This window comes from Methyloceanibacter sp. wino2 (assembly GCF_003071365.1).
Taxonomy (GTDB): domain Bacteria; phylum Pseudomonadota; class Alphaproteobacteria; order Rhizobiales; family Methyloligellaceae; genus Methyloceanibacter.
In genome coordinates this window covers 973,043-1,028,414 of record NZ_CP028960.1, presented here as the reverse complement: position 1 = coordinate 1,028,414, position 55,372 = coordinate 973,043, and the positions used below count along the sequence as shown (strand labels likewise).

The 55,372-nt window shown below is 64.1% G+C and carries 57 protein-coding genes (2 of these 57 cut by a window edge); 32 read left to right on the top strand and 25 right to left on the bottom strand.

Annotated elements, in window-relative coordinates; genetic code table 11:
- The 9 genes from DCY11_RS15660 to DCY11_RS04745 all read left to right on the top strand — a co-directional run.
- A protein-coding gene (locus tag DCY11_RS15660; protein WP_174202133.1) for a hypothetical protein crosses the window boundary here: on the top strand, positions 1-42 show its end. 102 nt of this gene lie to the left of the window's left edge; the window shows 42 of its 144 coding nt (coding positions 103-144); its start codon lies beyond the left edge, outside the window; its stop codon occupies positions 40-42.
- 47 nt (positions 43-89) lie between these two features.
- Positions 90-668: a cytochrome c oxidase assembly protein gene (locus tag DCY11_RS04780; protein ID WP_108683675.1), complete on the top strand. Its 579-nt coding sequence runs from the start codon at positions 90-92 to the stop codon at positions 666-668.
- 59 nt (positions 669-727) lie between these two features.
- Complete coding sequence (locus tag DCY11_RS04775) at positions 728-1,615, top strand: cytochrome c oxidase subunit 3 (RefSeq protein ID WP_108681490.1); 888 nt, start codon at positions 728-730, stop codon at positions 1,613-1,615.
- 195 nt (positions 1,616-1,810) lie between these two features.
- Positions 1,811-2,110, top strand: a complete 300-nt coding sequence (locus DCY11_RS04770) for a DUF983 domain-containing protein (protein WP_342021995.1) — start codon at positions 1,811-1,813, stop codon at positions 2,108-2,110.
- Between the two features lie 9 nt (positions 2,111-2,119).
- Positions 2,120-2,848 carry an SURF1 family protein gene (locus DCY11_RS04765; protein ID WP_108681488.1) on the top strand — a complete coding sequence of 243 codons (729 nt, stop codon included), beginning with the start codon at positions 2,120-2,122 and terminating at the stop codon, positions 2,846-2,848.
- 85 nt (positions 2,849-2,933) lie between these two features.
- On the top strand, positions 2,934-4,355 hold the full coding sequence (thrC, locus tag DCY11_RS04760) for a threonine synthase (RefSeq protein ID WP_108681486.1): 1,422 nt from the start codon (positions 2,934-2,936) through the stop codon (positions 4,353-4,355).
- The gene (locus tag DCY11_RS04755; protein WP_108681484.1) at positions 4,352-5,632 is read left to right on the top strand and encodes a pitrilysin family protein; all 1,281 of its coding nucleotides are present in this window, start codon (positions 4,352-4,354) and stop codon (positions 5,630-5,632) included. The genes thrC and DCY11_RS04755 overlap by 4 nt, the downstream gene beginning before the upstream one ends.
- Before the next feature lie 15 nt (positions 5,633-5,647).
- Positions 5,648-6,250: a GNAT family N-acetyltransferase gene (locus DCY11_RS04750; RefSeq protein WP_108681482.1), complete on the top strand. Its 603-nt coding sequence runs from the start codon at positions 5,648-5,650 to the stop codon at positions 6,248-6,250.
- Positions 6,247-9,333, top strand: a complete 3,087-nt coding sequence (locus DCY11_RS04745) for an EAL domain-containing protein (RefSeq protein WP_245409448.1) — start codon at positions 6,247-6,249, stop codon at positions 9,331-9,333. Before DCY11_RS04750 ends, DCY11_RS04745 begins: the two co-directional genes overlap by 4 nt.
- 42 nt (positions 9,334-9,375) lie before the next feature.
- On the opposite strand, the gene DCY11_RS04740 is transcribed toward DCY11_RS04745, so the two are convergent.
- Positions 9,376-9,981 (bottom strand): YqgE/AlgH family protein, encoded by a 606-nt coding sequence (locus DCY11_RS04740; protein WP_108681480.1) that lies wholly within the window; start codon positions 9,979-9,981, stop codon positions 9,376-9,378.
- Between the two features lie 170 nt (positions 9,982-10,151).
- On the opposite strand from DCY11_RS04740, the gene DCY11_RS04735 reads away from it, so the two are divergent.
- On the top strand, positions 10,152-11,009 hold the full coding sequence (locus DCY11_RS04735; protein WP_159079804.1) for a protein-disulfide reductase DsbD domain-containing protein: 858 nt from the start codon (positions 10,152-10,154) through the stop codon (positions 11,007-11,009).
- Between the two features lie 10 nt (positions 11,010-11,019).
- Here the strand turns inward: DCY11_RS04735 and DCY11_RS15740 are convergent, their stop codons facing one another.
- Entirely contained in the window at positions 11,020-11,205 is a 186-nt protein-coding gene (locus DCY11_RS15740; protein ID WP_208430508.1) for a hypothetical protein, read from the bottom strand.
- Between the two features lie 149 nt (positions 11,206-11,354).
- Between DCY11_RS15740 and DCY11_RS04725 the strand changes: the two genes are divergently transcribed.
- Positions 11,355-11,840: a peroxiredoxin gene (locus DCY11_RS04725; RefSeq protein ID WP_108681476.1), complete on the top strand. Its 486-nt coding sequence runs from the start codon at positions 11,355-11,357 to the stop codon at positions 11,838-11,840.
- A gap of 44 nt (positions 11,841-11,884) precedes the next feature.
- Here the strand turns inward: DCY11_RS04725 and rnhA are convergent, their stop codons facing one another.
- From rnhA to ispH, 3 genes are read right to left on the bottom strand one after another with little or no spacing between them, the layout of a single operon-like run.
- Positions 11,885-12,331, bottom strand: coding sequence for a ribonuclease HI (gene rnhA / locus DCY11_RS04720; RefSeq protein ID WP_108681474.1), 447 nt, complete (start codon positions 12,329-12,331; stop codon positions 11,885-11,887).
- An 11-nt stretch (positions 12,332-12,342) separates the two neighbouring features.
- The gene (thrB, locus tag DCY11_RS04715) at positions 12,343-13,311 is read right to left on the bottom strand and encodes a homoserine kinase (RefSeq protein WP_108681472.1); all 969 of its coding nucleotides are present in this window, start codon (positions 13,309-13,311) and stop codon (positions 12,343-12,345) included.
- Entirely contained in the window at positions 13,312-14,304 is a 993-nt protein-coding gene (ispH, locus tag DCY11_RS04710; protein WP_108681470.1) for a 4-hydroxy-3-methylbut-2-enyl diphosphate reductase, read from the bottom strand.
- A 229-nt stretch (positions 14,305-14,533) separates the two neighbouring features.
- On the opposite strand from ispH, the gene DCY11_RS04705 reads away from it, so the two are divergent.
- Both DCY11_RS04705 and DCY11_RS04700 read left to right on the top strand, forming a co-directional pair.
- On the top strand, positions 14,534-15,184 hold the full coding sequence (locus DCY11_RS04705) for a hypothetical protein (protein ID WP_108681468.1): 651 nt from the start codon (positions 14,534-14,536) through the stop codon (positions 15,182-15,184).
- A 16-nt stretch (positions 15,185-15,200) separates the two neighbouring features.
- Positions 15,201-15,980 carry a phosphodiester glycosidase family protein gene (locus DCY11_RS04700; protein WP_108681465.1) on the top strand — a complete coding sequence of 260 codons (780 nt, stop codon included), beginning with the start codon at positions 15,201-15,203 and terminating at the stop codon, positions 15,978-15,980.
- A gap of 9 nt (positions 15,981-15,989) precedes the next feature.
- Here DCY11_RS04700 and DCY11_RS04695 read toward each other — a convergent pair whose 3' ends face one another.
- From DCY11_RS04695 to DCY11_RS04650, 10 genes are all read right to left on the bottom strand, one after another.
- Positions 15,990-17,477, bottom strand: a complete 1,488-nt coding sequence (locus tag DCY11_RS04695) for a glycosyltransferase (protein ID WP_108681463.1) — start codon at positions 17,475-17,477, stop codon at positions 15,990-15,992.
- A 60-nt stretch (positions 17,478-17,537) separates the two neighbouring features.
- Positions 17,538-18,029, bottom strand: coding sequence for an ATP F0F1 synthase subunit B (locus DCY11_RS04690; protein WP_108681461.1), 492 nt, complete (start codon positions 18,027-18,029; stop codon positions 17,538-17,540).
- Between the two features lie 3 nt (positions 18,030-18,032).
- Complete coding sequence (locus DCY11_RS04685; RefSeq protein ID WP_108681459.1) at positions 18,033-18,518, bottom strand: ATP F0F1 synthase subunit B'; 486 nt, start codon at positions 18,516-18,518, stop codon at positions 18,033-18,035.
- A gap of 38 nt (positions 18,519-18,556) precedes the next feature.
- Complete coding sequence (locus DCY11_RS04680; RefSeq protein ID WP_069436339.1) at positions 18,557-18,784, bottom strand: F0F1 ATP synthase subunit C; 228 nt, start codon at positions 18,782-18,784, stop codon at positions 18,557-18,559.
- A gap of 39 nt (positions 18,785-18,823) precedes the next feature.
- Positions 18,824-19,549 (bottom strand): F0F1 ATP synthase subunit A, encoded by a 726-nt coding sequence (locus DCY11_RS04675; RefSeq protein ID WP_108681457.1) that lies wholly within the window; start codon positions 19,547-19,549, stop codon positions 18,824-18,826.
- A gap of 74 nt (positions 19,550-19,623) precedes the next feature.
- Positions 19,624-20,025, bottom strand: a complete 402-nt coding sequence (locus DCY11_RS04670) for an AtpZ/AtpI family protein (RefSeq protein WP_208430507.1) — start codon at positions 20,023-20,025, stop codon at positions 19,624-19,626.
- Positions 20,026-20,247: 222 nt separating this feature from the next.
- Positions 20,248-23,697 (bottom strand): chromosome segregation SMC family protein, encoded by a 3,450-nt coding sequence (locus DCY11_RS04665; protein WP_108681455.1) that lies wholly within the window; start codon positions 23,695-23,697, stop codon positions 20,248-20,250.
- Positions 23,698-23,817: 120 nt separating this feature from the next.
- Positions 23,818-24,471 carry a DsbA family protein gene (locus DCY11_RS04660; RefSeq protein WP_159079803.1) on the bottom strand — a complete coding sequence of 218 codons (654 nt, stop codon included), beginning with the start codon at positions 24,469-24,471 and terminating at the stop codon, positions 23,818-23,820.
- A gap of 118 nt (positions 24,472-24,589) precedes the next feature.
- A complete protein-coding gene (locus DCY11_RS04655) occupies positions 24,590-25,312 on the bottom strand; it encodes a DsbA family protein (RefSeq protein WP_108681451.1) in 723 nt (240 codons plus the stop codon).
- A gap of 149 nt (positions 25,313-25,461) precedes the next feature.
- Complete coding sequence (locus tag DCY11_RS04650; RefSeq protein ID WP_108681449.1) at positions 25,462-26,037, bottom strand: DUF721 domain-containing protein; 576 nt, start codon at positions 26,035-26,037, stop codon at positions 25,462-25,464.
- A gap of 66 nt (positions 26,038-26,103) precedes the next feature.
- Here DCY11_RS04650 and mutY point away from each other — a divergent pair, with 66 nt between their 5' ends.
- Positions 26,104-27,267 (top strand): A/G-specific adenine glycosylase, encoded by a 1,164-nt coding sequence (mutY, locus tag DCY11_RS04645; protein ID WP_108681447.1) that lies wholly within the window; start codon positions 26,104-26,106, stop codon positions 27,265-27,267.
- Here mutY and DCY11_RS04640 read toward each other — a convergent pair.
- The gene (locus DCY11_RS04640; protein ID WP_305791533.1) at positions 27,215-28,312 is read right to left on the bottom strand and encodes a site-specific DNA-methyltransferase; all 1,098 of its coding nucleotides are present in this window, start codon (positions 28,310-28,312) and stop codon (positions 27,215-27,217) included. The genes mutY and DCY11_RS04640 overlap by 53 nt on opposite strands.
- 170 nt (positions 28,313-28,482) lie before the next feature.
- Between DCY11_RS04640 and DCY11_RS04635 the strand changes: the two genes are divergently transcribed.
- Positions 28,483-29,235 carry an alpha/beta hydrolase gene (locus tag DCY11_RS04635; protein WP_108681443.1) on the top strand — a complete coding sequence of 251 codons (753 nt, stop codon included), beginning with the start codon at positions 28,483-28,485 and terminating at the stop codon, positions 29,233-29,235.
- Here DCY11_RS04635 and DCY11_RS04630 read toward each other — a convergent pair.
- Together DCY11_RS04630 and DCY11_RS04625 are read right to left on the bottom strand one after the other, a co-directional pair.
- Positions 29,232-29,897: a ribonuclease HII gene (locus tag DCY11_RS04630; protein ID WP_108681441.1), complete on the bottom strand. Its 666-nt coding sequence runs from the start codon at positions 29,895-29,897 to the stop codon at positions 29,232-29,234. The two genes, DCY11_RS04635 and DCY11_RS04630, sit on opposite strands and share 4 nt — an antisense overlap.
- A gap of 76 nt (positions 29,898-29,973) precedes the next feature.
- Positions 29,974-31,095, bottom strand: coding sequence for a PA0069 family radical SAM protein (locus DCY11_RS04625; RefSeq protein ID WP_108681439.1), 1,122 nt, complete (start codon positions 31,093-31,095; stop codon positions 29,974-29,976).
- 111 nt (positions 31,096-31,206) lie between these two features.
- Between DCY11_RS04625 and DCY11_RS04620 the strand changes: the two genes are divergently transcribed.
- Together DCY11_RS04620 and DCY11_RS04615 are read left to right on the top strand one after the other, a co-directional pair.
- Entirely contained in the window at positions 31,207-31,896 is a 690-nt protein-coding gene (locus DCY11_RS04620; protein ID WP_108681437.1) for a TIGR04283 family arsenosugar biosynthesis glycosyltransferase, read from the top strand.
- 6 nt (positions 31,897-31,902) lie between these two features.
- Positions 31,903-32,595: a TIGR04282 family arsenosugar biosynthesis glycosyltransferase gene (locus DCY11_RS04615; RefSeq protein WP_245409447.1), complete on the top strand. Its 693-nt coding sequence runs from the start codon at positions 31,903-31,905 to the stop codon at positions 32,593-32,595.
- On the opposite strand, the gene DCY11_RS04610 is transcribed toward DCY11_RS04615, so the two are convergent.
- The 4 genes from DCY11_RS04610 to DCY11_RS04595 form a co-directional block, all read right to left on the bottom strand.
- Positions 32,588-35,773, bottom strand: coding sequence for an autotransporter domain-containing protein (locus DCY11_RS04610; protein ID WP_108681435.1), 3,186 nt, complete (start codon positions 35,771-35,773; stop codon positions 32,588-32,590). The genes DCY11_RS04615 and DCY11_RS04610 overlap by 8 nt on opposite strands.
- On the bottom strand, positions 35,743-36,309 hold the full coding sequence (locus DCY11_RS04605) for a hypothetical protein (protein WP_108681433.1): 567 nt from the start codon (positions 36,307-36,309) through the stop codon (positions 35,743-35,745). The genes DCY11_RS04610 and DCY11_RS04605 overlap by 31 nt, the downstream gene beginning before the upstream one ends.
- A 220-nt stretch (positions 36,310-36,529) precedes the next feature.
- Positions 36,530-37,093, bottom strand: coding sequence for a molybdenum cofactor biosynthesis protein B (gene moaB / locus DCY11_RS04600; protein WP_108681431.1), 564 nt, complete (start codon positions 37,091-37,093; stop codon positions 36,530-36,532).
- Positions 37,094-37,144: 51 nt separating this feature from the next.
- Positions 37,145-37,972 (bottom strand): uracil-DNA glycosylase, encoded by an 828-nt coding sequence (locus DCY11_RS04595; RefSeq protein WP_108681429.1) that lies wholly within the window; start codon positions 37,970-37,972, stop codon positions 37,145-37,147.
- A 127-nt stretch (positions 37,973-38,099) separates the two neighbouring features.
- Between DCY11_RS04595 and DCY11_RS04590 the strand changes: the two genes are divergently transcribed.
- From DCY11_RS04590 to DCY11_RS04575, 4 genes are all read left to right on the top strand, one after another.
- Positions 38,100-39,761 (top strand): electron transfer flavoprotein-ubiquinone oxidoreductase, encoded by a 1,662-nt coding sequence (locus DCY11_RS04590; RefSeq protein WP_108681427.1) that lies wholly within the window; start codon positions 38,100-38,102, stop codon positions 39,759-39,761.
- 169 nt (positions 39,762-39,930) lie between these two features.
- Positions 39,931-41,568 (top strand): lipopolysaccharide assembly protein LapB, encoded by a 1,638-nt coding sequence (locus DCY11_RS04585; protein WP_159079802.1) that lies wholly within the window; start codon positions 39,931-39,933, stop codon positions 41,566-41,568.
- Positions 41,463-41,693, top strand: a complete 231-nt coding sequence (locus tag DCY11_RS16125; protein ID WP_159079801.1) for a hypothetical protein — start codon at positions 41,463-41,465, stop codon at positions 41,691-41,693. The genes DCY11_RS04585 and DCY11_RS16125 overlap by 106 nt, the downstream gene beginning before the upstream one ends.
- A 30-nt stretch (positions 41,694-41,723) precedes the next feature.
- Complete coding sequence (locus DCY11_RS04575; RefSeq protein ID WP_108681421.1) at positions 41,724-42,662, top strand: 4-(cytidine 5'-diphospho)-2-C-methyl-D-erythritol kinase; 939 nt, start codon at positions 41,724-41,726, stop codon at positions 42,660-42,662.
- Positions 42,663-42,672: 10 nt separating this feature from the next.
- Here the strand turns inward: DCY11_RS04575 and DCY11_RS04570 are convergent, their stop codons facing one another.
- The gene (locus DCY11_RS04570) at positions 42,673-43,689 is read right to left on the bottom strand and encodes a polyprenyl synthetase family protein (protein WP_108681419.1); all 1,017 of its coding nucleotides are present in this window, start codon (positions 43,687-43,689) and stop codon (positions 42,673-42,675) included.
- Positions 43,690-43,806: 117 nt separating this feature from the next.
- On the opposite strand from DCY11_RS04570, the gene DCY11_RS04565 reads away from it, so the two are divergent.
- Positions 43,807-44,040: a DUF2007 domain-containing protein gene (locus DCY11_RS04565; RefSeq protein WP_069444237.1), complete on the top strand. Its 234-nt coding sequence runs from the start codon at positions 43,807-43,809 to the stop codon at positions 44,038-44,040.
- Positions 44,012-44,818: a tRNA1(Val) (adenine(37)-N6)-methyltransferase gene (locus DCY11_RS04560; protein ID WP_108681417.1), complete on the top strand. Its 807-nt coding sequence runs from the start codon at positions 44,012-44,014 to the stop codon at positions 44,816-44,818. Before DCY11_RS04565 ends, DCY11_RS04560 begins: the two co-directional genes overlap by 29 nt.
- Positions 44,819-44,946: 128 nt before the next feature.
- Here DCY11_RS04560 and DCY11_RS04555 read toward each other — a convergent pair whose 3' ends face one another.
- Together DCY11_RS04555 and DCY11_RS15435 are read right to left on the bottom strand one after the other, a co-directional pair.
- Entirely contained in the window at positions 44,947-45,288 is a 342-nt protein-coding gene (locus tag DCY11_RS04555) for a hypothetical protein (RefSeq protein WP_159079800.1), read from the bottom strand.
- 203 nt (positions 45,289-45,491) lie between these two features.
- Positions 45,492-45,788 (bottom strand): hypothetical protein, encoded by a 297-nt coding sequence (locus DCY11_RS15435; RefSeq protein WP_159079799.1) that lies wholly within the window; start codon positions 45,786-45,788, stop codon positions 45,492-45,494.
- 256 nt (positions 45,789-46,044) lie between these two features.
- Between DCY11_RS15435 and DCY11_RS04550 the strand changes: the two genes are divergently transcribed.
- From DCY11_RS04550 to DCY11_RS04510, 9 genes are all read left to right on the top strand, one after another.
- Entirely contained in the window at positions 46,045-46,914 is an 870-nt protein-coding gene (locus tag DCY11_RS04550; RefSeq protein ID WP_108683671.1) for a S49 family peptidase, read from the top strand.
- 4 nt (positions 46,915-46,918) lie between these two features.
- The gene (locus DCY11_RS04545) at positions 46,919-47,116 is read left to right on the top strand and encodes a hypothetical protein (protein WP_108681413.1); all 198 of its coding nucleotides are present in this window, start codon (positions 46,919-46,921) and stop codon (positions 47,114-47,116) included.
- A 138-nt stretch (positions 47,117-47,254) separates the two neighbouring features.
- The gene (locus tag DCY11_RS04540) at positions 47,255-48,187 is read left to right on the top strand and encodes a glycine--tRNA ligase subunit alpha (RefSeq protein ID WP_108681411.1); all 933 of its coding nucleotides are present in this window, start codon (positions 47,255-47,257) and stop codon (positions 48,185-48,187) included.
- A complete protein-coding gene (locus DCY11_RS04535) occupies positions 48,184-48,615 on the top strand; it encodes a VOC family protein (RefSeq protein ID WP_108683670.1) in 432 nt (143 codons plus the stop codon). The genes DCY11_RS04540 and DCY11_RS04535 overlap by 4 nt, the downstream gene beginning before the upstream one ends.
- A complete protein-coding gene (glyS, locus tag DCY11_RS04530) occupies positions 48,612-50,663 on the top strand; it encodes a glycine--tRNA ligase subunit beta (protein WP_108681409.1) in 2,052 nt (683 codons plus the stop codon). The genes DCY11_RS04535 and glyS overlap by 4 nt, the downstream gene beginning before the upstream one ends.
- A gap of 3 nt (positions 50,664-50,666) precedes the next feature.
- Positions 50,667-51,092, top strand: coding sequence for a VOC family protein (locus DCY11_RS04525; protein ID WP_108681407.1), 426 nt, complete (start codon positions 50,667-50,669; stop codon positions 51,090-51,092).
- Entirely contained in the window at positions 51,089-51,475 is a 387-nt protein-coding gene (locus DCY11_RS04520; protein ID WP_245409446.1) for a gamma-glutamylcyclotransferase, read from the top strand. Before DCY11_RS04525 ends, DCY11_RS04520 begins: the two co-directional genes overlap by 4 nt.
- Positions 51,476-51,619: 144 nt before the next feature.
- The gene (ppdK, locus tag DCY11_RS04515) at positions 51,620-54,328 is read left to right on the top strand and encodes a pyruvate, phosphate dikinase (protein WP_245409445.1); all 2,709 of its coding nucleotides are present in this window, start codon (positions 51,620-51,622) and stop codon (positions 54,326-54,328) included.
- Between the two features lie 310 nt (positions 54,329-54,638).
- On the top strand, positions 54,639-55,372 hold the 5' portion of the coding sequence (locus tag DCY11_RS04510) for a cell wall hydrolase (protein ID WP_108681405.1). It continues 412 nt past the right edge of the window; only the first 734 of its 1,146 coding nucleotides appear in the window; the start codon lies at positions 54,639-54,641; its stop codon lies off the right edge, out of view.

Below are 55,372 nucleotides of genomic sequence, written 5' to 3'. Positions count from 1 at the left end.
ATTGTCCGGCTCGGCGGCAATGTCGCCATCCGGCAGATTTGATAGGTAAGGCGCTGAACGTGACCCAAACGGGCGACAACGGTTCTGAGATGGCAGGGCGTCGCGACAAGCGCGGGCTTGTCGCGCTGGTTCTTGCCGGCGTCGTCGCCGGCATGGTCGGGCTGTCCTTTGCCGCGGTTCCGCTCTACCGCCTGTTCTGCCAGCAGACGGGCTATGGCGGGACGACCCAGGTGGCGACCGTGGCGCCGGACCATATCCTCGATCGAACGATCAAGGTGCGGTTCGACACCAACGTCGACAAGGATCTGCCCTGGCAGTTCGGCTCGGAGCAGCGTTCCGTGGATCTCAAGATCGGCGATACGGCGCTGGTCTTCTTCAAGGCGCACAACAACACCGACAAGCCCGTCAGCGGCACGGCCGGTTTCAATGTGGCCCCGGAATCGGTAGGCCGCTATTTCAAGAAGATCGAATGCTTCTGCTTCAAGCAGCAGACGCTCGCCGCAGGGCAGAGCATCGAAATGCCGGTTACGTTCTTCGTCGATCCCGCGATCGTCGATGACGAGAGTACGAAAAACATTGAGGAGATTACGCTGTCCTATACCTTCTACCGGAGCGACGACCCGTCGGATGTCGCTGCCGCGCCGGGGGATAGGGCGTCGGGATCGTAAGCGACACGGCGTGACTTAGGCGCGCCAAAAGATCGATTGGGGAGGAAGGGGAACTCACGATGGCCCAGGCCCACGCAAAACCACAACACGACTACCATCTACTCAATCCGAGCCCGTGGCCGCTTGTCGGGTCGATCGGTGGCTTGGTGCTGGCGCTCGGCGCCCTCATGTATTTCATGGGCAAGAAAGCGGGCGACCCGCAGCTTTGGTACGTGCTCCCTGGCCTCGCAATCGTGGTGATCACGATGTTCGGCTGGTGGCGAGACGTCATCAAGGAGGAAGCCGAGGGTCACCAATCGCCCGTGGTTCAGCTTCACTTCCGCTACGGCATGATCCTGTTCATCGCCTCCGAGGTGATGTTCTTCGTCGCTTGGTTCTGGGCGTATTTCGACGTCGCGCTGTTCCCCGACGATGCGGTGACTTATGCGCGAACGGTCGTTACGGGCGGCCAGTGGCCCCCGATCCCGAGCGCCGAGACTGAAGTGCCGGGCCTCGGCTTCTTTGGCCACACATTCGATCCTTGGGGTCTGCCCTGGGTCAACACGCTGATCCTGCTGACATCCGGTACGACGGCGACCTGGGCGCACCACGCCATGCTGCACGACGACCGCAAGGGACTTATCTGGGGTCTGACCTGCACCGTGGTGCTGGGCCTTCTGTTCACCTGCCTGCAGGCCTTCGAGTACATGCATGCAGGGTTCGGCTTCTCCAACCACATCTACGGCTCGACGTTCTACATGGCCACCGGCTTCCACGGCTTCCATGTGATCGTGGGTACGATCTTCTTGCTGGTTTGCCTCTTCCGCGCGCTGGCCGGCCATTTTACGCCGCACAAGCACTTCGGCTTCGAAGCGGCGGCTTGGTATTGGCATTTTGTCGACGTTGTCTGGCTGTTCCTGTTCTGCTCCATCTATATCTGGGGCGCGGGGGCGAACGCCGGCCACTAGCGGCGAAAGGCACGAACATCGGAGGGGGGCGGTCCAGCGGCCGCCCCTTTCTGTTTTGGCCACCGTCCGTTTCGGACAACAGATGATTGCGGGTTGAAGATGAGCGAGCCACATAGCCACAAAGTACATCTACCCTTGGGCTCCACGGTTTGGGCCGGGATGTGCGGGCGGTGCCCGTCCTGCCACAAGGGGAAGATGTTCAATGGCTATCTGACCTTGGCACCGGCCTGCGATGTCTGCGGTCTCAACTACGATTTTGCCGATTCCGGAGACGGGCCGGCCATCTTCGTAATGCTGTTTACGGGCTTCATCATCGTCGGCGCCGCACTCTATGTCGAAGCCGTCTACCAGCCCCCTTATTGGGTACACGCCCTGGTCTGGGGGACGGCGGCTCTCGTTCTTCCACTTCTCCTGCTTCGCAGTTTCAAGGGTGTCTTGATCGCACTTCAATTCCGGAACAAGGCCGAAGAAGGCAAGCTGGTCTCGGACCGCTAGCCTAGGATCATGACGACTCCGGCTCTCATCAGGCTCACGATAGCCACTCTGATCGGCTTTGGCCTTCTGATTTGGCTCGGCCAGTGGCAGCTTCAACGCCTCGAATGGAAAGAACGCATCATCCAGCGCATCGAGACGCGGACGGAGCGCAAGCCTGTCTCGCTGGAGCAGGCCGTCGAACTCGCCAAACAGTGGGGCGATCCGAACTATCTCCGGGTGAGCGCCGAGGGCCGGTTCCACCACAATTTGGAGCGCTACCTTTACTCCATCTCGTCGGACGGCGAGCCGGGCTGGCATGTCATCGCCCCCCTGGAGACGGCCTCGGGACGCGTTGTCCTCGTCGACCGCGGGTTCGTGCCGGACGACCACCGGGAGCCCGGCACCCGGCAAGAGGGGCAGGTCCAGGACATCGTCACGGTGACGGGGCTCGTGCGAACCAGTGAGAAGCCAAACCTGTTCTCGCCGGACAATGACGAGGAGGCCAACCAGTGGTTCACTCGGGATCTGGGCGGTATGGCCCGATCCATGTTCCCGGGCGGGACCGTGCAGGTGCTACCCTTCTTCCTGGAGGCGGAGGCAAGCGACGTTCCGGGCGGTTGGCCGAAGGGCGGGCAAACGCGGCTGGAACTGCCCAATAAACACCTGCAATATGCCCTGACGTGGTTCCTTCTGGCTGCCTGTCTGCTGGTGATCTATGCCGCCTATGTCTGGAGCGTGATGACCGGGAGGCGGTCTTAACAGTGCTCCCCCGCCATATTGCGGGTCCGCGCTCCGGGGGCTAGGGTCTGGCAAAAAGTCTTAGAATTCCGGTGAGAGGCACATATTGAAGTTCATTTCAACGCGCGGGTCTGCCCCGGCGCTCTCTTTCGAGGGTGCGCTCTTGGCTGCGCTTGCGGACGATGGAGGCCTGTTCTTGCCCGAGAGCTGGCCGAAATTGTCACCGGACGAGATTGCCGCCCTCGCAGGCCTCGATTATGCCGACGCCGCCTACCGGGTCATGCGTCCCTTCCTGGAGGGCGACCCGTGTCTGAACGACCTCGAAGAGGTGTTGTCGGAAGCCTATGACGGGTTCCACCATCCCGCCGTCGCGCCACTGACTCAGATTGGGCCCAACAGCTTCGTCCTGGAGTTGTTTCACGGCCCCACGCTGGCCTTCAAGGATCTGGCCATGCAGGTCGTGTCGCGGTTCATGAACCGTGCGCTCAAGCGACGCGGACAGCGCGCCACGGTCGTCGGTGCGACCTCCGGCGATACGGGCGCGGCCGCAATTGAGGCGTTCCGCGGCCTGGACGCCATCGACGTCTTCATCCTGCATCCGAAGGGGCGCGTCAGCGACGTTCAACGCCGCCAGATGACCACGGCCACAGAGGCCAACATCCACAACATCGCGGTCGAAGGGACCTTCGACGATTGCCAGGCGATCGTGAAGGCGCTGTTCGGGGATCGGGAGTTGAACGCGCGCCTCGGGCTGACCGGGATCAACTCGATTAACTTCGCCCGGATCCTTGCCCAGATCGGCTACTACTTCACTTCGGCCGTGACGCTCGGCGCGCCCTACCGGCCGGTGGCCTTCTCAGTGCCCACCGGAAATTTTGGTGATATTTTCGCAGGTTACGCCGCCCGCGCTATGGGCCTGCCGGTCCAACGCCTCGTTATCGCCACGAACCTCAATGACAGTCTTCCCCGCGCATTGGCCTCAGGGACTTACGAGCCGCAGGGCGTGATCGCGACCTCAAGTCCCAGCATGGACATCCAGCTTGCCAGCAATTTCGAGCGCCTCCTGTTCGAGCTTGCCGGGCGGGATTCGTCCAGGGTTCGGAGCTTGATGGAGGATTTGCGCGCTCAGGGCTCGTTCACGCTGAGCCAGGGCGAGTTCGGGCAGCTCTGCGATCTTTTCAGTGCCCATTCCGCTGGAGAAGACGTGACGCAAATGACCATTCGGGGGGTATTCGAAGAGACCGGCATGGTGGTTGACCCGCACACAGCCGTCGGCATCGCGGCCGCCAAGCAGGAAACGGGGCTCGGCACGACGCCCATGGTTATCCTGTCGACCGCGCACGCGGCCAAGTTCCCAGATGCCGTGCGCCAGGCCATCGGTATCGAGCCGGCCCAGCCCGAACGCCTCACCTTGAAGCTCGGCAGCGAAGAGCGCTGTACGGATATGCCTGCCGACTTCGCGGCGGTGGCGAACTTCGTCTTCGATCACGCACGAGCCGCCGCACCGCTGACGGGAGCCGAGGCGTGAGCGTCACACGGTCCACCCTGAGCAACGGACTGACTATTGTCAGCCACACCATGCCCGAAGTAGAGACCGTGTCGCTCGGCATCTGGGTCGGTGCGGGCAGCCGCTCCGAACAACTGATGGAGCACGGCGTCGCGCATTTCCTGGAGCACATGGCTTTCAAGGGAACCAAGCGGCGGACGGCGCGTGAGATCGTCGAGGAGATCGAGTCGGTCGGCGGCGACCTGAACGCGGCAACTTCAGTCGATTCGACCGGGTACTATGCACGCGCATTCCCGAAGGATTTGCCGCTCGCATTGGACATCCTGAGCGACATCATCTTGGAACCGTGCTTCGACGGCGGCGAACTCACGCGCGAGCGCGACGTCATTCTCCAGGAGATCGCCGCAAGTTCGGATTCGCCCGACGACATCGTCTACGACTTCGTGTCGGAAGCCGCATTTCCCGATCAGCCCGTGGGGCGCCCCATTCTCGGCACGGCGGACAGCGTCTGTGCCTTCGAGCGGGACCATCTCGGGTCCTATCTCGCCACGCACTATCATGGGCCGAACATGGTTCTGGCGGCCGCGGGTGCGGTCGATCACGAGGCGCTTGTGGCGGAAGCCGAGCGCCGGCTGTCCGGCTTGCCCTCCGACGGCACCCCGACCCCTCAGGAGGCGATCTATCGCGGCGGCCGGCGTCAGTCGGACAAACCGTTCGAGCAGACGCATCTGATGATTGGGTTGGAAGCGCCCGCCTATCACCAGCCCGACTATTTCACCGCGCAGATCCTGGCCGGCGCGCTCGGCGGCGGCATGTCCTCTCGGCTCTTCCAGGAAGTCCGGGAGCGGCGCGGGCTTTGCTACTCTGTCTACGCCTTTTCGACGGGTCTGACCGACAGCGGCATGTTTGTCATTCACGCGGCCGGCGCCCCTGAGAAATCCCACGAGCTGTTTTCCGTCATTCGCGACGAGTTGGACCGGGCGGCGAATGCCGGCTTCGCCGAGGCCGAGCTCGGACGCGTGAAAGCCCAGATGAAGATGGGGCTCTTGGCGGCGCTTGAGAGTTCGAGCGCGCGGGCCGAACAACTGGCGCGCCACGTCCTGTTCTGCGGACGCGTATTGCCGACCACCGAACTCGTCGAGCGGATCGAGGCCGTCGGTACCGCGGACCTGCAGGCCTTGCTGCAGAGGATTTTGGGCACGCCTCTCAGTCTTGCGACTGTGGGGCCCGTTGCTAATCTTGGACGATTCGAAGCCGTGGCCGACAAGTTTATCGTGCCGGCGAGCCGAGCCGCCTGAAGAGGGTGTTGACGTATGGCCTTGCTGCGAGCTGCAACCCCAGGGGATTTCGGTCCGGTTCTCGAGACCGATCGGGTGTTGCTGCGCGCGCCTCAAATGTCGGACTATCCGGCATGGGCGGAACTCCGCGCCGCAAGCCAGGATTTCCTCGTCCCGTGGGAGCCTCTCTGGGCGCCGGACGAACTCTCCAGAGCCTCCTTCCGCCGCCGTATCCGCCATTATCTGCGCGATATGCGTGAGGACATGGGCTACGCCTTGTTCGTCTACGATGCACAGTCCACGGCTCTCGTGGGAGGGATCACCTTGTGCAATGTCCGGCGCGGCGTGACGCAGTCGTGTACGCTTGGCTATTGGGTCGGCGAGGCATACGCGCGGCAAGGATACATAACCGCCGCGGTTCGCGCGGTCGTACCCTTCGTATTCGACTCGCTTGAGCTGCACAGGCTCGAAGCAGCCTGTCTGCCGACGAACACCGCGTCGATGCGGCTTCTGGAGCGGGTCGGGTTCAAGAAGGAAGGGCTCGCGCGCCGATATCTGCGCATCAACGGCGACTGGCGCGACCATCTGCTTTATGCGCTTCTGGAAACGGATCAGCGCGTACCGGGGAACGGAGGGTGAGTGTGGCCCCACATGGCTCGGTGAGCGCCCATCGCGCCGTGCCAAGACACTCCGACTCCCGGCGGCAGCGCCGGGTCGGAGCGCTTGTGCTCGCCTACGGGCTTCTGCTGGCCCTGTTGCAGTTCTGTCCGCCGCTTGCGGGTGTGGCCAACGCGATCGAAGCCCTCGCCGTGGACCCCGACGCCGCGAAGATGGAGATCACCACAAAAGGCGAGCTCTACGAGGGGCGGGGAGACCGGCTGCAGATCGAAACGGCGCCCGGACCCGATGGCTATATCGGCCGTATGGCGGTTTCGGCCTCGACCCCCGGCACCGATCCCAGCTGGCTGGTGTTTGCGCTGTCGAACCCGACGGACAGCCGCATCGTGCGCTGGCTTGTGGCCCCGCGCTATACGCTCGCGAATTCCGGCGTGTTCCGCCCCGAACTAGACGCGCCCCGCATCACGGCCGTTACGCCCTCACTCGGCTTCCGGCCGGAGTCCCTGCAAAGCGACCGCGCCGACATGTTCCGGCTGACCTTGGAGCCCGGGCAAACCGTAACCTACGCGGCGGAGCTGGCGTCCTCGAAGGTGCCGCAGCTCACCCTGTGGACCCCGAAATTCTACCAGGCCAAACAGCAGGACAGCATGCTGTTCAAGGGCGTGCTTCTTGGCATCACGGGTCTGCTGGCGATCTTCCTGACGGCGATCTTCGCCGCCAACCACCGCGCGATCTTCCCGGCCACCGCGCTCGTCGCCTGGGCGGCCCTGGTCTACTTCTGCGTCGATTTCGGCTTCTGGAACAAGCTGTTCCCGGTCGGCCCCGACCGCACGGCCACCTACCGCGCGGCGGCGGAAGCCGGCCTTGCCGCAAGCTTGGCGCTGTTTCTCTATACCTTCTTGCGCATCGGTCTCTGGCACGTGTGGATCCGCAGCGTGTTCTGGGTCTGGATCGCGGCGCAGTTCATCCTGATCGTCGTCGCGATCGTCGATCCGCAGACGGCCGCCGGGCTCGCGCGCGCTTCGACCATTATCATCGCGGGCGTCGGAACCGTACTCATCGCCTATTTCGCGCTTCGCGGCCAGGACAGGGCGCTCTCGTTGATCCCGAGTTGGATGCTGCTGATCGTGTGGCTCTTGGGCGCCTCGATGATCGTCACGGGCAAGCTCTCCGGCGAGGTCGTCGGGTCGAGCCTCATCGCGGGCCTCGTACTGATCTTGGTGTTGCTCGGCTTCACCGTTACCCAGTTCGCATTCCACACAGGCGGGTCGGCGATGAGCCTGGGGCCGCCCAGTCTCGTGCAGATGAAGTCTCTGGCCGTCGATGGATCCGGCACCCACGTGTTCCAATGGCACGCGGGTCGCGATCTCATCACCGTGGGCCACGAAGTCGAAGCGGAACTCGGGCTGGAGCCCGGGGCGCTCAACGTGTCCGTAAGCGAGTTCCTGAAGCATATGCATGCCTCGGACCGGGAGCGCTTCCGGCTGCTCATGCAGTCCTTGCAGGAAAAGAAGGGCGGCGACTTCCAGACGGACTTCCGTCTGCGCCGTCACGATGGGACGTATCTTTGGTACGAGCTCAACGCTCAGGCGGCTCCAAACGAGAACGTCCGCCTTCTGCGCTGCGTCGGCTTGTTGCGCGACGTGACCAATCTGAAGCGCTCCCATGAGCGCCTCATGCATGACGCCGTGCATGACAGCCTGACGGGCCTTCCCAATCGCCAGCTCCTCATGGATCGGCTGGATGGTGCCATCACCCGTGCGGCCGAAGGACAGTCGAACCGACCGACGATCCTTTTCATCGACATCGACCGTTTCAAGAACGTCAACAAGAGCTTCGGCCTCGTGATCGGGGACTCGATGCTCTTGACGCTCGGGCGCCGGCTCTCTCGCCATCTCAATCCGCAAGACACACTTGCGCGTCTCGGCGGTGATCAGTTCGCAATCATGCTGATATCGGACAGCGATCCGCATCACGTCGCGACCTTGGCGGAGCGGGTGCGCCGAGCGCTCCGCACGCCGATGAAGATCAGCACCAAGGAGATCATCCTCACCGCCTCGATCGGCATCGTGGTTCACGACGGCTCGCAGGCGAATGCACAAGAGATGCTGCGTGACGGCGAGTTGGCGATGCTGCGCGCCAAGCGCCGCGGCGCGGATCGCATCGAGATCTTCAATCCGGCCATGCGCACGGAGGAGGAGAACCGTCTTCCGCTCGAGAGCGAGCTGCGTATGGCGCTTCAGCGCCAGCAGATTTCGGTGCTCTATCAGCCGATCACACGCTTGGCCTCGAACCAGCTCGCCGGCTTCGAAGCTTTGATGCGCTGGGATCATCCGACCCGTGGCCGCCTGTCCCCGCAGGACTTCATTCCGCTTGCGGAAGAGTCGGGGCTCATTGTCGAGCTCGGCAGCTACGTGCTCAGCCAAGCCTTGGACGAGGCGGCCACATGGCATCGCGTCCTGCCGCGCGACCGCGATCCGCTGTTCGTCAGCGTCAACGTCTCGAGCCGGCAGCTCTTCCGCCAGGACATGGTGCAGGAGATCAGGTTGCTTCTCGCGCGCGAGCAGGTGGCGCGCGGAACGCTCAAGCTTGAAGTCACCGAGTCACTGGTGATGGAGAACCCCGAGCGCGCCGTCGAGATTCTCACCTGGCTCAAGACTTATGGGGCGAGCCTCGCCTTGGACGATTTCGGCACGGGCTACAGCTCGCTCAGCTATCTGCACCGCTTCCCATTCGACATCATCAAGGTCGACAAGTCGCTCGTACACGACAACTCGGACAACGAGCAGACGCCGCTGATCCTGCGCTCGGTCGTGACGCTCGCGCACGAGCTCGGGAAGGAAGTGGTCGCCGAAGGGGTCGAGACCCAGGCCGATGCGAACTATCTACGCTCGATCGGCTGTGAGTTCGGACAGGGCTTCTACTACGGCGAACCAATGTCGGCGCGGGATGTTGGCGCGCTACTCAACGCGCTCGCCAATCACCGGCGCCGCAAAGAGCGCGAGCGGGCGCAAGCCGAACGCGCGCCGTCCAGCCTCGACGTCGAGGTGCAGAACCAAGGCGACCTGCCGAGCCTGCCGGGGCCGTCAACGGCTCAGGCCTAGCCCAAGACCTAATCGAAAAGACTGTTGAGGGAGTCGCGACGACTAGGCGTGGCCGGAGTCGCTCACGAGGTGGCTGGGGTCGACGCCGAGGATGTCGAGCGCCCGATTGTATTTTCGGTCGACCGCCGGATCGAAAACCACTTCGGGGTCCGCCGGACAGTTGAGCCAGCCATTGGATTGAATCTCGTCCTCGAGCTGACCCGGCGCCCAGCCCGCATAGCCCAAGGCGAGCAGGGCCTTTGCCGGGCCGCTGCCCTTGGCGATATCGCGCAGGATGTCGATCGTGGCAGTCAGGCATACGCTGTCGTTGATCGGGAGCGTGCTCTCGGCCTTGAAATAGTCGGCGCTGTGGAGGACGAACCCGCGCCCGGTTTCGACGGGCCCTCCCAGATGGACATCCATGGCGTTCAGCGCAGAGGGCAGGGAGATGCGTTCCTCGGTGGGGACGATTTTCAGCTGCTCCAGCAGTTCCGCGAAACTGATATTGGGCGCCCTCTGATTGATGACGATGCCCATGGCGCCTTCCGATGAGTGTGCGCAGATATAGATCACCGAGCGGGAGAAGCGGGGGTCTCCCATCGACGGCATCGCAAGTAAAAGCTGGCCGTCGAGATAGCCTTCCTCATCGGAGTGAAAGTCTGGGTCCATAGCATCATGCTACAGCAGTTCCCGTTTCAGGGAAGAGGGCGGAGCCAAATAAGGCAGGGTCGTGCACTCTCGTCGCACCGGTCACAAAACAGTGAATCCTTAAGGTCTTGGTCAAGCTCGCTTGGGTAGACATCTGCGAGTAGATTCCGCAAGCGATGTTGGACTTAGTGATGAGACACGGATCGATCCGCCGGCCGACGCTCGCCGTCCTGGGCGCCTTGTTGTGTTGGGCCGGTCTCGCCGGCGTCAGCCTTGCAGCCTCCTCCGGCCAGTCTGCCTGGTCCGGCCAAGGCAAATCCAAGGTTCGCTTGGTCAGCGGCCTTGTGGACGAGGACGGCAAGCCCTCCCGTTATGCCGGTGTGCAACTTAGAATGGAGCAGGGCTGGAAGACCTATTGGCGCAATCCGGGTGACTCCGGCGTGCCGCCGAGCTTCGATTGGTCCGGGTCGAAGAACGTCAAAAGCATCGAGGTTTTCTATCCTGTCCCGCATCGCTTCGCCGACGCGAACGGGACCGCGATCGGCTACGACGACGAGGTCGTCTTTCCCGTCAGGGTGACCCCTGAACAGGCCGACAAGCCCGTCCAGCTCTCGCTGACCTTCGACTACGGCCTGTGCAAGGATCTCTGCATCCCCAATTCCGTCGACCTCAGGGCGGACCTGCCTGCCGACCTCGGCAAGGGCGATGCGCGCCTCATCGAACAGGCCATGGAGCGCGTTCCTGCGCCTGCAGGCCCGGACACGCTCCCGCGCCTTGAGGCCGTCACCGCTTATCTGGAGGGGGATGAGCCCACGCTGGAGGTCGAGGCGCTCTTCGCGCCCGGCGCCACGCATACCGATCTGTTCATCACGAGCTCGGAAATCCTGGTACCGGTCCCAAAGGCGCTTGGACCGCTCACGGACGGACGGCAACGCTTTTCCGTCGTTTTCCCGACGGCTGAAGAGGGCGCTGCCATCAAGGGCAAGCCGCTGATATTCACGCTTGTTTCGGATCAGAGCTCGAGCGAGACCACCCGCACCGAGCCTTAGCCGGCCATGCTTACCGCGTGAGGGCAGGGGCCGTTGCCGCGCCGGCTGCGGCACCTGCGCCCGCGCCGATGGGACCCGCGAGGGCGGCTCCGAAAACCCCGCCTATGGCCGCGCCGCTCACGCGTTTCTGCCCGGTCGTACACCCGCCGGCCGCAAAGCTGGCTGCTACAATCAGAACGATACCAAGACGTGTCATCGGGTCTCCCTGAGGGCTTTTCGTGTAGTGGCGGTCGTGAGGGGTAACGCAGGTCCGGCGCGTCGCGTTCCGCTAGTCGATTGTCGGCATAGGGGGCAAGCCGTTATGGTGGCCGCCAACCACAATCACAGGCCAAGGAGACGACCCGAATGACAATCGCCGAAGGAGATACGCTTCCGGAAGCAACGTTCCGCGCATTGGGCCCCGATGGGATCCAGACCATGAGCGCGAAGGATGTTTTTGGCGGCAAGAAAGTCGTGCTGTTCGCAGTACCGGGCGCTTTCACGCCGACCTGCCACCTGAAGCATTTGCCCGGCTTCATTGCGAACGCCGATGCCTTCAAGGCGAAAGGCGTGGACGACGTGGTCTGCCTGGCGGTCAACGATCCCTTCGTGCTCGCGGCTTGGGCCGAGGCGACAGGGGCGGGCGGCAAGGTGAAGGTTCTGTCGGACGGCAACGCAGAGTTCACGAAGAAAATCCGCATGGATTTCGACGGGAGCGGCGTTGGCCTAGGGACCCGCTCCAAGCGCTATGCCATGATCGTCGAGGACGGGACCGTCAAAGTGCTGAACACCGAGGAGAACACCAGCGAGGCGACCGTGTCGGACGCGGAGTCGATGCTGGCGGCACTGTGAGTCGGACGCGTCGCGACCCGCGCATCCCGCTCAGCGCTGCGCGGTCATCGTAGGAAAGGGGCCATGCCTTCGCGCGCAAGTTCGTCGGCACGTTCGTTCTCGTCGTGTCCGGCGTGGCCCTTGACCCAGTGCCAGGTGACCTGGTGGGGGGCTTCGGCCTCCTCGAGCCGTTGCCACAACTCGACATTCTTGACGGGCTTCTTGTCGGCGGTTCGCCACCCGTTTCGCTTCCAGCCTTTGATCCAGCCGGTAATGCCGCCGCGGAGATAGTTGGAGTCCGTATAGAGTTCGACGTCGGAAGGGCCTTTGAGAGCCTCCAGAGCCTCGATGGCCGCCATCAGTTCCATGCGGTTGTTGGTGGTTTGCGCCGCGCCGCCCTTGAGCTCTTTGCGATGAGGGCCCGACTCCAGAATGGCGCCCCAGCCACCGGGTCCCGGATTGCCGGAACAGGCACCGTCTGTGTGAATCACGACTTTGGGGCGGCCCGCCATTGTCTCCGTCCTCAGTTCGAGCCCAACCCGTAGTCGCGATAGGATTGCACGCGCTGGTGAAAGCGCAGCTTCCTCAAATATTCGCGCGGGTCCTTGGTCTTAACGAGCGCATTGGCGTCCGTATTCAGGAGATCGTAGGTGCGGGTCAGCAGGAAGCGTAGGGCCGCGCCCCGCGCGAGCAAAGGCAGCGCATCCAATTCCGGGTCGGTGAGGGGCCGCGCCCGCTCATAGGCCTGCAGCATCGCGCGGGCCTTGGTGACATTGAACGAACCGTCCGGCTCGAAGCACCAGGCATTGAGGCAGACCGCCACGTCGTACGCCATCATATCGTTGCAGGCGAAGTAGAAGTCGATGAGGCCGGAAAGCTTGTCGCCGAGAAAAAACACGTTGTCGGGAAACAAGTCGGCGTGAATCACGCTCATGGGCAGGTTCGTGTCCCACTGTGCGCCGAGAACATCGAGCTCGCCCGCGATCGCGTCGTGCAGGCCTGGAATGACGCCATCGGCGGCATCCCGCACATCCTCGAACAACGAACGCCAGCCCGGCAGGGACAGGTCGTTCTCGCGCTGCATCGGAAAATCGAGGCCAGCCAGATGAAATTTCGCGAGCGCCGTCCCGAGCTCGGTGCAATGGACGATATCGGGCCGGCGGATCCAAACGCCCTCTAGGAAGCTGATCAGCGCGGCGGGCCGGCCGGCGAGTTCGCGCAGGATACGGCCCTCCCGGTCGCGCACCGGCAAGGGGCACGTAATTCCCCGCGCGGCGAGATGCTCCATCAGCGACAGGAAGTACGGCAGGTCTTCCGCGCGCACCCGCTTTTCGTAGAGCGTCAGGATAAAGGGGTCTGCGTCCGTGTGGACGAGGTAGTTGGTGTTCTCGACGCCCTCGGCGATGCCCTTGAACGATGTCAGCGCGCCGATGTCGTAGCTTGCGATGAAGGCTTCGAGCTCTTGATCGCTAACGTCCGTGTAGACAGCCATCTATGCCGCCGTCGAATCTCTCAAGGGACGGGGCAGCTTGAAGGAGATCGTCTCCTCGGCGGTCGTCACGGTCTCGATGCTCACGTCGAAGCGTTCCTTGAAGGCGTCGATGATGCTGTCGACTAAGACCTCCGGTGCGGACGCACCGGCCGTTACGCCAAGACTGCGAATATTCTCGAACTCGCTCCAGTCGATCTCGCTGCCTTGTTCCAGAAGCATGGCGCGCGGACACCCGGCGCGCTCGGCCACTTCGACGAGGCGCATGGAATTCGAGCTATTCGGTGAGCCGACGACAATCATCCTGTCGCACTGTGGCGCGATTCGCTTGACCGCGTCCTGCCGGTTCGTCGTCGCGTAGCAAATATCGTCCTTGCGCGGGACGACAATATCCGGGAACCGGTTCTGCAGGATCGTGAGAATCTCGCGCGTGTCGTCCACCGACAGGGTCGTCTGGGTAATGACGGCGAGTTTGGACGGGTCTTTCGGGACGAAGCTGTTTGCGTCTTCGTTCGTCTCGATCAGGGCGATCGCGCCCGGCGGCAACTGCCCGATCGTGCCGATCACCTCCGGATGCCCGGCGTGCCCGATCAGCAGGATCTCGTGACCGCGGTCGAACAGCCGTTCCGCCTCGATATGCACTTTTGAGACGAGGGGACAGGTCGCGTCCAACACGAACATGTGCCGGTTGCGAGCGTCGGCAGGGACCGACTTCGGCACCCCGTGCGCGGAGAAAACGATCGGAGCGTCCGACTCGGGAATCTCCTCGAGTTCCTCGACAAAGACCGCGCCCTTTGCCTCGAGAGATTCGACCACATAGCGGTTATGAACGATAGCATGGCGCACATAGACAGGGGCGCCATACTTCTCGAGCGCCAGCTCGACGATCTGGATAGCGCGGTCGACGCCCGCGCAAAAGCCGCGCGGCGCCGCGAGATAGACGGTGAGTTTGGGCCGGGCGCCATTCTGCTTGGTCTCGGGGGTCGTGCCGGTCATCCATGCTCCAGAACTGCTCTGTTTCGATCCCAACGGCCCCATTTCAGCCCAAAACAACGCCGAGCTTGCCTCCGGCGGACCGGAATGTCCCCCTTCGGCGGCCCGAGACGGGTCTTGTAGGGACTGACATCGGCCGATAGTTTCGGCACAAATGGCGGCCCGGGGGCGCGCTGGTCGTCAATCGAACAAGTCTTCGCGCGCCCGGGCATATCAGGCTCGGACGCCTGGCATGTCAAGCGAAGGACGGGGAGAGTTGAGGCGTAAGGACGGGCACATCTGGAGCAGCGGAATCGGGCTCGCGGCACTCTTCCTGAGTGTTGCGCTCGTATCGGGCTGCGGCGGCGGCGGCGGAACCACGGGTTTCTCCAGCGAGCGCCTGCCTGACACCTTGCCGACCATCAAGATGCCGTCGTTGTCCGGCTCCAACCCGCAACCGGATCCGGCGACCGCGCCTCCGATCACCACCGCCGACGGACGGGCAACGAGCTGTCCCCAGGTCGTGGCCTGGCCGAACGAGAAACTCAAGACCGTCTATCAGAACGGCCACGATGGCGATGCCAACTTCATCCTCTATCGCGGCGAGATCACGAAGCTCTCGCGTGAGTGCCGTGTCTATGGCGGGCGTGTCGTCGTGAAATACGGCTTCGCAGGACGTCTCCTGCTCGGGCCGAAAGGCTACCCGGGCAGCTTCTCGTTGCCTGTGTCCGTGAAGGCGACGGACTCCTACAAGGCGCAGATCGGACAAGATCGTATGTCGGTCCGCGTCACAGTGCCCGGCAATCAGACCGTGGGCTATTTTTCCATGGTGCGCGAGATGTCTTTGCCCGTGCGCACCGGCACGCGGCTCCAGGACTACAAGATTTTCGTGGCGCTGAAGTAGGGACGCGGGGCCCATCATGCGACAGCGCGCGATCTGGGTTTTGACGGCGCTCGTTCTCGCGATGGCGCCTGTTTTCCTCGGCGCGGCTCCTGCCGCAGCCGAAGGCTGCCGGGACCGCACACTTCTCGGTGCCTCCTATATCGTCTGCGCGTTCAATCCGGCGGCGGACGATCTTCGCCTCTATTGGCGCGGGCAGGACGGACGCCCCTTACGCACCTTCAATGCGCTGGCCCGCGCCCTGAAGAACCAGGGCCGGAACCTCGTCTTCGCCATGAACGGCGGCATGTATGAGCGCGATTTCAGCCCCGTCGGCCTTCATATCGAGCAGAGCAACACGCTCTCACCGCTCAACACCAAAACCGTCACGGGCCGTCCGAGCCAGATCCCAAATTTCTATAAGAAGCCGAACGGCGTCTTCTATTGGGGGCAGGGGCGTGCCGGCGTTCTCGAGAGCAGCCGGTTCGGCGCGCAGAAGCCGCCCGTCGCGTTTGCCACGCAGTCGGGACCGATGCTCGTCGTCGAAGGCAAGATCCATCCGGCCTTCATCGAGAAGTCGACCGACTTCAAGCAGCGCAACGGTGTGGGTGTGGCTCCGGACGGCACGGTCTATTTCGTGATGACCAAGGGCCGCGTCAGCTTCTACCAGTTCGCCCGCGCCTTCCGCGACGGGCTCGGCGTGCAGAACGCGCTGTTCCTCGATGGGGGTTGGGCGCCGGGAATCTACGCGCCGGAGCTGGGACGGAACGATTCCCCGGGCCACGGCGGCTACGGGCCGATCATCGCCGTGGTGGAGTAGGGGGCCGGCCTAATCGCAGTTGGGCCAGCACGCCGCGGTCGTGTTGGTCAAAAGCTCCAGCCAGCTCCTCACCTGGGCGAACACCAGAAAATTGTCGTGGACCCGTTGCCGGGCGCTACGCCCGAAGGCGGCTCGCTTGGCCCCGTCGCTCAATAGCGTATCGAGCCCATCGGCGATCTCGCTAGGGTCTTCCGGGTTCTTGATCAGCAGCCCGTCCAAGTCGGGGCGAACTTGCTGCTTAATGCCGACTGCACTCGACGCCATCAGCGCCGCGCGTTTCCACATGGGCTCGGTGACGGTCAGTCCGAAGCCTTCCTGGATCGAATTCTGCACCACAATGTCGGAGCAGCATTGAAGCGCATTGACGATGAGGGCGTTGTTCTCCTTCGAGGACATCGGCAGGGAGAGGATCGCAACATCAGCCTGCAGGTGCGGCGGCAGCGCGCTGTAGGCTGCACACAGCTCGGAGAGGACCTCCTTGCCCTCGGGGTCGTCGTCGACCGAGGCCGGGTCGGGCCCGGCCAGGACGAGGCGGACAAGCTGAAGGGCACGCAAATGGTGGTTGTCGAGATCCGTGCGGGCCTCGATGCCGCGTTTGAGCGAGACGAATCCTTCCATCAGCGGAAAGAAGCCTTTGAGCCGGTCCCAGCGCGAGATCTGGGTGACGATCGGGCGGAAAAGGAGGCCGAAATCCTCCGGCTCGGTCGCAGGTGCCCAATCGCCGTCGGCCTGGAGCCGCTTGGCAGGCTCCGCGTAAGCCGGCGACATGACGGGCCCCCACGGCTTGACCAGTGCGGAATTGGCGAGAATGCCGACGAGATCGTGGACTTGGAGATGCCGGTTCTTGTGGCTGAGCGGGTCGATCGCCGGATGGATAATGGTGGCGCGCCCAGCCAAAACGCTCGGAATGTACTCAGGCGCCGTGAAGACGGCATGGTCATACGGCTTGAGGTAAGGATCGAGAAAAGCCCACGCCGCGCGCGTCTCCGCCGTCTCATGGTCAAGACCGATGTGGCAGCGCCAGATCGCCGCGATGTCCATCTTCTGGCGGAGCAGGGCGCCAGCCCCCATGGGCTGCGGATCGTGGACCACCAGCACATCGCCGGGCTGCAGGAATTCTTCCATCGCCGCCGCGTTCTCGGCACTGACCCGGTCGTAGACCGCGTGGTCCGGCGCCCCGAGATTGGCATCGCCCGCGCCGTGGATGAGGTTGTGCAGGTTCTTGGTCAGCCGGAAGAAGGCCTGCTCCTGCGTCTCGATCACCAGCCAGTGGGCGTCGACGCCGAGCTCGCGCAGAATGCTCAGGAGCGGCGGCAGCATCTCGGCCACGCCGCCGCCTTGCGCGGTGCTGTTGACCATGACGAGGCGTCGCCCATCGAACCCAGCCAAGCGGCTTTCGGCCTCTTGCCGCAGGCTGCGCACCGTGGCGCCCAGATCCGCGACGCCCTCATAATCAGAGAGCGACACCGGATGGCGAGGTTCGACGATCTGAACCATGCCGGAACACTATCGCACCGACACTCAGAATTGCCAAAAAGGCGAAGGGGAACTGAGCTTTTAGTTGAGCTTCGACTTCAGGTCGTCGATGCCGGAACCAATGAGCTTGTCGGCCGTCTCCGGCGTCAGCGAACTGGAAATGACGGTCTGCGCGGCGCTGACCGCGGCATCGGCAGCCGCAGCCCGCACGTCGCGGAGCGCATCGGCTTCGGCTTGTGCGATCTTGTCCTCGGCCATCTTCATGCGCCGCTCGAACTGCTCGGTCATGGCGCGGGAGGTCTCCAGCGCCAGCGCCTCGGCCTCTTTCGCGGCGAGTTCGATGATGTCCTCGGCCTCGCGGGCGGCGTTGGCGGTCTTCTTCTTGTAGTCGGCGAGAACCGCCTCAGCCTCCTCGCGGAGCGCCTGCGCGTCCGCGAGTTCCTTGGCGATCGCCGAGGCCCGATTGTCGAGCGCGGAGGCGATCATCTTGTGGGCGCCGAAATACACGACGAGGCCGAAGAACAGGAAGAACGAGACCGCGACCCAGAATTCTGCCGTTGCGAGGAATTCCATCTCTTACGCCTTCCGTGCCGCTGTAACGGCCTTTTCGAGATCCGCTTTCGGAGGCGCGACGCCGATAAGCTGCTTGACGATGTCGGCCGCCGCTTCCGTCGCAACGGTGTTGACGTCCTTCATCGCCGAGTCCCTAGCCTTCTCGATCCGTGCCGCCGCTTCCGCAGCCTTGTCGGCCAGCTGCTTGTCGAGCTTGGCCCGTTCCGCGTCGGTCTCCGCCTTCAGCTTGGCGCGGCCTTCTTCGACGATGGCATGCGCCTTCTGCTTGGCCTCGGCCAAAGCCTGCTCGTAAGCGGCAATGGCTTCCTCGGTCTCGCGCTTGTTCTTTTCGGCCGCCTCAAGGTCGCCGGCGATTCTCGCCGCACGCCTGTCGATGACCGTGCTGATGCGCGGGATCGCGACCCACACCATCAGCAGATAAAGAATGCCGAAGGTAATGAGCAGCCAGATGACTTGCGGAGCCCAATCGAGCGGATTGAGTTGCGGCATAGGTCGTGTCCTTTTGAGAGAGCTTGCTTTAGCTCAGACTAGAACACGAACAGGATGATCAGTGCCACCACGAGGCCGAACAGGCCCGTCGCTTCGGCAAGAGCAAAGCCGAGAAGCAGGTTGGCGAACTGACCGGGAGCGGCCGACGGGTTGCGAAGCGCACCCTGCAGGTAGCTGCCGAAGATGGTTCCGATACCGAGACCGGCACCGATAAGAGCGAGCGAGGCCAGGCCCGCACCGATAAACTTTGCTGCTTCTGCTTCCATGATCTTAGTCTCCTTGAACGATCGAATGTCTATGTGAGCTTAGTGAAGGTGGAGCGCATCGTTGAGATAGATGCACGTGAGGATGGCGAACACGTAGGCTTGCAGGAACGCCACCAGAAACTCTAGCCCGGTGAAGGCCACCATAAAGGCCAGCGCCGCCCAGCCACCGAGAAAGCCCATGGCGACGACGAAGGCGGCAAACACCTTCAGCAGCGTGTGGCCGGCGGTCATGTTGGCGAACAGACGAACCGAGAGGCTCAAAGGCCGCGTCAGGTAGGAAATCACCTCGACCACCACGATGAGCGGCAGGAGGATGAACGGGACGCCCTTGGGCACGAAGAAACTGAAGAAGTGCGCGCCGTGCTTCACGAACCCGATGATCGTGACGCCGATGAAAACCATTAGCGCCAGAGCGAGTGTCACGATGATGTGGCTGGTGACGGTGAACGAATAGGGCACCATGCCGAGCATGTTCATGGTGAGCACGAACATGAACAGCGTGAAGATGAACGGGAAATACTTCATCCCGTCCGTCCCGACATTTTCGCGGACCATGTTGGCGACGAAGGTATAGGCGAGTTCGGCGACTGACTGAGTCCGGTTCGGGACCATTTCAGATTTGCGCATGGCGAACACGATAAAGACCGTGATCAGCACGGCGCCGATGACCATGAAGAGCGCGGAATTCGTAAAAGATGCGTCGTAGCCGAAAAGGTCGAGTTCAATCAGACGCTTGATCTCGAACTGGTGCATGGGATCGGGCATACCCGAACCGCCATGACCGTCCCCGTGACCCGCGCTTTCAGCGGCGTAAGCTGCCCCAATCAAGGTCAAAGCCCCTAGTCCTCACTATCTCTCGTCACCGCATCGCGCTCCTTCTTGGTGCGCAAGTGATGACCGGGCATCGGCTCGCCCTGCATGTTCTTCGCCGTCCGTATCACGTTCATGATCCCGCTGGCGGCGCCCAAAATCAGGAACACCAACATCAGGATCGGCTTCGTGCCGAACAGCTGGTCCAGTGCCCAGCCGATAACCCCCCCAACCGCGACGCCGGCGACCAGCTCGATCGACAGCTTGAAAGCTTGGCCCATGGCCCGGCCGCGTCCCTCGGTATTGACCGTCGGCGGACGCAGGCCCTTGGCCTCCATCAGCTTCCCGTCGAGCGTGTCTAACCGCCGCCGAATGCTCTCAGTGTCCTGATCGCCGTTTCCGGCTCCGGACTGATTTTCGGCTCCGGCCATAGGCTATTGCTCAATTCCGGGAGAGCCCCAGAGGACCGGCTGGCCCCCAAGCTTCGCGCGCACTTTAGTTAGGGAATCCCGAGTGTCAAGAAAGTCCCCGCCGTTGTGACGCCGCATGTGAGGCGCGGGCAACGGTTGGGCGACATGACCCAAGCGAGAGGCTGGAAATGCCCCGAAAACGGCTGGAAAACCGGCCGCGGACCAGTCCTGGCTCCTCGGGGCTTAGCCCGCGTCGCGCAACTGCTCGGCGGTCTCCAGATCGACAGACACCAGCTGGCTCACGCCCCGTTCCTGCATGGTCACGCCGAACAGGCGGCTCATGCGCGCCATGGTCAGCGGATGGTGGGTTATGATGAGGAAGCGCGTCTGGGTTTCCTTAGACATTTCCTCCATGAGCCGGCAGAAGCGGTCCACATTGGCGTCGTCCAGCGGGGCGTCCACCTCGTCCAGCACGCAGATGGGCGAGGGATTGGTCAGGAACACCGCGAAAATCAACGCCAAGGCGGTCAGCGCCTTCTCGCCACCCGACATCAGCGTCAGGGTCTGGGTCTTCTTGCCCGGCGGCTGCGCGAAGATCTCGAGACCCGATTCGAGCGGATCGTCGGAATCGACGAGCCTCAGCTCGGCCGAGCCGCCGCCGAACAGCGTCTGAAAAAGGCGCGAAAAATGCGCGTTGACCGTGTCGAAGGCCTCGAGGAGCCGTTTGCGCCCTTCGCGATTGAGGCTGGAAATGCCCTGGCGCAGTTGCGCGATGGCTTCTTCGACGTCGCCCTTCTCGCGCTCCATGCCTTCAAGCTGTTCGGCAAGCTCGATCTCTTCCTCTTCGGCGCGCAAGTTCACGCCGCCGAGCCGCTCGCGGTCGGCCTTGAGCTTGGCTAGGCGCGGCTCGACTTCTTCGAGAGAAGGCAGTTCGGCGCCCTCGGCAAGATTGGCGCGCGGCAGACATTCTTCCGGTGCGCAGTCGACCTGCTCGCGGATGAGTCTGGACAAGCCGGAGCGGCGCTCCCGGGCGCCTTCAAGCCGCGCCTCGCTGCGCGCCTTGCCCTCGCGGGCCGAAGACAGACGTTCCTGGACGGCGCGCAGGGCCTTGTCCTGCTCACGCAACGCGGTTTCCGCCTCTGCCAGGTCGTCAGCGGCCTTGGACCGGTCGCGCTCCGCCTCGGCGATGGTGTTCATCAGCTTGGCGCGGCGTTCTTCGATCTCGGCCGGCAGTTTGGCGAGGGCTTCAAGGTCGGCCGCCGTTTCCGATTTGCGCGTGCCCAACGTCTCGATGTGCTGCTGCGCGTTCGCGATCCGCTTGCGCCAGAGATCCTCTTCGGCCGTGATGGCCTTGATGCGTTCCGTGCGAAGCCGCACCTCGTTCTCGAAGCTCTTGAGATTGGCTTGGGCTTGCGACGCCTCAGAGCGGGCATTGGCCGCGTCACCTTGCGCCGCTTCCAGCGCTGCCGTCAGCCCGTCCAGCGCCGTGAGTTCCTGGAGCGCCGCGGCTGCGGCCTCCGCCTGTTCCTGGGCCTCGTCGCGCGCGGCCTTGGTGCGGCTCAACGCTTCCGACAAAGCACCGAGCTGTTTGCTGTTGGCCTGGACTTCCCGCTCCACCGTGGCGATGGCGCTGCGCGTCCGGTCGAGCTCCGCGCGGTCTTCTTTGATCTTGAGGCGGAGTTCCTTGGTCTTCAGGCTTGCGGCCTGACTCGCCTCGGTCGCGGCCTCGAAGGCGGCCTGGGCCGCCGTCTGCGCATCCTCGGCGTCGACCTTCAGGGTCTTCAGCGATTCGAGCCGCGTGCGTTCCTCGAGCCGTGCGCCTTGGGCGGTCGCCGCCCCGGCTTGCACGCTGTAGCCGTCCCAGCGCCACAGGTCGCCGTCCTTCGAGACGAGGCGCTGGCCGGGCTTCAACACGGCCTGCAGTGCGGCCCCTTGGCCGGCCTCGACCACGCCGATCTGCGACAGCCGGCGCGCAAGGGCCTCAGGGCCGGTCACGAACTGACTGAGAGGAATGGCGCCGTCAGGCAGGGCAGGATCGTCGGCGCCGGCGGTGAAGTTGCGCCAATGCACCGGAGCGCTGTCTTCGGCGGCAGCGTCGAGATCGTCTCCCAGCGCCGCGCCGAGCGCGTGCTCGTAGCCGCCCTCGATCCGGACATCCTCGACGATCGGGGTCCACTCGTTCGGCGGCGCCAGGAGCTTCAACAGGGTTGCAAGCTCGGTCTCGATTTCCTGACGGGCAAGCTTGGCGTCGGCAAGCGCGCTCCGCAGCCGCGTCTCCTCGGCCCTGGCTTGCTCCTCGTCGGCTTCGGCCTGCGTCAGGGCCGTGGCGGCTTCCTCGAGAAGCGCAGAGGCTCGCTCGGCCTCACCATTCAGTTCGGTGAGTTTCGCTTCGCTGCCGCTTTCCGCCTCGAGATTGGCAAGCTGCTGCGCAAGATCCTCGGACTGGGATTCGAGCTGGGCGATCCGGCTGGCGAGTCGGGTCTGATCGTTCTCGAGGCGGCCGCGCTCGGCCCGCGCCTCGGCAAGCTCCGTCGTGGCGGCACGAAGGGCCGTTTCGGCTTCGCCCAGGACGGTAGCCGCGGTGGCGGCGGCTTCGCGCAACTGCGGCTCCACGCTGTCGTCGGTGCCGACGGCTTCGAGCCCGGCCTTTTCCGCGGCCAGGCCTTCCAGAACCTTGTTGGCTTCGGCGATCTGCTCCTCTTCGCGGGTCAGATCGCGCGCGGCCTGGGCGAGCTGCGTTTCCAGCTCTTCCTGCCGGGCCTTGGCGCGGGCTTCCTCGCGCTCCAGGGCGTCGCGATCGACTGTGAGGCGGTGCAGAACCGCGGCGCGCGCAGCCTCTTCGTCCCGCAAGGGCTGAAGTTGCTCCGCCGCCTCGGACTGGGCCCGCAAAGCCTCCGCCTCGGCCTTGGTCTCCTCGGCCACGGTTCGCAGAGACTCCTGGAACGCCGCCTCATCCCCTTCGACCTGCGCGCAGGCGGCCACCCATTGCAGGTGGTAGGAGAGGGCTTCCATTTCCTGAATTTTCGTCGAGATATCGCGGTAGCGCTTCGCCTGACGCGCCTGCCGCCGGGTCGCCTGAAGCTGCGATGTCAGCTGGCCAATGAGGTCGGCGAGGCGGGCGAGATTGCTTTCCGCTGCCTTGAGCCGCAGTTCCGCCTCATGGCGGCGGCTGTGCAGACCGGCGACGCCGGCGGCGTCCTCCAGGACGCGCCGCCGCTCCAAGGGCGTGGCGCTGACGATCTCGCCGATACGGCCCTGTTGCACGAGGGCCGGAGAGCGGGCGCCGGTCGCGGCGTCTTCGAATAGGAGCCGGACATCGCGCGCCCGCACGTCCTTGCCGTTGACGCGATAGGCTGAGCCGGCCTCGCGCTCGATCCGCCGCGTCACTTCCAGGACGTCGGCGTCGTTGAATTCAGCAGGCGCCAGGCGCGCGCTATTGTCGATGAAAAGAGTGACCTCGGCCGTGTTTCGCGCCGGCCGGTCCTGCGCGCCCGCGAAGATGACGTCGTCCATGGCCGAGCCGCGCATGCTCTTGTAGGACGTCTCGCCCATGGCCCAGCGCAGGGCTTCCAGCAGATTGGACTTGCCGCAGCCATTGGGGCCGACCACGCCGGTCAAGCCGTGTTCGATGACGAGCTCGGTGGGCTCGACGAACGATTTGAACCCAAGAAGGCGAAGCCTGGAGATTTGCACCTGCTGACGATCCTTATCTGCTACCGGGCGTAATCTGGAACCGGGTAACGCGTGCTCCATGACGGAAACGCGACAAGACCTGAACTTGGAGGGGGACGGCGCGATTCGCAACGCCGGAGATCAAGAAGCCTGTGGTTCAATCAAGGCTTTCATCTGCTCGAAGGTCACTTCGCCCTGGAGCTTCTGGCCGTTGATAAAGAACGTTGGCGTTCCGACAACGCCATATTTGCGTCCCCGCTGCTTTACCTCCATCAACCCATCGATAATGCTTTGATTCGATAGGCATTTGTCAAATTGCGCGCGGGTCATTCCACTGGTTTTCGCGATTTTGTAGAGGGCGTCCGGACGGACGTCCTGGCTGACCCATTCGCGCTGACGGGAGAGATAAGCCTCTATGAGCGGCAGGTATTTGCTCTTCGGGGCGCATCTCGTGACGATCGCCGCCGCCCCCGCCGTCTGGCCGATGGCGAATTCCCGGATGATGTAGCGCACCCGGCCTGTGTCCACATAGGTCCGCTTTACGCGCGGAAAGACCTTGGCGTGATAGGCGCGGCAATAGGGGCAGGTGAGGGACACATACTCGATGATGGTCACGGGGGCGTTGCGGTTGCCGTACTCGCGGTCCCCGAGCGGTCCCGGTTCCAGAAGCTGGTCCTTGAGCGGAACGGCCTCGGGCGTCGTCCCGCCGGGCCCGCCACAGGCCCCGAGCCCCAGCGCGGCAAGCCCGAGGATGGCGCCGGTCAAGACGGTCGTGGCTACCCTGCTAAGCCCCAACAAGAATCTCCCGGGAATATCGATCTAGTTTCGAACAACCGAAGACGCTTGAGCGGCCGCGGTCCGAAGCAACTATGCACAGACTACCGCGCGGGACCGCCGAGGCGCAGCGTCGCGCCTAGCCGCTCGGCGGCGTTTCCGGCTTGCCCTCGATCACCGCGTCGAACGACTCGATGCCGACGCCCTCGAGCCGCGTTCCGTTGACGAAGAAGGCGGGCGTGCCGTCGACGCCGAATTCTTCGTGCGCCTTCTTACGGACGGCGACGATCTTGTTGAACAGGTCCTTGTCTTCGACGCACTGCTTGTAGCTCTCCTCGGAGAAGCCGGCCTGCTTGGCGATGAGCTTCAGCTTCTCCTGGCCGTCGGGACCCGGGGCAGCCCAGGTCTCCTGGGTTTCGAACAGGCCGTCGATGAGCGGGTAGAACCGGTCCTTGCCGGCGCAGCGGGCCACCATCGACGCGCGGGCCGCAAGGCTGTCCAAAGGAAACTCGCGGAAGATGAAGCGGGCCTTGCCTGTGTCGATGTACTTCTCCTTCACCTGCGGGAACACCTCTGTATAGAAGTGCGCGCAGTGAGGGCAGGTCATCGAGGCGTATTCCACGATCACGTTGTCCGCGTTGGGATCGCCGAGCACGATGTCTTCCAGTGGGCCCGCCTCCAGCAGAGCGGCCAGCTCCGGATTGGCCTTGGGGGCGTCAGGGTCCGCCGCTGTCTCTCCGCTTGAGAAGTACAGGCCTACGGCCAGCACGACGGCTACCAGCGCGCCGATGATGTAAACGCCAGTATGGCTCTTCTTGGCCTCGGTCGAGGCTTCGGTCGTATCTTTCTTGGGCTTTGCCACGTCGAACTCTCCGGCTTTTCCTCATGCGCGGCTCCCTCGCGGCAGCCGGCGCCTACAATCGTTGAATGGCGCCGATCCGGCAAGCGGGCGCAAGCGCGTTTGCTTCAACCCCTCGTGAGGGCGACACTTAGCCCTCGTGCTCGCAAGACTCAACTCCGCCGCGCTGGCCGTCTTCTTTCGGTCTCGGTGCGATGCGTGGCGAGAGCGCCCAGCCGGTCCAGTGCCCGGGCCAGGCCTTTGTCCTGAATGCCTGCGGATTTGGGCAAGGCGTAGGCGGGCAGCGGAGGTTTCGGCGTGCGCTTGGGGCGGGCGACGCGGGAAATCGGCGCTTGCAGGAAGCGCATCTCCGTCACCGCCCGGTAGCCGAAATAGGCGTTGATCCGCTCCAATATCTGCGTGGCGCGATGCTGTACTTCGATGGCCCGGGGCCCTTCGATCCGCAGGACCAGGGTCGCCCCGTCACGCCGGTGGCCACGGGCGCGCGGATTGTCGGTCTGCTCGTCTTCCCAATGGTCGTGGCGGCGCGGCCAGATGATGCGGTCGGGCATGGTGTAACGGGCAAGTTCGGCGCCGGCGATGGCGCGCCAGTCGCTGAGGAGCGCGGTGGTGGCGAAGCCGCGCGCCCGCGCCGCCTGGTCCAGCGCCTTCTCGACGAAGGCGCCGATCGGCCGCGCGCCGGCCTTTCGCGCGGCGCCCGAGGGCTTTCGTTTGGTGCTGTTCATCATGGCTCCCGCAAATTCACGACGACTCTACACCATGGCGCGAGGCGATTGCGCGTGGCATGAGAACTTATGCAAGACGTTCACACGGACGCCGCGGGAACCGAGATCGCGCCCGCGCTCCTGACTTGGTACCGGCGCGAGGGCCGGGCCCTGCCTTGGCGTGCGCCGCCTGGAACCCTGCAAGATCCCTACAAGGTGTGGCTGAGCGAGGTCATGCTGCAGCAGACCACCGTCAAGACGGTGACGCCGCGCTTCATCGACTTCGTCCGCCGCTGGCCGGATGTGGATGCGCTGGCCCGAGCCGAGCTGGGTACCGTCCTCGCCGCTTGGGCCGGCCTCGGCTACTACGCCCGCGCAAGAAATCTCCATGCCTGCGCGCGCGTGGTGTCGGAGGAGCACGGGGCCCGGTTTCCGGATACGGAGGAGGGCTTGGGGAAGCTGCCCGGGATCGGCGGCTATACGTCCGCCGCGATCGCCGCGATCGCCTTCGGCCGGAAGGCATCGCCGGTGGACGGCAATATCGAGCGGGTACTTGCCAGGCTCTTCGCCATCGAGACGCCGCTGCCGGCCGCGAAGCCGCAGATCAAGGCGCTGGCGGAACAGCTGACGCCCGAGACCCATGCCGGGGACTTCGCCCAGGCCATGATGGATCTCGGCGCGATGATCTGTACGCCCCGTAACCCCGCCTGCGGCCTATGTCCGGTGCGGCCGAGCTGTCGCGGGTTCGCGGCAGGCATTGCCGAGCAACTCCCCTACAAGGCGGCGAAGGCCGAGCGGCCCACCAGGCGCGGGACGGCATTCGTCGCCATGCGCGAGGACGGTGCGGTGCTCCTGCGCGAACGGCCGCCGAAAGGTCTACTCGGCGGCATGTTGGAGACGCCGTCTACGCCTTGGGAAGAAAGCCCGCGATCGCAGGGCGCGGTAGCGCACGCACCCTTAAATGCGGCCTGGAAAAAACTGCCGGGTGTTGTCTCCCACACGTTCACGCATTTTCATCTCGAACTGACGGTCTATCGGGCCGATGCCGCGCGCGACGTCGAGGTGCTGGACGCAGCTGAGCCTGACCGTTGCCGTTGGCTCCGACAACGCGAACTGCCCGGGGCCGCGTTGCCGACGGTCATGCGGAAGGTCCTCGCCCACGCGCTGGACGAGCGTGCCGCCGTCTCAAAAAAGCGTGACGCTAGGAAGCCAGCTTCTGGCGCGCCTCGGCGCGCAGATCGTCGATCGGCTTGAGCGCGCCGCCGGCCTCGTAGTGCCAGAACGTCCAGCCGTTGCAGGCCATCGCCCCCTGCACATGGGCGCCGATCTTATGGATGGACCCTTGCGCGCCGGCGCAGGCAATCGATCCGTCCGCCCGCACCTTGGCTTCGTGGCGCGCCGCCGGATCGTATAGAGCAGTTCCCGGCGACAACAGACCGAGCTCCACGAGCGTTCCGAACGGGACGCGCGTTTCGGCGCGCTTGCCCTTGGCGGCCTGAAGAGAAGCGGGATCCAGCGTTTCGACCGACTTGAGACGGTCGCGTGCCGCTTTGGCATAGGCCTTCTCGCGCTCGATGCCGACAAAGGCGCGCCCCAGACGCTTCGCGGCGACGGCCGTCGTGCCCGAGCCCATGAACGGGTCGAGGATCACATCGCCCGGATGGCTCGCCGCCAGGATCACCCGTTGCAGAAGCGCTTCCGGCTTCTGCGTGGGATGGGTCTTGCGCCCGTCCTGCCTCAAGCGCTCGGCGCCCGAGCAGATCGGCAGCAGCCAATCGGACCGCATCTGCAGGTCCTCGTTCAGCGCCTTCATGGATTCGTAGTTGAAGGTGTAGCGCGCTTTCTGTCCCGTGGAGGCCCAGATCATCGTCTCATGCGCGTTGGTGAAGCGGCGCCCGCGGAAGTTCGGCATGGGGTTCGTCTTGCGCCAGATCACGTCGTTCAGGACCCAGTAGCCCAGGTCCTGGAGCGCGGTGCCCACGCGAAAGATGTTGTGATAGCTGCCGATGACCCAGAGGCTGCCGTTCGGCTTCAGCACGCGGCGGCATGCGGCCAGCCAATCGCGGGTGAACCGGTCATAGGTTTCGAAGCTTGCGAACTTGTCCCAGTCGTCGTCGACGCCGTCGACGCGGCTGTTGTTGGGACGGTAGAGCTCGTTCGCGAGCTGAAGATTGTACGGCGGATCGGCAAAGACGAGATCGACGCTCTCGGCGGGAAGCTTTTCGAGCTCCTCGATGCAATCACCCACAATGATCTTGTTGCGCGGAAGCGGCTGCTTCCCCGTATCCCCCATACCCATGATATTCACTCGCGTTACGCAATACACACACGCGCTTGCCATGCTGTACTCGGCAAGAGCCGGTACAGGGCAAGACCGGCCCATGCTGGCCGAGCGGGGTAAAGGCGGCCTTAACCCGGCAAACGGCATCCGACGGGAAGCGCGCAGAGAGTTTTGGCTGGGAGAGCGACATGGCAGAAACGATCGTCATGGTGCACGGCGTCAATTGCGGCGGCTGGTGCTTCGAGCCCTTTCGGGCCGTGTTCGAGGCGCGTGGGTTCGAGTGCCTAACGCCCGATCTCATCGGGCACGGGGCCGACAAGACGGACGGGATCGAGAAACTCACCGGTGTCGGTATCGCCGACTACCGCGCCCAAATGCGCGATCTCGTGGCGGCGCTGCCGAAGAAGCCGATCGTGCTCGGTCATTCCATGGGCGCGGTCATCGCGCAGCAACTCGCCGCCGAAGGTCTGGCCGAGAAGCTCGTCCTGGCGAGCCCGGCGCCGAGGGCGGGAATTCTGCCCTCGTCGGATCCGGAGAAGCAGCTTAGCCAGGACTTGATGTCTCTCGGGCCGTTTTGGACGCGCGCCTTCGATCCGAATTTCGAGATCGCTTGTTCCATCAGCCTCAACCGCCTGCCGCCGGACAGGCAACGGCAGATGTTCGAGGCCTTCGGGCCGGAATCGGGTCAGGCTCTGTTCGAATTGTTCTTCTGGATGTTCGATCGCGCCGGTGCGACCGCCGTCGATACGGCCGCCGTCACTTGCCCGGTGCTGACGCTGTCCGGGACCGAGGACAATGTCGTGCCACTGGCGACGGCGATGGCGACGGCGGAGGCCTATTTGGGCAGCCCGTTCTGGGCGCTGGAAGGCCACGCCCATATGCTGGTGGTGGAAGACGGCGCGGAGGAGATCGCCGGTCGTATCGCCGACTGGCTCGGTTAGCCGTCGGCGTCCGCGAAATCCGCCCGCGTAGCAAGGATGCGCTGGATCGGCGCGAAGGAGCGGCGGTGGTGCGGGCAAACGCCATGCCGTTCGATGCCGCTGGCATGTTCCGGCGTGCCGTAGCCCTTGTTGTTCTCCCAGCCATAGCCGCGATAGCGCTTGGCGAGCTTCACCATGAGCCGGTCGCGGGTGACCTTCGCCACGATGGATGCGGCGGCAATCGAGAGCGATTTTCCGTCGCCGCCAATCACGGCCCGGGCCGTGCCGGGAAAGCGCTTGGGAACGGCATTGCCGTCGATCAGCGCGGCGGCTTGTGCGATTTCGAGGCTCCGGAACGCCGTGCGCATGCCCCATAGCGTGGCTTGCAGAATGTTGTCCCGATCGATACGGCCGACCTGCCCGATGACGACGGAGACGCGGGCGCTCGCCACGATCTCCTCGTAGCGGTCCTCGCGGGCCTGCGGCGTAAGCAGTTTGGAGTCGTTCAGTCCCTCGGGGATGCGATCCGGGTTGAGCACGACCGCGGCCACCACGACGGGACCGGCCCAGGGCCCGCGGCCCGCCTCATCGACGCCCGCCACCGGCACGCCGTGGAGATCCATCATCTCCGTTTCGAGATCGAAGGTCGGCAGGCTGGCTTGCGGGCGCGATGGCGATTCCATGCCGGAACTGTCCGACGAACACCGCCCGGCGCGCAACCGCCTGCGGCAAGACTAGCTGTGCGCTGTGGAAAAGGCCTTAGAGCAGGCTGAGCTGTTGGCCGGGCAGGGTGGGGGGCGTGAACAGGTCAGTGCGCAATTTGTGGCGCTTGTCGAGGCCGAGCCGTTCGGCGGCCATCTGAAACCGCCGGCCGATCATCCAGGCATACGGCCCGTCGCCCTCCATGCGGCCGTGCCACTCCGCATCGTATAGCTTCCCACCCCTGGTCTGCCTCATCAGGGACAGCACGCGGTCGGCACGGTCGGGGCAATTGGCCCGCAGCCATTCGACGAAGAGATCGCCGATCTCGAGCGGCAGCCGAAGCAGGATATAGCCTGCTTCACTGGCCCCCGCGGCCGACGCGCGCTCCAGGATCCGTTCGATCTCGGCGTCTGTGAGACCGGGCACGACGGGGGCGACCATCACGGAGGTGGGCACGCCGGCGTTTGAGAGCGTCTCCACGGCCTCCAGCCGCTTGTCCGGCGTGCTCGCGCGCGGCTCCATCGTCCGCGCCAGCTGCCGGTCCAGCGTAGTGACCGAAAGCGCCACCTTCACGAGGCCGCGTTCCGCCATGGATTGCAGAATGTCGAGGTCGCGGAGGACGAGCGCCGACTTGGTGACGATCCCAACCGGGTGGTTGGCCTCGCTCAGCACTTCCAGAATGCGCCGCATGATGCGGTAGCGCCGCTCCACGGGCTGATAAGGGTCGGTGTTCGAGCCGATTGCGATCATGCGGGGCTCGTAGCCGGGCGCGGCCAGTTCGCGTTCCAGCGCCTGTGCGGCGTTGGTCTTGGCGAAGAGCTTAGTCTCGAAGTCGAGGCCCGGCGACATGCCGAGGAACGCGTGCGTCGGCCGCGCGAAGCAATAGACGCACCCATGCTCACAGCCCCGATACGGGTTGATCGAGCGGTCGAAGCCGATATCCGGCGAGTCATTCTTGGTGATGATGCGCCGGGCCGGAACTTCCTGCACCTCTGTCCGGAGCGCCTCGAGATCGCCAAGGGACTCCCAACCATCGTCCACGGGCTCGTAGGTCTTGGCCTCGAATCGTCCCGAACGGTTGGTCTGCGCGCCTCGCCCGTGGCGGCGCGCATAGGCCACCCCGCCCGCCTCATGGGGCAGGCTCTCGTCGTGGCTTGGCTTGCGAATGGCGACGTTCATAGCCGCAATATAGGCGCGCCACGAGAACAAATCAAGAACAGAGAGAACAGGCCCGGATTGGGCCATACGTCGCGATTGCTGAGGGCCCGGCAACCGTTATAGTCCGGCCCTATGATCTCGGTCATTATTCCAACGCTCAACGCCGAGCGGGTTCTCGTGCCGACGCTGTCGGCGCTTGTCCCCGCCGTGGTCGATGGCATCGTGCAGGAAGCCATCATCGCGGATGGCGGGTCGACCGACGATACCTACGTGATCGCCGACGCCGCCGGCGTTCACTTGGTGCAAGCGCCGCGGGGACGGGGCACGCAGCTGGAAGCGGGCGCCGCCGCCGCGAAGGGCGATTGGCTGCTCTTCCTGCATGCGGACACTGTGTTGGATCCGGGCTGGTTCAACGAAGCCATGAATTTCATCGAGCGCATCGAGACGGGCCGCCGCAAGCCCGCGGCCGCGTATTTCCGCTTCGCGCTGGACGACGAAGGCTTCATGCCGCGGCTGATCGAAATGATGGTCGGGCTTCGCTGCGGGCTGCTGTCGCTGCCCTATGGCGATCAAGGTCTGCTGATCTCGCGGGCTCATTATCAGCGGCTTGGCGGTTTCCGGCCGCTCCCGCTGATGGAAGACGTGGATCTCGTGCGCAGGTTGAAGCGCCGGGAGCTGTATGGGCTGAAGACGCGGGCCGTCACCAGCGCCCAGCGCTATCAGGACGAGGGCTATCTGATGCGCTGCTGCCGCAATCTCGGGCTCATGCTTCTTTATCTCCTGCGCGTTCCGCCGCGCGTTCTTGCCCGGCTCTACGAGTAGCGGGCGGTGACCAGCGGACGCCGGCGAGGCGCCTCCGCCTTCGCGCCAAGTCTCATCGTGCCAAGTCTCAACGTGCCAAGTCTCATCGTGCCAAGCCTCATCGTCATGGCCAAACAGCCGAAGGCCGGTGCCGTCAAACAGCGCTTGGCGCGGGGCATTGGCAACGTCGCGGCGGCGCGGTTCCACCGCACGACGTTGCGCCACACGCTGATGCGGCTCGGGACCGATCCGCGCTGGCGGACCTATCTGGCGGTGACGCCTGATTCTGCGCTTGCGGAATCCTGCTGGCCGTCATGGCCGCGTGTGCCCCGGATTCCCCAAGGCGAGGGGGATCTCGGAGCGCGCATGCGGGCGCTGTTCGATTGCATGCCGCCTGGGCCGGTCGTCCTTGTCGGCAGCGATATCCCGCGGATCTCTCGCGCCCATATCGCCGAAGCCTTCCGGCGCCTCGGCAACGCGGATGCCGTGTTCGGCCCGGCGCAGGACGGCGGCTATTGGCTGGTCGGGTTCAAGCGAAGCCCCGGACGCCTCGCGCCGTTCGACGGCGTACCATGGTCCACGGATCAAGCCCTTGCGGCCACATGTGCGAACCTTAAGGGGCGAAAGATCGCGTTTACGGCCACGCTCAGCGACGTGGACACGGCCGAAGATTTGAAGAGTCAGCGCGGGCTCGCGGAGCGTCTAGTACCGCCTAGTTGAACAGCCAGGTCAGGCGGCCTTTGATGGCGTTGTCGGAGACACTGTCCGCATATTGGCCTTGGTAGGAGACGCCGGCTGAGAGCCGGTCTGTCACCGCGAGGTCAAGGCCGGCATCCAGCAGGGCCGAGTCTTCGGCCAGCGGCACACCGTCGATATCAAAGCCGATGCCGGTGGTGGCGAAGGCCAGCGATGCACCGGGTGTCACGTCGTCGAACGCATGCAGCCAGGCCGCCTCGATGTGCGGCGTGATGTGCATCTGACCCCACATCATCGTTTTGGCCGCGCGCAGGCCGACTGTTGTGTAACCCACGCCCTGGTCGATGCCGGACGTGCGCAAGCTCGATTGGGCGCCACCCTTCTCGCGAAACCCGCCGCTCTCGAGGGAGACATAGGCGAAGCCGCCAAAGGGCTCTAGTTCGATGCCGCCCATTTGAGTGGGATATGCGACCTCGCCGAACAGCTGTCCCGTGTCGGCGTCGTAGTCCGCCTTCTGCCGCTCGAAGAAGGTGGGGAACACTACCGCGCGGGACGTCTCGATCTCGCTCCAGGCCCAAAGGCCGCCGCCGCGCAAGGCGAAGCCTTCAATGTCGCCGTTCACATAGCCGCCGAGATGATAGGTGCTAGTGTTCGCCCCGCTGTAGCGCCGGTCCACGCTCACATCGGAGAAGGAGGCGCCGGTCGCCAGCCCAACTCGCCATGAGCCGCCGACACTTGCATCCATGCCGGAGATGAAGCCGCCGAGATTGCGGTCCGCCGTCGCGGCATTGCCGTCACCGTCGAACGTGCCCCAAGCACCGTAGCCTTGCGTCCAGAAGGCGAGCGGCTGCGCCACAGGCTCGGCCGCCGTCTCTTCGCCGACGAAATTGCCGCCGAGCCGCATGGCGCCTGCATCATAACTTGCGACTTGCGGGCCGCCCGACCCAAGCGCCTGGCCCGCGTGACTGGCCTGCATCATGCGGCCGAGCACGGCCTCGCGTGCATAGCGGCTGTCGTCCACCAGCGTCCCCGCCACGGTCGCATGAATTTCGCCCGACAGCGCGTTGAAGGCTTGGCGCGCGCCGGCCTCTGTTTGCGTCAGTACCGACAGGAACAACGGGTTGCTTGTGGGGAACTTGTCCAGAGCACCTGCGACGGCCTTCTCGTTCTTCGTCTTGGCAATGTCTTTGAAGGTCACCACGCCGCCATCGGCGCTGACGGTCCGCAGCAATGTCAGCACCACATCATTACCGTCGCCCGCGGCGTAATTCACTTCGGGCGTCAGGAAGGCGAGGTTCGTGGACACGGTGGCGAATTTGCCTTTGACCGCATCAGTGCCGTCGTTCTCGATGATCGTATAGTCCGTGGTCGGATCGTAGTTCCCGCTCGCGGCCAGCACTTTTAGCGTCGCGCCCGTGAGGTTCACCGCGCCGTTGACGATCACCTTGTCGCTGTTCCCGCCCGCATCGACCTCGACCTCGTAGATGGAGCCGCCACCAAGCGTAAAGGCGCCGTTCACGGTCATGGTGCCGATGGAATTGCCGGGCGCGATGGTGCCGCCGTTGACCGTCAGATCGCCGAACGTGCCGGTGCCCTTCAGCGTGCCGCCATTGACGGTGAAGGCCTGCGTCGTTCCGCCCGAGAAGCGCCACGTGCCGCTGTCGACCTCGAACGTCTCGAAGTCGCGGTATTGCTGCGTGTTCGCGCCCGTGTCGATCGCGTCGAGATCGAACGTGCCGGTGCCGCCGCCGCCGAAGGCCAGCGTGTCGTCACCGCCCCCCGCCAGCACCGTGCCGTTGATTTTGGCCGTGGAATGAATTTCCAGGCGATCGTCCTGGCCTGCCGACTGATCGAAACGCACGGCGTAACCGCTGTTCGGCGCGTTCAAGGTGCCGGCAACGGTCAGGTTCGCGGCACCTGTCGTGCCCGCACCAATGCGAATTGCGGAATCCGTTGCATCGTTGCCATCGGCGTTCACCGTTCCCGACTTGTTGACCGTGACGTTCATCGCGCCGCCATTCGAGAAGCCGTAGATGCCGTTGAAGCTCGATCCAGTCACCTCGCCATTGACGATGATGTTCGAGGAGGTCCCGGCGGTGTTGCGGACGTGAATGCCGTTGGTGCTGCTGCGTCCGCCGGTCGTCATGCCGACTATGCTGCCGACGCCCGTGGTCACGTTGATCTCCGACGCGGTGCCGCTCGTTGCATAGATCGCGTTGTTGCCGGAGTCGATCACCCCGCCGACGTTGATCGTCATGGCGCCGCTGCCGTTGTGAGACGCGTTGACGCCATTGCTGGCGGCCGTGACGGTCGAGCCGGCATAAGTCGAAAGCGTCTGCGTGTCCCCATCGCTCGTTGCCAAGATGCCGAAGGTGCCGGAGCCGAGGGCGGTGACGTCGCCGCGGACCCTCATCTCCAACAGCCCGCCGCCGAGCAGGCGGCCATTGATGCCGTGATCGCTGGTGCTGCTGACCTCCGAGCTCGACCCGGTAGTGATCGACAGATTGTCTCCGGAGACGTTCGCGAAGATGCCGTCGCCGATGCCTCCGCTCACGTCGCCCTGGGCATTGACGATCACGTCGCCCGAGCCGTCGCCTCGTATGGAGATACCGGCCGAGCCGCCGGAGACACCGTTCGTGCTTTCGCCGGTGATGATGGTGATGTCGCCGGTCGAGCCCGTCTGGCCATAGACGTAAATACCGTCCGCGGTCGCGGCCGTTGTCACGTCGCCGTAAGACTTCACCGTGATCGCGCCGCCGCCATTGATCGCCCGGATGCCCTGCACGATCCCGCCGGTGACATCGCCGTTGGTGGTAATGCTGATGTCGCCGACACCAGTGTTTTCAGCGAGAATGCCGACAACCGTGCCGGAGACGCTGGTGCCTGTCGCCGTGCTGATCGTGATATCGGTCGCGAGACTTCCGCTATCGGCAATGATGCCGTTGCCGCCTGTGGCTGTAACGTCGCCACCAACGTCGATGATCAGCGCCCCCGCATTATTCTCGGCGTCGATACCGTTGGCGCCGGAAACGGTGCCGGGGCCCGTGGTGATTTCCATGACGCCCGTCGCTGAGGTGGTATTTTCCACGCGGATACCGGTATTGCCGGAATTGGGGCCGGCCGTTACGGCGCCGACCGTCGTGATGCTGGTCGCGCCCGAGCCCTCGTTGTTCACGTTGATGCCGCTGACCGTGCCGGACACGGTGGTCCCGCCGCCGTGTTGATTGTGATACCGGTCGCGAGGCTCCCGTTATGCGCATAGATGCCGCTGCCGGACGTGCCGGTCACGCTGCCGTTGGCAGTGATGTTTTGACCGCCGCTGCTGTCGTTTTGAAAGACGGCGCCACTACTGCCCTGCAAGGCACCGTCGAAAAGCACGCTGATACCCCCGGACCCCGCATAATCGCCCGTTGCATGGATATCGAGAGCCGTGTCGTCGGCTGTCAGAGGCGACGCGTTGCCATCGGTGTAGGCGAGGAAGCCGTCGCCGGAGATGGTGACCGCGTTGCCGCCGGACCCGCCGCCCGCCGTGGTGTCGACGCTAAAGCCATATGTGGTGAAGACGGCGGCATTGTCGGCATTGATCGTTTGGGTGTCGATATTGGCGCCAGAGCAGACGAACTGGGTGCCGCTACCGGGTGCGCACTGCGCGTAAGCGCCGCGCCCATAGCCGGTAAGCGCGCCCGCGAGGGCCGCGGTCGACAGCAGTAGCTGACGGCGGCGTGAAGTCCCGCTCATTTGCCCCCCGGGGCACTGCCTGGCCGGGCCAAGCCTGTTTCCTATTCGGAACGTAATTTTTCACAGGAATTAGGCGCGCCAACAAGCGATAGGACACCTTAGCGTGGGCATGGGTGTGGCTTTTCAACGAGCTGTTGCCGCAAAGTCACAAGTGACGGTTGCAACCGCATAGGACATACGAGCGCCAAGGATTCCGTCAGAACTCGCCCTTTCGTGTGCGCTAGCCCTTCTTCTTGTCCTTCTTCTCCTTCTTGCCCTCGGCGAGGCGGGGCAGGAGTTCGACAAAGGAGCAAGGGCGATGGCGCGCGTCGAGCTGGAATTTCAGAATGCCGTTCCAAGCGTCTTCGCAGGCGCCGGGCGATCCGGGCACGGAGAAGATCAGCGTCGTCTCGGAGAGGCCGCCGCAGGCGCGGCTCTGCACGGTGGACGTGCCGACCGTTTGATAGCTGAGCATGTGGAATAGCACCGAGAAGCCGTCGATCTCTTTATCGAACAGCGGACGCACGGCCTCCGGCGTCACGTCGCGCCCGGTGAACCCGGTCCCGCCCGTGGTGATGACAACGTCCACGTCATCCGCCTTTACCCAGGCTTTCACGCCCTTGCGGATAGACTTCTTGTCGTCCGAAACCACCATCCGGTCGGCGACGATGTGGCCGGCGTCTTCGATCATCTTCGCGAGGAGGGGACCCGACTTGTCCGTCTTGGGCGTGCGCGTGTCGGACACCGTGAGCACGGCGATGCGCAGCGGAACGAAGGTGCGGGTGTAGTCGATGCGGGCAGACATGGTGAAATTCCTCCAGCCTTGTGGCTGATTGGCTCAACGGGCTGACCAGCTCTATTGGAGCGCGCTCAGTCCTTCTTTGAGCATGAGCAGGTCGCGCCAGGCATAGCGCTTCGCCTCAGGTGAGCGAAGCAGATAGGCAGGATGTAACGTCGCAAGCACAGGAATGTCGCGGTCTTTCGCGTGATATAGTTTCCACTTGCCCCGCAGCCGCATGATGCCTTCGGTCGTTTGCAGCATGGATTTGGCCGCCGCGCCGCCGAGCAGCACGATCACCTCCGGCGCCAGCAATTCGATCTGGCGTGTCAGGAATGGCGCGCAGGATGCGATCTCCTGGGGTGTCGGTGTGCGGTTGCCCGGCGGGCGCCAATAGATCGTGTTGGTGATGTAGACGGACGTGTCGTCGAGGCCGATCGAGGCCAGCATCTTGTCCAGGAGCTTGCCGGCCCGGCCCACGAAGGGCTTTCCTTGGAGATCCTCGTCGCGGCCCGGCGCCTCCCCGATCAGCATCACCTTGGCCTGCTCGCTCCCGCGCGCGAAACATGTCGTCTTCGCGGTCCGTTTCAGGGGGCAGCCGTCAAAGGCCGCCGCGGCCTCTTCGAGGGCGGCAAGAGTCTTAATCCCATCCAGCGCAGGGGCAGGGGTGTTTGCTTGCGGCGGCGGTGCGGCCGGCCGCTTGGCCTTGGGTGGGGTCGCTGGTGGAGCCTTGGAGGCCGGTCTGGGATCGGGCCTCGGCGTCTTGGCGAGCGGCTCTTTCGCCTGTGGCGGAGCGGCTGACGCGGCGAAACGGTCTACCGGCGCATCGCCGATAGCCTCGTCCACACCCATGGCGGCGTACCAGTCGAGGAGGCTCGAGGACTGTTTTGCGGCGCTTTCACTCATTTGCTTGGGGACAGCCGATCCGATATTTGTCAGTTCAAGGCAATAAACGAGACTTTAGCACCAAATTTGCCACGGGCGTGGAAACAGCTGGGCGCGGCTGGGTGCGACAAGAACAGAAAGGGCTGAGATGAGCGATCAGGTCGAACGGGACGTGATGGAGTTCGATGTGGTGATCGTGGGCGGAGGGCCTGCGGGTCTGTCCGCTGCGATCAGGCTCAAGCAGCTTGCCGCCGAGAACGACAAGGAGATCTCCGTCGTCGTTCTGGAAAAAGGGTCGGAGATCGGCGCCCATATCCTTTCTGGTGCGGTGATCGACCCCGTCGGGCTCGACAAGCTCATCCCGGACTGGCGCGAAAAGGGCGCGCCGCTGACGGACGCGGTGACCAAGGACCTGTTCTATTATCTTGGCGAAGCGGGCGAGATCCGGCTGCCCAACCTGTTCATGCCCCCGTTGATGAACAATCACGGATGCTATGCGGGCAGCCTCAGCAATCTCACCAAATGGCTCGGCGAGCAGGCCGAGGCGCTTGGCGTCGAGGTCTATCCGGGCATCGCGGTCGCCGACGTGATCATCGGCGCGGAAGGCGCCGTCGAAGGCGTCATCACCGGCGATCTCGGCGTCGCGCGCGACGGCAGCCAGAAGGACAGCTTCACACCGGGTATGGCGCTGATGGGCAAGTACACCTTCTTCGCCGAAGGCGCGCGGGGCTCGGTCACCAAACAGCTCATCAAGAAGTTCGGTCTGGATGAAGACAGCGCCCCGCAGAAATTCGGCATCGGCCTGAAGGAGCTCTGGGAAATTCCGGCCGAGAAGCACCAGCCGGGTCTCGTGCAGCACACGATGGGCTGGCCGCTCGACGACAACACCGGCGGCGGTTCCTTCCTCTATCATTTCGGCGACAACCTGGTGTCGGTGGGCTTCGTCGTCCATCTCGATTACGCCAATCCCTATCTCAACCCGTTCAAGGAATTTCAGCGCTCAAAGACCAACCCGGTGATCGCGCGGCACCTGGAGGGCGGCAAGCGTCTGGCCTATGGCGCCCGGGCGCTCACCGAGGGCGGCTATCAGGCGGTTCCCCAGCTTGCGTTCCCCGGTGGGGCGCTGGTGGGCTGCGCGGCCGGCTTCATGAACGTTCCCCGCATCAAGGGATCTCACAACGCCATGCTCTCGGGCATGATGGCCGCGGAAGCCGCGTTCGATGCCCTCGAGGCCGGACGGTCCGCGGATACGCTGCTCGAATACATCCAGGCCTACGAGGCGAGCTCGTTGGCCAAGGAGTTGAAGAAGGTTCGCAACGTGAAGCCGCTCTGGTCGCGTTTCGGTACGCGGCTCGGGGTCATGCTGGGCGGCCTCGACATGTGGCTCAATACGATTTTCCCGTTCCTCGGTCACACGCTGAAACACAAGAAAGCCGACTATGCGAGCCTGCGGTCGGCGGCTAAATGCAAGCCGATCGATTACCCGAAGCCCGACAACAAGCTGACCTTCGACATCCTCTCGTCGGTGTTCCTCTCAAACACCAACCACGACGAGGACGAGCCCGTGCATCTGAAGCTTGCGGATCCCGATATCCCGATCGAAGAGAATCTGCCGCACTACGACGAGCCCGCGCAGCGCTATTGCCCGGCGAATGTCTACGAGGTCGTCGAGGACGGCGGCTCGGTGCGGTTCCAGATCAACGCGCAGAACTGCGTGCACTGTAAGACCTGCGACATCAAAGATCCGGCTCAGAACATCACCTGGGTGGTGCCGGAGGGCGGCGACGGGCCAAACTACGCCAACATGTAGCGGGGCACGGACGGGCCAACATTACGGAATGCTCATCTAGCTCAAGCAATTGGGCCACAAACGCGCCGCGTTTGAACCCAAATATAGTTTTCATGACAGGACAAAGCGCTTAGCCTGTCTCGATGCGATGAACCAACAAGCTTGGGGCGGCGGAAGCCGGGCCGACGAAATGACGAATCCAGACAGCGGACGTATGGGCAAATGGGCATTGCGATCGGTGCTTCTGGTCGCGATTCTCGCGGCCCCGACCGCCTATTCCGAGGTGGTGGCAAGAAAGCCGGAGACGGCGGGCGCTCAAACCCTTCTCGGCAATTACCTGGCCGGCCGCATCGCACGCCATAACCACGACATCGAAGCCGCTGCCAAGTTCTATACCAGAGCCTTGGAGGCCGACCCGACCAACGAGGCCATCCTCGAGCAGGCATTCCTGCTGGAAGCCCGTGCGGGTCACTGGAAGCGCGCGACCGAACTCGCCCGTGAGCTGGTCAACGTCGAGCCCTCGCACCGCGTTGCCCAGTTCCTGCTGGCGATCAATGCCTTCAAGGCGGGCGACTACAAGGAGGCCGAGGAGCACTTCTCCGAGGCGCGGCAGGGCCCGACGGTCGATCCGACCTCGACGCTGGCGCGGGCCTGGACCCAGGAGGCACAAGGCGAACACTCCAAGGCCTTCGACACGCTGGATGCGCTCAGCACGGCCAATTGGGCGAATTTCTACCTCCTGTACCATCGTGCCCTCATTGCCGATGTCGCGGGCCGCCATCAGCTTGCCAGCAAGTCGTATGACGCGGCGTTCAAGCGGAATCCCAGAACCTTGCGGGTCGTCGACGCCTACGCGCGCCACGCCGCGCGCGGGAACCGGAAGGACCTTGCGATCGCGGCGCTCAAGCTGCACATGGCCAAAACCCTTCCGCACCCCATCACCGAGGCCCTGCTGAAAGACATCGAGAAGGGCGATTCGCCGGAGCTGGTTGTCAGCACGCCCGCGGAAGGCCTCGCCGAGGTCTTTTATGGGATCGGCAGTGTCGCGGTCGGCGAGGGAAATCTGGAAACCGGCACGCAGTACTTGAAATTCGCGCTGCTCCTCAAGCCGGACTTCCCATTGGCCCAGGTCGCGCTCGCGGAGGCCTATTCAGAGGCGGAGAAGTACGAGGACGAGATCGCCGCCTTCGACAATATTCCGGAGTCATCGCCACTCTGGCTCAATGTGCAAATTCAGAAGGCGTTTGCGCTGGCTTCGCTCGAGCGTATCGATGACGCGAAGGCCGTGCTCGACAAGATCATCGCCGAGAACCCGGACGATATCCGTCCGCTCGACGCGCTCGGCAGCATCCTCCGGTCCAAGGAGCGTCACGAAGAGGCGCGCGAGTACTACACCCGGGCGATCGGCCTTATCGACAAACCGACGCAGCGAAACTGGGCGCTCTACTACGCGCGCGGCGTGACCAACGAACGTCTGAAGGATTGGCCTGCGGCGGAAGCCGATTTCAAACAGGCCCTCGAACTGAACCCCGACGAGTCGCTCATCCTGAACTACCTCGGCTACTCCTGGGTCGATCAGGGGATGAATCTCGATCAGGCCATGGACTACATCCGCAAAGCGGTGAGTTTGAAGCCTGACGACGGCTACTACGTGGACAGCCTTGGCTGGGCCTACTACCGGCTGGGGAACATGCCCAGGCGGTCGAGCAGCTGGAGCGGGCGGTGGAATTGCGGCCGGACGATCCGATCATCAACGACCATCTCGGCGATGCGTATTGGCGCGTGGGTCGGACGCTCGAAGCGAAATATCAGTGGTACCAGTCCATGACGCTCGAGCCCGAGGACGACCTGAAAGAGATGCTGACGAAGAAGATCGCATCGGGCTTGGACGCGGCGAGCGAGACCAAGTCGACATCCGAAATGGTCGAGGCCAAACGGAACACCTCGCATTAGGCGACGTTTCGCGATACCTCGTGTCGCGATATGCGCACACGGGACATTGCTTGGGCGAAGCTCAACCTCACGCTTGAGGTGTTGGGCCGGCGCGAAGACGGCTTTCACGAGCTAAGAAGCCTCGTCGCCTTCGCAGGCGTGGGGGATACCCTTGAGTTCATCTCCGCCCGGCACGGGACGCCAAAGCTGGTGTCTGAGCATGCCGGTTCGCAAAACCATTCCGAAACATTCGGGCTCGACGTGGAAGGGCCGTTTGCCCAGGCGTTGGAGGGGGGGAACCTCATTCTGGAGGCTGCGCAGGCGGCACGAGCTCGGTTTCCCGCGCTGAGCCCAGGGACGTTCCGCCTCGTCAAGACGCTTCCTGTCGCGGCGGGTCTGGGTGGCGGCTCCGCGGACGCCGCCGCCGCGCTGCGACTACTGATGCAGACGAGTGACGGCACGGTTGGCACCGACGACATCGCGGCGCTTGCGCCCGACCTCGGGTCCGACGTCGCCGTTTGTCTGCGGAGCGCGCCCGCATTCATGACCGGCCGTGGTGAGATCGTCGCGCCCGTATCAGGCTTCCCCCAATGTGGTGTCTTGCTGGTCAATCCCGGTGTGGAGCTCGCAACCGCCGCCGTGTACGGGGCGCTTGACGCCGCGCCATTGAAAGCGCCCCCACAAGAAGCGCCGCCGCCGGATTTTGGAGCGGACTTCGAGGTTCTGATCGCCTATGCGTCCGCGCGCGCCAATGATCTCCAGCCCGCAGCGTTGAAGCTCGCGGCGGAAATCGAGAGCGTGCTGTCGAAGCTGCAGGAACTGGCCGGTGCTCGGCTCGTTCGGCTGTCGGGCTCGGGCGCCACCTGTTTTGCCGTGTTCGCCAGCCCACGCGAAGCGCTGCGTGCCGCGATCCTGCTGGCCGAGCAAGAGCCGGAATGGTGGATCACCGCCGGGATCCTAGGGGATCCTCAGGCTCCGCTGAGCCGATAGACGCCCGAAGCTAGTAGGGCCGGCTGACCGAGAACTCGATGGCCCCAAGGAGCGCCGACTTGACGTCGCCGTCGGGGAAGATCGCCAGCGCGTCGCGGGCGATCGCCCCGTAGTGGCGCGCCCGTTCCATCGTGTCTGCCAGCGCGTTGTGCTTGGCGATCAGATCGATGGCCGTTTGCAGATCGTCGTCACCAATCTCGCCCTGCTTGAGAGTCCGTTCCCAGAACTCGCGCTCGTCGGCGCTCCCGCGCCGGTAGCTGAGCACCACCGGCAGCGTGATCTTGCCGTCGCGGAAATCGTCGCCCACGCTCTTGCCGAGTTCGGACTGCTCGCCCGAATAGTCGAGTGCGTCGTCCACAAGCTGGAAGGCGACGCCGAGATTGCGACCGAAGGACCGCAAGGCCGCGGCTTCGGATTTCGGACGGTCGGCGATCACGGCACCCACCTCGGCGGCGGCGGCGAACAGCGCCGCGGTCTTCGCCTCGATGACCGCCAGATAGTCGTCTTCCGTCGTATCGGTGTTGTTGGCGGTGATGAGCTGCATCACCTCGCCCTCGGCGATGATTGCCGCGGCATCGGAGAGGATGCGCAAGGCGCCCAAGGAGCCGACATCGACCATCATCTTGAAGGACTGGCCGAGGAGATAGTCGCCCACGAGGACGGATGCCTCGTTGCCCCACAACAACCGCGCGGTGGTCTTGCCGCGCCGCAGGCTGCTCTCGTCGACAACGTCGTCGTGGAGCAGCGTCGCCGTGTGCATGAACTCCACCGCGGTCGCGAGCCATTGGTGGCCGTCGCCTTCGTAGCCGCACAGCTTGGACGCGGCGATCGTCAGCATGGGGCGCAGGCGCTTGCCGCCGGAATCGATCAGGTGCCGTGCAAGCTCCGGGATCAGGTCGACATTGGAACGTGCCTTGTCCAGGATGAACTGGTTGACACGGGCCATGTCCTCCTCGACAAGCGCGAAGAGTGGCGCGAGGCTCGCGTTCGGGTCGCGCGAGTCGGAAAGCTTGACGACAATGCCCACAGGCCAGTCTCCTCTGGTGAAGGGTTTCGTTTCCTCCAGTGCGGAGGGCTTATAGCACTGTCGGCGGCCCGAAATGAAGAACCAGGCGTGGGCGGCTTTTCGGGAGCGGTTGTGGCGATGAAAGAACTGATACGGTCGAACGATCCCGTGCTCATTTCATTTGTGAGCGCGCTCCTGAAAGAAGCGGGGATCGCCTTCACGGTGCTGGACACCAATATGAGCGTCATGGAGGGCTCGATCGGGGCATTGCCGCAACGTGTGCTGGTCGACGGAGGCTCGGTCGACAAGGCGCGTGCGCTGCTGACCGAGGCGGGCGTTGGAAATGATCTCGAGCGCGACAATCGGTCCTAACGGCTCCGTGGAGCCCGGAACGACCGCCGATGCCTTTCTCGGCGGGCGGATCGAAATCATTCAGTACAAGACGGGACACCGGGGCGGCAGCGATGCCGTCTTCCTGGCCGCGGCCGTGCCGGCCCGGGCGGGGGAAACGGTGCTGGACGCGGGGACGGGCGCCGGGACCGCGGGTCTGTGCCTCCTGGCCCGTGTGCCGGGCATCGATGTCGCCGGGGTCGAAATTGACCAAAGTCAGTGTGCCCTGGCGCGGCAGAATGCGGAGCGGAACCGCTTCAGCGACCGGTTTCGCGTGATCGAGGCCGACGTCACCGCGCCGGGAAAGGTCCTCGGCACGGCGGGACTCGTCCGCGAGGGTTATGACCAGGTCATCGCCAATCCACCCTTCTACGGCGCAGGCTCGGTCCGGGCGGCGGCGGATGCCTCGCGCGCCAGCGCCCATGTCATGCCGGATGGAGAGTTGGAGCGTTGGGTGCGGTTTCTGACCACTATGGCGGGCCCGCACGCGACACTGACCTTGATCCACCGGGCGGAGTCTCTCTGTCCGCTTCTCGAGGTCCTGAAAGACCGCTTCGGCGGCCTTGCCATCTACCCGCTGTTTCCCCGGCGCGGTGTCCCGGCGGCCCGCGTCATCGTCCAGGGGCGCAAGAACAGCCGCGCAAGCGCGCGTCTCTTGCCGGGGCTGGTGCTGCATGAGGATGGGGGCGCCTACACGGCGGAGGCCGAAGCCGTCTTGCGAAACGGCGCTGCGCTCAATCTGGATGCGACCGGCGTCTAGAGCCGCCAAGGCAGACAAGGCAGTCAGAGATACTCCCCAAAAAGGCGAGGGCTGCCGCCATGGGGGGATCGGCGGCAGCCCCGCGAGTGCCCGGATCTAGGGAGGAGCCCCGGGCATGAGAAGGCCGGCTAGGCGCAGACTCTCACGTCCTTCCAAACCCATTTGCGGTAGGAATTTCCCCGGCGGTCCCAGACCTTGATCGGGACCTTGCGCGGGGCGAGGTGGCAGTAGGACCGTCCGCGATAGTCAAACCAGCCACGGCCGGAACGGTGATCGCGCTTCGCCCCGTGGTGCCCCCGATGGTGGCGATAGCGGCCGGCTTGAGGCCCGGGCACGTAGTTGTGCTCGTAGGCGCCGTGACCGTGGCGATCGTGTCCCTTGTGGCCGTGTCCGCCGTCGGAGCCCGCATAGGCGGCTGTCGCCCCGAACGCCACCAGCGTCGCTGCTGCAAGAAGAGTCGTTCTCAACATGGTTCTTACCTCTATTCCGGCGGCCGTCGGGCCGCTCCAAGTGCTCGGTCTCTAGTCCTCGGTCTTGAGAACAGGTCTTAGAGGTGAGGGGCTGAACCGTGGCTGAGAGCCGCGTTCATCGGGTATTCAGGCCGGAAAAACAAAAAGCCGGCCTCCGGTTAGGAGGCCGGCTTTTCGCCGGAGTGCGATACGGATTGGGAGAGCTATCGGTAGTACCAACGGCCCTGGGTCCGGTTTCGCCAATAAGGGTAGTAAGCGTAAGGGTAGGTGCCGCAGCCGTAACGGGACCGGCAGCGCCGCGGCGGGTAATAGGCCGCGCGCGGCCGGACATAACCGTAGCGGTCGGGTCCGACGAAGCGCCGGCCGCAATATCCGCTGCTGTAGTAGCCATTGCGCCAGACCTTGCGGCAAAGACCGGCCTCGGCCGGCTGGGGGGCAAGAGAGATACCGACAAACGCGACTGCCGCCGCCAAGCTCGCCAGGATCGCAAATTTTCTCAACTGAGGTGTCCTCCGAGGACCGGCGTCTGCGTAAATCCGGCTCGCCGCTTCGAGCGGGGCGCCCGCGATACACTAATTGTATACCATCCAATTGGCACCGGCTCATGTCAGTTTGCGGAATCTGCTTAACGGGCGCGGTTAACCGGGTGGCGGGGCGGATTGCCCCGGTCTAGCCTTTATTGATACCGATCTAGTGGACAACTCTTGATCTGAATAGGCCTGCGGGTACGGTGCGTTTATGAGCGAAAATGGTTTGATGACAGTCTTGAAATCCCTGCTGCCGAAGAGCTGGACCAAGCCCCGGCCTCTGGTCCCAGTTCTGCGCTTCAGCGGGCCCATCGGGATGAGCTCCCCGTTCAAGCAGGAACTCTCCCTGCCGACGGTCGCCGCCGCCATCGACAAGGCCTTCGGCATGCGTGGCGCGAAGGCGGTCGCCATTCAGATCAATTCTCCGGGCGGCGCCGCCGTCCAGTCGACGCTGATCCACAAGCGCATCCGCGCCCTCGCCGAGGAGAAGGACCTGAAGGTCTACTCATTCTGCGAGGATGTCGCGGCTTCCGGCGGCTACATGCTGTCGCTCGCGGGCGACGAGATCTATGCGGATCAAAGCTCGATCGTGGGCTCGATCGGCGTGATCGCCGCCGGCTTCGGCTTTCCCGGCCTGATGGAGAAGATCGGCGTGGAGCGCCGCGTCTACACGGCCGGCAAGAGCAAGGACACGCTCGATCCGTTCCTGCCCGAGAAGCCCGCCGATGTGGAACGCATCAAGGCCATTCAGGTCGACGTGCACGAGGCCTTTATCGACATGGTGAAGTCGCGCCGGGGCGCCAAGCTGACGAAGTCCGACGACGAACTCTTCACGGGCGCGTTCTGGTCCGGCAAGGTGGCGGTGGAGCTCGGTCTCATCGACGGCCTGTCGGATCTGCGCACCAAGATGCGCGACGTCTTTGGCGAAGACGTGCGTTTCAAGCTCGTCTCGACGGGCGGCGGCTTGCTCCGGCGCAACAAGAAGTCGGTTTCGGCCGGGGCCGGTGGTTTCGAGCTCGGTGGGTGGCCGCAGGGCTTCGCCGCCGACGTGATCTCCGCGATCGAGGCGCGGTCTCTCTGGTCGAGGTTCGGGTTGTAGAACAATGCCCCAAGTTCTTCTCTTGGCTGCAATCGGCGCGGGCCTGCTCTGGGTCCGGCGCTACTTCAAAAGGGAGCAGGAGCGCGTCCGGGCCGAGTTGCGCAAGGCGCAGGAGGCGATGGAGCGGCGCGATATCGAGAGCGCCGTGCCGCTGGAAGAAGACCCCGTCACCGGCGTCTACCGCCCCAAGGAGCGCCCCTGACACTGAGATGAGTGCCGAGGGGAGCCCCGCGGGGCCGCAAACCGGAGCCCCGGCTTAACGCTGGCTCCTTCTTGGCTTCCATTGTCGGCTGCAACGCAATAGCGTGCGGCGGCAAACCTGCCCCGTCCCGAATCGAATATGTCCAAGCAAGCAAAATCCGCCGGAAAGGCCGCCGCGCCGTCGTTCCAGGACCTCATTTTGAGGCTTCAGCGCTTCTGGGCCGACCAAGGCTGCGTCATCCTCCAGCCCTACGACATGGAGATCGGTGCCGGCACGTTTCATCCGGCCACCACGCTGCGGTCGCTGGGCCCGAAACCTTGGAGCGCGGCCTATGTTCAGCCCTCGCGGCGTCCCAAGGACGGCCGCTACGGCGAGAACCCCAACCGGCTCCAGCATTATTATCAGTTCCAGGTCATTCTGAAGCCGTCACCCCCGGACATCCAGGATCTGTATCTGGAGAGCCTCTACGCCATCGGTATCGATCCCAAGAACCACGACATCCGCTTCGTGGAGGACGACTGGGAAAGTCCCACGCTCGGCGCCTGGGGTCTCGGCTGGGAAGTGTGGTGCGACGGCATGGAAGTGTCGCAGTTCACGTACTTCCAGCAGGTGGGCGGTTTCGACTGCGACCCGGTCTCCGGCGAACTGACCTACGGTCTCGAGCGCCTGGCGATGTATGTGCAGGGCGTCGACAACGTCTACGACCTCAACTTCAACGGCGGGGAAGGGGACGCCAAGGTCACCTATGGCGACATCTTCCTGCAGGCCGAACAGGAATACTCCCGGCATAATTTTGAGCACGCCAATACCGCGAAGCTGTTCGAGCACTTCCGCGATGCCGAAGCCGAGTGCAAGGCGCTGCTTGAGGCCGGCGAAAACGGGGGTCGGCATTTGATGGTGCTGCCCGCCTACGACCAGGCCATCAAAGCCTCCCACATCTTCAATCTTCTGGATGCGCGCGGCGTGATCTCGGTCACCGAGCGCCAGGCCTATATCTTGCGCGTGCGCGATCTGGCGAAGGCGTGCTGCGCGGCCTGGCTCAAGACGGACGCGGGCGGGGCGGCGGCATGACCAAGGCCAAGATCCTGCAACAAGCGCCGGTGCTGTTCGCGCGAGATCTGCCTGCGACGATCGGCTATTGGGCCGACAAGGTGGGTTTCCGGACGCTCGGCGTGTGGGGCGAGCCGGCGGACTTTGCCATCGCCGCGCGCGATACCGCTCACGTCATGCTGACACAGGTTCCTGAAGCGTGCGACGTGGTTCCCCATTGGCGGATCAAGGACAAGATGTGGAACGCTTATTTCTGGGTCGACGACGCGCGCGCCATGTATGACGAGCTGACGGAACGCGGCGCGCATATTGACTACCACCTTGGCGAAAAGCCCTACGGCGTTCTCGAATTCGGAATCCAGGATCTCGATGATCACGACATCGGCTTTGGGCAAGACCTTGCGCCCAAACAAGATGTTGCGCCGAGCGGCGAGGCTGGTGCGCAATGACGGAACTCCTGCTCGAATTCTTCTCCGAGGAGATCCCGGCGCGCATGCAGACGCGGGCGCGGGAAGACCTCGCGCGCCTGCTGGACGACAAGCTCAAAGCCGCAGGTCTCGACTTCGATGCGATCAAGACCTTTGCCACGCCGCGCCGCATCACGGCGGTTGTCGAGGGACTTCCCAAGCGCTCGCCCGACGTCAGCGAAGAGCGCAAGGGGCCGCGCGTCGGCGCACCCGACAAGGCCATCGAAGGGTTTCTGAAATCGGCCGGGCTCGGCTCCGTCAACGAGGCGGAGACCCGCGAGGACAAGAAGGGCAGCTACTACGTCGCGGTCATCGAGAAGCCGGGCCGCGACACCGCCGATGTGATCGCCGAGATCGTCCCGGAGATGGTGAAGACGTTCCCGTGGCCGAAAGCCATGCGCTGGGGCGCCGGTAAGCTGCGCTGGGTGCGGCCGCTGCATTCCATTCTGTGCGTGCTGGGCGGCAAGGTCGTGGACTTCGAAGTCGACGGCATCAAGAGCGGCAAGATCACGCGCGGCCATCGCTTCATGGCGCCGAAAGACTTCGACGTGAAGAGCTTCGCCGACTACGAGGCGAAGCTGCGCAAGGCCTTTGTCATTCTCGATAGCGATGAGCGCGCGGCGCGGATTGAGGATGCGGCGCAAGCCCGGGCCGGCGAGCATGGCTTCGCGCTCGTGGAGGACGCTGGTCTGCTCGCCGAGAATGCCGGGCTCACCGAATGGCCCGTGCCGCTCATGGGCGCGTTCGATGAAGAATTCTTGAGCGTCCCGCCGGAAGTGCTCGCCACCTCCATGAAGGCGCATCAGAAGTGCTTCTCCGTATCGAAGGGCGACGATCTTGCGAACCGCTTCGTGCTCGTCGCGAACCTGGAAGCCGACGACGGCGGCACCTCCATCACCCAGGGCAATGAGCGCGTGATCGCCGCGCGCTTGTCGGACGCTAAGTTCTTCTTCGATCAGGATCTCAAGGTCTCGCTCGAAACGCGCGTGCCGCAACTCAAGGACATCACCTTCCATGAGAAGCTCGGCACCCAATACGAGCGCGTGCAGCGCATCTTCAAGCTGGCGCGGGATTTGGCGCCGCTGGTCGGCGCGGATGCGGAGGATGCGGAGCGCGCGGGCATTCTCTGCAAGGCCGATCTCGTGAGCGACATGGTCGGCGAGTTCCCCGAGCTACAAGGCACCATGGGCCGCTACTACGCGCTCGATCAGAACGAGCGGCCCTCCGTCGCCAACGCCATCGCAGATCACTACAAGCCTGTCGGTCCGACGGACGACGTTCCGCGCGCGCCGGTCTCGATTGCACTCGCGCTTGCCGACAAGCTCGACACGCTGGTGGGCTTCTGGGCCATCGACGAAAAGCCGACGGGCTCGAAAGATCCCTATGCGCTGCGCCGTGCGGCGCTCGGCGTCATCCGGATCATTCTGGAGAGTGACGTGCGGCTGGCGCTTCTCTCCCAAATTGAAGCGCAGTTGCCGACGGACGCCGCGGGCAAGGAAGAGACGGAGCGCAGCCTTCTCGATTTCTTCGCCGACCGTCTGAAGATTTATCTGCGCGACCAGGGCGCGCGGCACGATCTGGTGGATGCGGTCTTCGCACTTGGCGGCGACGATCTCTTGATGATCGTGCGGCGGGTCGATGCGCTCGGCCGCTTTCTCGATACGGACGATGGCGCGAACCTGCTGGCGGGCACTAAGCGCGCGGCGAACATCCTTCGCATCGAGGAGAAGAAGGACAAGAAGACCTACGACGAAGCGCCCGACCCCGCGCTGCTCGAAGCGCCCGAAGAGAAGGCGCTGGCCAACGCCGTGGACGATGTCGAGAAGGCCGCCGCCAAAGCTGTGCAGGACGAGGACTTCGAAGCGGCTATGTCGGCCATGGCGAAGCTGCGCGCGCCGGTCGATGCGTTCTTCGACACGGTCACCGTCAACGCGGACGATCCGAAGCTGCGCGAGAACCGCTTGCGGCTGCTCAATCGCATCCGCAACACGACCAAGACCGTCGCAGATTTTTCCAAAATCGCGGGGTAACCCATGCGTCCGCACATCAGCATGATCACACTCGGCGTTGGAGACATTGCCGATGCGACGGCGTTCTACGAGCGGCTGGGCTTCAAGCGGTCGAGCCAAAGCCAGGAGGCGGTGACGTTCATGCAGGCGGGTGCGATGGTGCTCGGGCTTTTTGGCCGCGAAGCCCTCAAGGACGACGCCAAGGCAGACAACATCTGGAACGGAAACGGTGGCACGGCCATCGCCATGAACTGCGCCGACGAAAGCCAAGTCGATGTCATGATGGCGCAGGCGGAAGCCGCGGGTGCGCAAATCCTCAAGCCCGCCGAGAAGGTATTCTGGGGCGGGTATAGCGGCTATTTCGCGGACCCGGACGGCCATGCCTGGGAGGTCGCCCATAATCCGTTCTGGTCGCTGGACGAAACCGGCCGCGTCGAGTTACCCGCGTGAGTAACAAGGCCGATACCGACCCCGGCCACATCTTCGTCTATGGGACGTTGCGCCAGGGCAGCAATCATCCGATGGCACGGCGTCTCTCCGCCCAGGCGCGGTACGTGGGCCAGGCCCGCGCGAACGGCAGGCTCTACGACATGGGCTGGTACCCGGCCGCGATGTTCGACGAGAGCGCGCCGACCCGCATCATCGGCGACGTGTTCGCGTTGCCGCCAGGCGAGCGCCTTCTCGCGGAACTCGACGCCTATGAGCATGGCGACCCGAACTACGCGCGGATCCCCCTCGATGTATCGCTGGTCGGTACCGGTACGGTCCTGGTTTGGACCTATGGCGTGTCCAAGCCGCCCAACAGCCGCGTGATCCCCGGGGCGATTTTTTGACCCATTGGAACGCCAAGTCGCGGCGTCCCATCCGGCCCTGACTGCGCGCACCTAAACTCGCGCGCACCCTACGTCGATTTGCCCGTTTGTGTGCGAAGCGCTGGGCGGGCTAAAAGAGGGGGCGGACTGGGCAATCAACGACGAATGACAGGAGGCGAGGCCGAGATGGCGGGACAGACGCCCAAATGGGTGTACAGCTTCGGCGGTGGACACGCCGATGGTTCCGCCGCGGACAAGGATCGTCTCGGCGGCAAGGGCGCACACCTTGCCGAGATGTCGCGTATCGGCCTGCCCGTTCCCCCTGGTTTCACCATCGCCACGGATATGTGCGCGGCTTATTACGAGAACGGCCGCAAGCTCCCCGACGCCCTGAGGCCCATGGTGGACGAGGCGCTTGTGCAGATGGCGTCCTACTCCGGCGCGCATTTCGGCGATGTCGAGCATCCGCTGCTCGTGTCTGTCCGCTCCGGCGCGCGCGCCTCCATGCCCGGCATGATGGATACGGTCCTCAATCTAGGCCTCAACGACGACACCGTCGAAGGCCTTGCCCGCCGCACCGGAGACCGGCGCTTCGCCTACGACACTTATCGGCGCTTCATCCAGATGTACGCCGATGTGGTGCTGGGCGTCGATCACGGCCTGTTCGAGGATATCCTCGAGAACTACAAGGCGCTGAAGGGCTACGAACTCGACCCCGAACTCCAGGCGGAGGACTGGATCGAGATCGTCGCCCGGTTCAAGTCGTTGGTGGAAAAGGAGTTGGGCCTCAGGTTCCCGCAAAGCCTCCGCGACCAGCTTTGGGGCGCGATCGCCGCCGTGTTCGGGTCCTGGCAGAACGCGCGGGCCATCGCCTATCGGCGGCTTCACGACATTCCGGACGATTGGGGCACCGCCGTCACCGTGCAAACCATGGTGTTCGGCAACAAGGGCGACAACAGCGCCACCGGCGTCGTGTTCACGCGCAATCCCTCGACCGGTGAGAACGAACTGTTCGGCGAGTTTCTCTTGAATGCGCAAGGCGAGGACGTTGTTGCGGGCCTCCGCACGCCCCAGCCCCTGACCAAGCAAGCCAGCGCGGCCAATGGCAATGGCAAGGTCTCTCTCGAAGAGGCGATGCCGGAGGCCTTCGCCAAGCTGAAGCACAATTGCGCCGCCTTGGAACGGCACTTCCGCGACCTGCAGGACATCGAGTTCACGATCGAGGCGGGCGAACTCTTCATGCTGCAGACCCGCACCGGCAAGCGCTCCACGCAGGCCGCGCTGAAGATCGCCGTCGACATGGCGGGCGAGGGCATCATCACCCAGGAAGAAGCCGTGATGCGGATCGACCCGGCACATCTCGACCAGCTGCTGCATCCGACGCTCGATCCCAACGCGGAAATGACCGTGCTGGCGAAGGGGCTCCCGGCGTCGCCGGGCGCCGCGTCCGGTGAGATCGTCTTCGATGCGGACGAAGCGGTCCATCTGAAGAGCCAGGGGCACACGGTCATTCTGGCGCGCATCGAGACCTCGCCCGAGGACGTGCAAGGCATGCATGCGGCCGCGGGCATCCTGACCACCCGCGGGGGCATGACGAGCCACGCCGCCGTGGTGGCGCGCGGTATGGGGCGCCCTTGCGTGGCCGGCGTCGCTGCGGCTCATATCGATCTCGAACGCGAAACTCTGGAAGCGTCCGGCGTCGTGCTGCGTAAGGGCGATATCGTCACCATCGACGGGTCTTCCGGAAAGATCATCAAAGGGCGAGTGACCATGCGGCAGCCCGATCTGTCGCCCGACTTCGCCACGCTGATGGAGTGGGCCGACGGACTGCGGCGCATGGAGGTGCGGGCGAACGCCGATACGCCGGCCGACGCCCGGCATGCGCGGGACTTCGGCGCCGAGGGGATAGGCCTGTGCCGGACCGAGCACATGTTTTTCCAGGACAACCGCATCGTCGCCATGCGCGAGATGATCCTGGCGGAGACGAAGGAGGCGCGCCGCACCGCACTTGCCGAGCTCTTGCCGGAGCAGCGGCAAGACTTCATGGCGCTCTTCGAGATCATGAAGGGACTGCCGGTGACGATCCGGCTATTCGATCCGCCGCTCCACGAGTTCCTGCCGCACGAGGAAGACGCGATTGCCGATGTGGCGGAAGCCATGGGGGTGGAAATAGCGCGTCTCAAGCGCCGCATCGCGGTGCTCAGCGAGTTCAATCCCATGCTCGGTCAGCGCGGCGCGCGGCTGCTCGTCGCTTACCCGGAGATCGTCGACATGCAGGCGCGCGCGATCTTCGAGGCCGCCATCGAGTCCGGGAAGGAACTGCATGACCGCGTCCGTCCCGAGATCATGGTGCCGCTCGTGGCCACCAAGCGGGAACTCGACCTCATCAAGGAGCGCATCGCGGAGACGGCGCGTGCGGTGGAGAAGGAACGCGAGACGACGCTCGCGTTTCAGGTCGGATCCATGGTGGAACTGCCCCGCGCCTGTCTTGTCGCCGGCGAGATCGCGGAGTCGGCGGAGTTTTTCTCTTTTGGAACCAATGATCTAACCCAGACCACGTTCGGCCTCAGCCGCGACGATGCGGGCCGTTTCCTCGGGGAATACGCCGACAAAGGGATCATTAACCACGATCCATTTATGACGCTCGACGCTGCAGTCGGAGAGCTCATGGAAATCGGTGTGGAACGCGGCCGGGCCGTCCGCCCGGACCTCAAGATCGGCATTTGCGGCGAACATGGCGGCGACCCGGAAACCATTGGTTTTTGCGAGAAAATTGGGCTGAGCTACGTGTCCTGCTCGCCCTATCGGGTGCCTGTCGCGCGCCTCGCCGCGGCCCAGGCAGCCGTGAAAAACCCTGCAGTAACGGATCGTTAGCCAGTCTGCGCCGAAAGTGTTGGGCGTTGCCGATATGCACAGATTGATCTAGAATAATCACTGCTCGTTAAGGCAAACAACGGGGTCCGGGCTCAATCCGGCAGGGGGGCTTTACACCGACTTTCCGTCGGTGATCTTCCAGCCAGCAGCTTGGAAAATTTTGGGGACGCCCCAATTTTGGGGACACCCTAGGGAACGCGTGGTTCGTCCGCACGTTTGAACGGGGTAAGAAGTTTCGGAGGCTTACCAGGGGGATGCTCGCCAAGGCGGGCAGCTGGCAAGTCGGCCGTACGGGGACCTTGGAGGGATAATGGGCCGACGCTCGTTTCGTCGGATGTGGTACGCCGCCGCTGCGCTCGTATCGCTCCCGTCAATCGGTGTGGGTTATGCAGCCGCGTACGGCAGCCTGTTTGGCGCCGAGGTTGAGCTGTACCTGCCCGCTCCCGGCACTATTTCCACCGCAATTCGGATCGAAGACGACGCCGAGCCCAGAGAGGTTTCGACTGCCGCCGCCCGTCTGTTCTACGAAGACGGCAAGGGTCCTCGCGCGGATCGCTTTGCGGTTTCCGCCTCGAAGCCGGCCAGGGCCTCGGTCATGGCCAGCATCGCGAAGTTGCCCGCGCTGCCCGGGTTCTTCACCGAGAAAAAGGACGATGAGGGCGGGGCTATCATTCCCGTCGCGTTCACCCCATCGCAGCAGGATCAAGACATCGGCAGCGCCGTCCTCCCGACGGCGGGTTATGCGGCGCTCTTCGATGCCGGCTACGAGGTCGATGGCTTCCGGCCCGACCCCTACGACATCGCCTATCGCCCTTCGGAGGAAGCTCTGAAGTTCCGCTACAAGGGCGAGACCCAGGCCGAGTTCGAGGAACGCGAGCGTCATTGTCTGGCCACCGCTATCTATTTCGAAGCGCGGGGCGAGCCTCTCAAGGGGCAGATTGCCGTATCGCAGGTGATCTTGAACCGCGTCCGCAGCCCGAAGTTCCCGCAGACGATCTGCGGCGTCGTCTACCAAGGGCAGCACCGCAAAGGGTGCCAGTTCTC

Excerpts from the sequence above, each read along its gene's own strand:
- DCY11_RS04780 (WP_108683675.1), top strand. The coding sequence starts at position 90 with ATGGCAGGGCGTCGCGACAAGCGCGGGCTTGTCGCGCTGGTTCTTGCC.
- DCY11_RS04775 (WP_108681490.1), top strand. The coding sequence starts at position 728 with ATGGCCCAGGCCCACGCAAAACCACAACACGACTACCATCTACTCAAT.
- DCY11_RS04770 (WP_342021995.1), top strand. The coding sequence starts at position 1,811 with ATGTTCAATGGCTATCTGACCTTGGCACCGGCCTGCGATGTCTGCGGT.
- DCY11_RS04765 (WP_108681488.1), top strand. The coding sequence starts at position 2,120 with ATGACGACTCCGGCTCTCATCAGGCTCACGATAGCCACTCTGATCGGC.
- DCY11_RS04750 (WP_108681482.1), top strand. The coding sequence starts at position 5,648 with ATGGCCTTGCTGCGAGCTGCAACCCCAGGGGATTTCGGTCCGGTTCTC.
- DCY11_RS04740 (WP_108681480.1), bottom strand. The coding sequence starts at position 9,981 with ATGGACCCAGACTTTCACTCCGATGAGGAAGGCTATCTCGACGGCCAG.
- DCY11_RS04735 (WP_159079804.1), top strand. The coding sequence starts at position 10,152 with ATGAGACACGGATCGATCCGCCGGCCGACGCTCGCCGTCCTGGGCGCC.
- DCY11_RS15740 (WP_208430508.1), bottom strand. The coding sequence starts at position 11,205 with ATGACACGTCTTGGTATCGTTCTGATTGTAGCAGCCAGCTTTGCGGCC.
- DCY11_RS04725 (WP_108681476.1), top strand. The coding sequence starts at position 11,355 with ATGACAATCGCCGAAGGAGATACGCTTCCGGAAGCAACGTTCCGCGCA.
- rnhA (WP_108681474.1), bottom strand. The coding sequence starts at position 12,331 with ATGGCGGGCCGCCCCAAAGTCGTGATTCACACAGACGGTGCCTGTTCC.
- thrB (WP_108681472.1), bottom strand. The coding sequence starts at position 13,311 with ATGGCTGTCTACACGGACGTTAGCGATCAAGAGCTCGAAGCCTTCATC.
- ispH (WP_108681470.1), bottom strand. The coding sequence starts at position 14,304 with ATGACCGGCACGACCCCCGAGACCAAGCAGAATGGCGCCCGGCCCAAA.
- DCY11_RS04705 (WP_108681468.1), top strand. The coding sequence starts at position 14,534 with ATGTCAAGCGAAGGACGGGGAGAGTTGAGGCGTAAGGACGGGCACATC.
- DCY11_RS04700 (WP_108681465.1), top strand. The coding sequence starts at position 15,201 with ATGCGACAGCGCGCGATCTGGGTTTTGACGGCGCTCGTTCTCGCGATG.
- DCY11_RS04695 (WP_108681463.1), bottom strand. The coding sequence starts at position 17,477 with ATGGTTCAGATCGTCGAACCTCGCCATCCGGTGTCGCTCTCTGATTAT.
- DCY11_RS04690 (WP_108681461.1), bottom strand. The coding sequence starts at position 18,029 with ATGGAATTCCTCGCAACGGCAGAATTCTGGGTCGCGGTCTCGTTCTTC.
- DCY11_RS04685 (WP_108681459.1), bottom strand. The coding sequence starts at position 18,518 with ATGCCGCAACTCAATCCGCTCGATTGGGCTCCGCAAGTCATCTGGCTG.
- DCY11_RS04680 (WP_069436339.1), bottom strand. The coding sequence starts at position 18,784 with ATGGAAGCAGAAGCAGCAAAGTTTATCGGTGCGGGCCTGGCCTCGCTC.
- DCY11_RS04675 (WP_108681457.1), bottom strand. The coding sequence starts at position 19,549 with ATGCCCGATCCCATGCACCAGTTCGAGATCAAGCGTCTGATTGAACTC.
- DCY11_RS04670 (WP_208430507.1), bottom strand. The coding sequence starts at position 20,025 with ATGGCCGGAGCCGAAAATCAGTCCGGAGCCGGAAACGGCGATCAGGAC.
- DCY11_RS04650 (WP_108681449.1), bottom strand. The coding sequence starts at position 26,037 with ATGATGAACAGCACCAAACGAAAGCCCTCGGGCGCCGCGCGAAAGGCC.
- mutY (WP_108681447.1), top strand. The coding sequence starts at position 26,104 with ATGCAAGACGTTCACACGGACGCCGCGGGAACCGAGATCGCGCCCGCG.
- DCY11_RS04640 (WP_305791533.1), bottom strand. The coding sequence starts at position 28,312 with ATGGGTATGGGGGATACGGGGAAGCAGCCGCTTCCGCGCAACAAGATC.
- DCY11_RS04635 (WP_108681443.1), top strand. The coding sequence starts at position 28,483 with ATGGCAGAAACGATCGTCATGGTGCACGGCGTCAATTGCGGCGGCTGG.
- DCY11_RS04630 (WP_108681441.1), bottom strand. The coding sequence starts at position 29,897 with ATGGAATCGCCATCGCGCCCGCAAGCCAGCCTGCCGACCTTCGATCTC.
- DCY11_RS04625 (WP_108681439.1), bottom strand. The coding sequence starts at position 31,095 with ATGAACGTCGCCATTCGCAAGCCAAGCCACGACGAGAGCCTGCCCCAT.
- DCY11_RS04620 (WP_108681437.1), top strand. The coding sequence starts at position 31,207 with ATGATCTCGGTCATTATTCCAACGCTCAACGCCGAGCGGGTTCTCGTG.
- DCY11_RS04605 (WP_108681433.1), bottom strand. The coding sequence starts at position 36,309 with ATGAGCGGGACTTCACGCCGCCGTCAGCTACTGCTGTCGACCGCGGCC.
- moaB (WP_108681431.1), bottom strand. The coding sequence starts at position 37,093 with ATGTCTGCCCGCATCGACTACACCCGCACCTTCGTTCCGCTGCGCATC.
- DCY11_RS04595 (WP_108681429.1), bottom strand. The coding sequence starts at position 37,972 with ATGAGTGAAAGCGCCGCAAAACAGTCCTCGAGCCTCCTCGACTGGTAC.
- DCY11_RS04590 (WP_108681427.1), top strand. The coding sequence starts at position 38,100 with ATGAGCGATCAGGTCGAACGGGACGTGATGGAGTTCGATGTGGTGATC.
- DCY11_RS04585 (WP_159079802.1), top strand. The coding sequence starts at position 39,931 with ATGACGAATCCAGACAGCGGACGTATGGGCAAATGGGCATTGCGATCG.
- DCY11_RS04575 (WP_108681421.1), top strand. The coding sequence starts at position 41,724 with ATGCGCACACGGGACATTGCTTGGGCGAAGCTCAACCTCACGCTTGAG.
- DCY11_RS04565 (WP_069444237.1), top strand. The coding sequence starts at position 43,807 with ATGAAAGAACTGATACGGTCGAACGATCCCGTGCTCATTTCATTTGTG.
- DCY11_RS04560 (WP_108681417.1), top strand. The coding sequence starts at position 44,012 with ATGATCTCGAGCGCGACAATCGGTCCTAACGGCTCCGTGGAGCCCGGA.
- DCY11_RS04555 (WP_159079800.1), bottom strand. The coding sequence starts at position 45,288 with ATGTTGAGAACGACTCTTCTTGCAGCAGCGACGCTGGTGGCGTTCGGG.
- DCY11_RS04550 (WP_108683671.1), top strand. The coding sequence starts at position 46,045 with ATGACAGTCTTGAAATCCCTGCTGCCGAAGAGCTGGACCAAGCCCCGG.
- DCY11_RS04545 (WP_108681413.1), top strand. The coding sequence starts at position 46,919 with ATGCCCCAAGTTCTTCTCTTGGCTGCAATCGGCGCGGGCCTGCTCTGG.
- DCY11_RS04540 (WP_108681411.1), top strand. The coding sequence starts at position 47,255 with ATGTCCAAGCAAGCAAAATCCGCCGGAAAGGCCGCCGCGCCGTCGTTC.
- DCY11_RS04535 (WP_108683670.1), top strand. The coding sequence starts at position 48,184 with ATGACCAAGGCCAAGATCCTGCAACAAGCGCCGGTGCTGTTCGCGCGA.
- glyS (WP_108681409.1), top strand. The coding sequence starts at position 48,612 with ATGACGGAACTCCTGCTCGAATTCTTCTCCGAGGAGATCCCGGCGCGC.
- DCY11_RS04525 (WP_108681407.1), top strand. The coding sequence starts at position 50,667 with ATGCGTCCGCACATCAGCATGATCACACTCGGCGTTGGAGACATTGCC.
- ppdK (WP_245409445.1), top strand. The coding sequence starts at position 51,620 with ATGACAGGAGGCGAGGCCGAGATGGCGGGACAGACGCCCAAATGGGTG.